Raw genomic sequence first — 55,882 nt, 5'->3', positions numbered from 1 at the left:
ACATAGAGGCCCGACAAGGTCAAAAAGACCCCGGCCATGATCACCATCATCGCGGCGCGGTATTCGACCGCAATCTCGACGCGCTGCAACAGGATCGCGGCGACGATGCCGATCAAAAACGCGACCAGCGCATTCGCGAGCATGATCGCATAAGGAATGGCGCCGTCCTGCCAATGGATCATGCCGGCCGAATAATAATACAGCGACCTGCCAGCCAAAAGGCCAAGCCAGACCGCGAGCAGACAGGCAAATACGCTGCCCGCGATATTGAGCGCGGCCTTCGACAGCGCGCCCTGTTCGATCAGATAGATCGTTTCGAGCGAAAAGCTCGAAAAGGTCGTAAAGCCGCCGAGAAAGCCGACCAGGATCGCGGCGCGGTATTCGAGCGCAAACGTGACCCTTTGCAAAATCAAGGCTTCGGCCAACAGGCCGATTAAAAATGAACCGATCACATTGACGGCCAGCGTGCCGTAAGGAAAGCCCCGCCCCAGCCACTGGTAAACGCCGCTCGATACCAGAAAACGCACTACCGAACCGCAGGCGCCGCCGAGCGCGATCACGATCAACTGATTCATGTTAACGGCTTATGAGCCGCGCTTGGCCGCAAATTGGGGCGCGATGAAATGCTCCCGGTAATACTGGAGTTCGTCGATCGATTCTTTGATATCTTCCAGGGCGCGGTGCGAGGATACCTTGTTGAAGCCGTCCTTGATTTCCGGCGCCCAGCGCGCGGCCAATTCTTTCAGCGTCGAGACATCGATGCTGCGGTAATGGAAAAAAGCTTCCAGCTTCGGCATGTAGCGGACCAGGAAACGCCGATCCTGCCCTATCGTATTGCCGCACATCGGCGAGGTTCCTTCGGGAACCCATTGTTTCAAAAATTCGAGCGTCTGCCGCTCGGCTTCAGCCATATCGATTTCGGACGTCCTGACACGGTCGATCAAACCGGATTGGCCGTGATGTTGCTGATTCCAGTCGTCCATCTCCGCCAGCACCGCGTCGGGCTGATGCACCGCCAGCACAGGTCCCTGCGCCAATATCGCCAACTCCTTGTCGGTGACGATCGTCGCAATCTCGATAATCACATCCTGGTCAGGATTTAATCCGGTCATTTCGAGGTCAATCCAGATAAGACGATCCGAATCCAGTGCCATTTAATATCTCTCCATTATGTTCATAAAGTTCCGATTAGTGTAGCATTGGCGAATCTCAATGGCTATTCCTTAAAAGCTTCGATTATAACCAGATATCCATGAACATTTTTACCGTTATTTTCATCATCGCGCTGATTATTTCCTACTCGCTGCAATTCTGGTTGTCCAGGCGCCAGGCCGCTTACGTGCTGGCGCACCGCGGCGAAGTCCCCCCCGCTTTCGCGAAGTCGGTACCGCTGGCCGCGCACCAAAAGGCGGCGGACTATACGATTGCGAAAGGCAAACTCGGCGACATCGACGGCCTCTTCGGCTTGGTCCTCCTGTTGCTGCTGACTCTGGGCGGGGGCATCAATCTGGCGTTTACCTTCTGGTCCTCGGTTATCGAATCTTCGATCCTTTCCGGGGTCGCGGCGATCGCAACGATCTTTCTGGTAATGACCCTCTTGGAATTGCCGACCAGCCTGTATCAAACCTTCGTGATCGAAGAAAAATTCGGCTTTAACAAAAGTACGGTCAAACAGTTTTTCCAGGATCATGCGCTGCAACTGGCGTTGGGCGCGGCGATCGGCATACCGCTGTTATCATTGATTTTGTGGGTGATGGGAAATGTCGGCTCTTTTTGGTGGCTCTGGGCCTGGGCGATCATGATGAGCTTTTCCTTGCTGATGAGCTGGCTGTTTCCAGCCCTGATCGCGCCGTTGTTCAACAAATTCACGCCGATGGAAGAAGGCTCCTTGAAATCACGGATTCAAAAACTGTTGGACCGTTGCGGCTTCAGCAGCCAGGGCATTTTCGTGATGGACGGCTCCAAACGTTCCGGCCACGGCAATGCCTATTTCACCGGGCTCGGCAACAATAAACGGATCGTGTTTTTCGACACCCTGATCAAGTCGCTCGACGATGAAGAACTCGAAGCGGTGCTGGCCCACGAACTGGGGCATTTCAAATGCAAGCATGTGATCAAGATGCTGGTCGCCACTTCGGTGATGAGCCTGATCAGCCTCGGCATCCTCGGCTGGCTGATCGATCAATCCTGGTTTTATACCGGCCTCGGCGTGCAGCAACCCTCGCATGCGGCCGCCTTGTTGCTGTTCATGCTGGTGTCGCCGGCATTCACCTTTTTCATGCAGCCGATCAGCGCCTTTTTCCAGCGCAAGTTTGAGTTTGAAGCGGACAGCTTCGCGTCCGAGCATGCGCAAGCGGCCAAAATGATCAGCGGACTGGTCAAGCTGTATGAAGAAAACGCCAGCACGCTGACTCCCGATCCCTTGTATTCAGCTTTTCATTACAGCCATCCGCCGGCAGCGATCCGCATAGCGCATCTGGAAGCGAAAATGGCGGCCAAGTAGTGTCCGAGCTCAAAGAAGGATTGGTGGTAGCGCATTTAGGCCAGGGCATCGCGGTCGAGCATCGCGGCCAGATCGCTCTCTGCCAAACCTTAAGAAAACTGGATACGGTCGCGGTCGGAGACAAAGTGCTCTGGTCAGAGGCAGGCTCCGGCCAGGGCCGCATCGAAGAGATTCTGCCCAGGCACTCATTATTGATGCGCCCGGCCCGGAACGGCAAAACCCGTCCAGTCGCGGCTAACATCGATACGGTGATGGTGATTTTTGCGATGGAGCCGCATTACGACTGCCTGTTGATCGATCAATATCTGGCGATATGCGAAAACAGCAACTTCAAGGCGGCGCTGGTTCTGAACAAGGCCGACTTGCCGCTGACGGATGCAGCGGAAAACGATCTCGCGGTATATGTCGCGTTGGGTTACCCCTTGTACCAAGTCAGCGCGAAAACCGGACGCGGCCTGGACCAGTTGAAGCAGGCGTTACAAAATCAGGTCAGCATCTTTACCGGCCAATCCGGCGTTGGCAAATCCTCGCTGACCAACGTATTCATTCCGGACAAGGACATCAAGATCAACACGATTTCGGCGTCCGCAAAGCTCGGCCGCCATACGACCACCGCCGCGACCTTGTATCATCTGCAGGAAGGCGGCGATCTGATCGACAGCCCAGGTGTCGCGATCTTCGGGCTGGCGGATTTATCCGCAAGCGAACTGGCGTATGGCTACCGGGAATTCCGGCCGCTTATCGGCCACTGTCAGTTTAACGATTGCCGGCACGAACAGGACAAAGGCTGCGCGATACGGGCGGCGGTCGAAAATGGTACAATAGCCTCCTCCCGCTACCAGCGTTTTCTGAAACTTAAAGAAAAAATCCCGCTCAAGCGTTAACTAATCTTTCGGGCAGCCTTCCAGTTTGTAAATCGCATAGCCTCTCTCGTCGATCTGCCGCCGCATCTCGGCCGGCGCCTCGGCGCTATGACAAAAGTAGCATGTTTCCTGGGTGACCACCGCGTCGGCGTGGCCGATGCTTTCGAGCCAATGTTTGGCGGATTGCAGCGCTTTTTGCGGGTCCTGCTCGTCGATGATCACATCGAAATGCATGATGCCGCCTTTGGTTTTTTTCGCGTAAGTGTCAAATACGTGTGAAATGGTCATATGGTTTCGATAAAAAACCGGTGGACGAGCCACCGGCGCAACAAGAATGCTTTAATAAAGGATATTACCAGAAAAATTTCTGAACAATTTACAAGGCTTTACACAACAATCGAACCGTATTTGCCTGATAAAAAATTTCCTTAGAAAAAAAGTTATTTTTTATATAGTATCGATTCGATATGCTGTGAGATTATGGTATAATAAAATTAATGTCAAGAAATTTTAAAATTTAAGCGTGATGGAAAGAATAGCCATATTTGAAGTCATCGAACGCATGTCGGCATTGATCCGTTCCGAGGAACGCAAGAGGTGCACCGAACTCGGTCTGCAACCGGTCCATTTTCAGGTTCTGGATTACCTTTCGCGCTGCAACCGCTACAGCGATTCGCCGGCCGCATTGACCAACTACCTGGGCATGACGCGCGGCACGGTTTCACAAACCTTGCAGCTGTTGGAAAAAAAGGGCTACATCAGGAAAACGACCGACAGCAACGACCGCCGCATGGTGCATTTGAGCCTGCTTAATGAAGGCGAGTCGATGCTGTCCGATGCACGCTCGACCGAATTGTTCAGGGAGGCTTCGACCTTATTGAACGAAGATACCGACACCGAAAAAGTCTTCTCGCAAACGCTGCTGGCTTTGCAAAAAGCGCATAAATCCCATACCTTCGGTTTATGCAAGACTTGCAAATATTTTACCCGTGAAGCCGACGGATTTGCTTGCGGCTTGACCAAGGAACAGCTTAGCCAGAGCGACAGCGAAAAGATCTGCCAGGAGCACACGGTCAACTAGCGTTCCGATTGCCTGTCCAAAGCCCAGCGCACATGTTCTTTGATCAGTTCAGCTGGATGCTCAAGCTTTGCCGTCAATGCCGCGATGATTTCCGGCGCACTGCGCGCATTGCCGAGCGCGACTGCGATGTTTCTGAGCCAACGCTCATGGCCGATCCTCCTGATCGCCGAACCTTCGGTCTTGGTCAAAAAAGTCTGTTCATCCCAAGCGAACACCTCGAGCAATTGCGGTGTATTCAGCCTATGCCGAGGCTTGAAATCGCCTTCGCCGGTTAATTTCGCAAATCGATTCCACGGACAGACCAATTGGCAGTCATCGCAGCCGTAGATGCGGTTGCCGATCAGAGGCCGCAACGGTTCAGGAATCGCGCCGTGCAGCTCGATTGTCAGATAAGACACGCAACGGCGCGCATCGACCTGGAAAGGCGCTACGATCGCCTGGGTTGGACAAATGCTCAGGCAGGCGGCACAGGAACCGCAATGCGCCGAGGCAAGCGCATCGATCGGCAACGGCAGATCGGTGTAGATTTCACCTAGAAAAAACCAGGAACCGGCTTTGCGGTTGATCAGATTCGAATGCTTGCCGATCCAACCGAGCCCCGCTTTTTCCGCCAGCGCTTTTTCGAGCACCGGCGCGCTGTCGACGAAGGCGCGGTAGCCGAACGGGCCGATGTCCGCCTGGATCTTGTCGGCCAATTTTTGCAGACGATGCCGGATCAGCTTGTGATAATCGCGACCGAGCGCGTAGCGTGAGATATAGGCCGCGCTCGGATCGGCAAGGTTTTTGTCCATCGCGGCGGCAGGCTCGGGCAAATAATCCATCCTTACCGAGATGATGCGTAACGTGCCGGGTTGCAGCAAGTCAGGCCGGCTGCGCTTGAGCCCATGACGCTGCATGTAGTCCATTTCGCCATGAAAATTTTTGCCAAGCCAGACATGTAAATGCTGTTCGGCCTGCTGCAGATCGGTGTCGGCGATGCCGACCTGCTGGAAACCCAACTCCAGCCCCCATTGCTTGATACGCGCCGCCAGTTGCTGCATTTCCTCATGATGATCGGCTGACGGCACCATAAAATCAGGAATATCGCTTTTCAATTAGATTCAAAAACAAACAGGGGCGACAGCAGCCGCCCCTTTGATTAAAGTAAATACAATCTCATAGCTGCCCTACCGGACTGCCGACATTGACGCCTCTACCATCGCCTATATCCGGCTTTTGCACGCTGCTGCGTCCTGTCGTATCGTTATCGTCCAGCGGCGGACGCGGATCGCGGCCGGCCATCAAGTCGTCTATCTGAGCCTTGTCGATCGTTTCCCATTTCATCAGCGCCTCGGCCATCTTGTGCAGAATTTCGATATTGTCCTGCAACAGCTTTTCGGCGCGCTGGTAGTTGCGGTCGATCAACGCGCGAATTTCCTCGTCGATCTGATGCGCGATCTCGTTCGAAAACGAGGACCCCGGCGACGAATAGCCCATGAACGGCTGCCCGCTTTCCTCGCCATAAACCTGCGGTCCGAGCTTGTCCGAAAAACCCCAGCGCTTGACCATGTTGCGCGCCAGTTCGGTCGCCCGTTCGATGTCGTTCGAGGCGCCGGTGGTGACGCGGTCGCCGCCGTAGATCATCAATTCCGCGATGCGGCCGCCGAACAGGCTGGCGATCTGGCTTTCGAGCTTGCGCTTGCTGGCGCTGTACTGGTCGCGTTCGGGCAGGAACATCGTGACGCCCAGAGCATTGCCTCTCGGCATGATGCTGACCTTATAGACCGTGTCATGATCCGGCGACAGCTGGCCGACGATGCAGTGCCCCGCTTCGTGGTAAGCGGTCAGGCGCTTGTCTTCCTCGGTCATCACCATCGTATGGCGCTCGGCGCCCATCAGGATCTTGTCCTTGGCTTTTTCGAGATCGCCCATCGTGACTTCCTGCTTGTTCGAACGCGCCGCGAACAGCGCCGCCTCATTGACCAGGTTGGCCAGATCGGCGCCCGAGAAGCCCGGCGTGCCGCGCGCGATGTATTTCAATTCAACATCGGCCGCGGCCGGCACTTTCTTGATATGTACATTCAAAATTTGCTCGCGGCCTTTCACATCCGGCAGGCCGACATTGACCTGACGGTCGAAGCGGCCGGGGCGCAGCAAGGCTTTGTCGAGCACGTCGGCGCGGTTGGTCGCCGCGATCACGATCACGCCTTCGTTGCCGTTGAAGCCGTCCATCTCGACCAGTAACTGGTTCAGCGTTTGCTCGCGTTCCTCGTTGCCGCCGCTGAAACCCGCGCCGCCGCGCTGGCGGCCGACCGCGTCGATTTCGTCGATGAAGATGATGCACGGCGCGTGTTCCTTCGCCTGCGCGAACATGTCGCGCACCCGCGAGGCGCCGACGCCGACGAACATTTCGACGAAGTCGGAACCGGAAATCGTGAAGAACTTGACGCCCGCTTCGCCGGCGATCGCTCTGGCCAGCAAGGTCTTACCGGTGCCCGGAGGCCCGACCATCAGAATGCCGCGCGGAATCTGGCCGCCGAGCTTCTGGAATTTTTGCGGGTCGGACAGGAAATCGACCAGCTCGACGACTTCTTCCTTCGCTTCCTCGCAGCCGGCCACATCGGCAAAATGGACCGTGCGCTTGTCTTCTTCCAACAACTTGGCCTTGCTTTTGCCGAAACTGCCGGTTCCGCTGCCTCCACCCTGCATCCGTTTCATATAGACCATCCAGAGCACAATCAGCAGCAGCATCGGGAACCAGGAAACGAATATTTCCATCAGAAATGATTGCTTCGGCGGCGCGACGGTGCGGATCTGTACGCCGGCGGCCAATAAATCATCGATCATATGCGGATCGTCAGGTTCGTAGGTTTCATATTCCTGACCCTCATTCGTGCGAATCTTGATATGGTCACCCATGATCTCGACGCGCGCGACCTGCTTCGCCTTGACTTTGTTGATAAAGTCCGAATAGGCGATGGTATCGTCCGATAACTGCGGCCTGGAATTGAACTGATTGAAAACCAGCAGGCAACCTATCAGTACGGCTGTCCAAAGTAGCAGATGAAGTAGACTTGTTTTCATGATACGTCTCCTGCGCCCGCATGCGTCCGGGCAATAATCATGGGATTGACCGGCAGCCAAACCTTTATTTTCGCCTGAATGCTTGCCGGCAAGAACCGTCCCTGGAGGAATGTTGAACTCGGGGCGGAAACATCAATTCCCGCCGCCTATCCCGATGATCCAGTGATGACCGGGACGCAAATCCCTTTGCCTCGCGGCAGCCGCTGAAAAAAGACTTTCAACAGGCCGCGATACAAGTGACGTTGATTATTATTGTAGGGAGTACGCCAAATGATTCAATTTAAACCGAGTATCCGCTTTAAATTGAATATCCGCTGACTTTCATCATAATGCAACAATTAGACTAATTCAAATTCTGATGGGTTCACATTGAGTTCGCCGGCGATTTTGACCGCGACTTTTTTCTCGTTCGCATCGAAATTGCCGTCGGACGATGCGATCGCGATGATCATCCGCATCAACAGGCGCGCGGCTTCATTGTTCGATTTCATCTTGCCCAGGGCTTGATAGGCCTTGGCTTCGCCGATGTCCTTGTCGAATTCGAGCTGGCCGACAAAATCCTGAAACGCCTTGATCACGTCGCTGGTCGTAAACACCGACAGCGCATCGTTGCTCTCGATGAATTTGATCATTTTTTGCTTTTCTTCGCCGGTGATGCTGCCGTCGGCCATCGCAATCAATGCGGAACCGGCCATCGCCGCGTTCAGAAAATCCTTGTTCTTGAATTTCATCGCTTCGGTTTTTAATTCACTGGCTTTGCTTTTCAGTTGACTCAGGAAACTTTCAAAACTCATGGGGTCACTCCTTCATTGGTTGTGGGTAAAATAGGATAAACAATTGAACGGACGCTACGCTACGATTTTTGGGAAAGCCGGCCTTATTTACTGCCCGCCACATAATTCAACCCCCAACCATAGGCTTGGTCCATTTGCTGATGGCCGGAAAAATAATCGACCAATTTGGTGACGCGCAGTTGGCCATTCTCGTTTTCGAGCATCGCGATCGCGCACATGAATTGATCGTTGCGGTGGCTGTCGAGCCGCACTTCGATATCGGGCTGATTTTTACACTTGATCGTGATCACCGCATCGACATGCGACCAGTTCGGCACGCCTTCATAAATGAAGGCAAAGAGCAGCACCCGGCTGAATTCCTGCCATTGGCTGCCGTTGATGCGCAGCGTTTCGCCGCCGACCGAGCGGCCGCTGCGGTCATCCTGATCGAGTTCGATGAACGGGAACTGCCGCAAATTGCCGAAATGCCCTCCCAAGGCCTGCACCGCGCCGCGCGCGCCGTCCTGAAACTCCCACAGGCAGGCCAGATCGAGGTCGATGCCATCGGCCTTTCTGCCGAACAGGCCGGCCGATTTGACCGGCGTCGCGTTCCAGTTCAGATTGACCAGGATTTCGCCGAGACCGTCCCGGTTTTTCTCCAGCGAGATCGACTGGCCGCGTTTTTCGAGCGTGATCTTGCTTAAATTGAGCTTCGGCGGCGGCGCGGGCTCCGGAGTAGGCACCGGTGCCGGCGCCGGGCTCGATTCGCCTTCGCCGACATCGACGCCGTAAAACTCGGCCAAGGGCTGCAAACCGCCGATAAAACCCTGCCCGACCGCGCGCAGCTTCCACTGGTTCTGATGCCGGTAAAACTCGGCCAGAATCAGCGCGGTTTCCTGATTTTTGCTCGTGTCGAGCACAAAGCTCGCGATTTCGAATCCGGTCAGAAAATCCTTGACCAGCACGGTCACCTGCTGAATCTCCGCGAAACTCTGGCCTTTCGCCTGACCATCGGTGATCGTGATCGTCAGCGCAATTTTCGTAACCTCCGGCTGCGTTCTGTCCAGATGCAGAGTCAAGCGGTTGTGTTCGGATTCAAGTTCAACACCCTGATCGGCGCGGACTGGCTGATTGTAAAATACGAAATCGTCATCCCTGGACACCTTGCCTTGCGCATTCAACAGAAAAGCGCTCACGTCGAGGTCGGGGCCCGAGATCTTGCGCCCCGTCATCACGGTCACATGCAAGGCTGGCGCCGGCAGCGGACAATTTTGTCCGGCGACCATATCGATTCGATTATACATTGAACCCTCCCGCCAAGCTGCGCGTTTGATTAGATGGTAACTTCTTTATAATCCTGCAGCGACACCAGTTCCCGATTGCCGTAACAGGCATGCCGGGCGATGATGTCATCGCTCCATTGTCCGTGCGTCGCGACTTCGCACATCGCATTATGCATTCTGAACACGGCCGGCGCGGCGCTGTCCTGCATCGACACCGCCATGTCGTGGTCCGAGCGTTCGACCCGGTAGGCATTTTCGATCGCCGGCACCTGATCCGGATGAATCGCGGTCTTGCCGATCAAGCCATGCGCCAAATCCTGGCGAATCTCCTGCTGCAAGGTTTCATAGTCGTCCAGGTATTCGAAAACCGGTGCGGACAATGCAAATCCGTAAGGCTTGAACTGCGTGACCAATTGCGCGATCACCTGCCCCAGGGGCGTTTGATACAGCGTCATGTGCCGAGGCCTTCTAATGCCCAGCAGATTCATCAAATCGTTGCCGCCGACTCTGAGCATCAGGATGCGCTGATCGACGCCTTCCTGCAACAAGGCCTGGCGAAGTTCGCGCATCGCCTCGGCATCGAACACGTCGCGGGTTTCGAGCGTCGGCATCACCTTGAAAGACGTGCCCTGCAATTGATCGAAGTAGGCCGAAAAATTGTCGAGCGTGAACTTGGGCAGCACGAAGCCGTCGATGCGTTCGATATGCGGTAAGTCGAGCAGCCGCGAGAGAACCTCGGGATTGCGCGCGCGGATAAAGCGGAAACGCCCCTTGGTTTCCCGAAAGCCCTGCATGCACAGGCCCAAATGGCGGATGCAGCTGTCGACCTCGAATTTCAATACCGCATCTTCGGTGCAGAAAATCATCGATCGTAACTGCGGCAACTTATCGCCATTCGCAATGTCGCGAAGGTCAAGCCTGTGGGCGGGCATGTATAGCGGCGCCCCCAGTTGCCAAGGTGAGAACGGCCGATTTTGATCGGAAACTGGGAACATGGGGTTCATTTGACCTCTTTGATTAAAGCTGCCGCGAGATACGGCAAATCCTTGTGCTCTTCGACCGGGATAGATTTCGACTCGGCCAGCCATAGCAGATGCCGGGTGGCTTCCGAATCCTTATTTCTGAGCAGCAGGCGCCCGGCCTCGCGTCTCAGCAAGACGCGAGTCGCCTCGCCGATCCCGGGTTTGATGTAATTATAATGACTCAAGCGATAGCGTTCAGCAATGCCCTGCAAAAAATCCAGCGATACGGCCTGCAAGGCCTCCTTATCGGGCGGCGCTTCAGGCTCCCGAATGCCGGACTCCCGACACACCGTTTCCACCTGGCTCAGCATTGCTTCGATAAAATACTGCGATAGATCGTACGGCTCGAATTTCTTATAGTAGACACAGCCGTGAAATGAAGCGGGACCTGATATTTCGTGCCGGAAGATCGAACGGCTGATCAGCCCGGAGACGGTCGCATTCAACACGCAGGACGGGATCAGATAATCCTCGTTTGATGCGGCGACCGCCGCGGCTCCGGACAGGTCGGTCAGTACAAACAAATCGGCCGGAATACGGATGCCATCGGAGTCGACAAAATCGTCCAAACTGGCTGCCAACTGCCGGGCGATCACGCCCTTGCCGGTCCAGCCGTCCACAAAAACCAGGGATTCCTGCGCATGGCGCCGCAAAATAGTGCGTAGCGCCTGTTGATCAAGGCCTTTGTCGCGCAGGATAGAAATCGAATAATGGGCGGCGTCGCGCCCAAAATGGCGTTTCAGCACATGCTTCAGCAACACGCCGACCGGAGTGCCGGCGCGCGCGAGCGATACCAGTGTGATGTTGTCCTTGCGCAAGGCATCGATCCGTTTGGCCAGAAGCAACAGATGCTCGGCCATGCGCCGGCCGTTCAAGGCGATGGCATCGTGAAACAGTTGCAGATAAGCCTCTGAGGGCAGCGACTCGTGCGACAGCATTTCCGAATAATGCCTCCGGCCCGACTGGATCAGCGCTTCCTTGAGCGCGACCGGGGTATCTTCGATCTCGATCGGCGTCAGCAAAAATTCGACATCGCTGGCTGAATAACTGCCTGTAAACGGAGCCGTCATCTCATTGCACCGTTGCGAGAGTCTTGAACAGCTGCGTATTTTTCGGAATCAGCGCATAATCGCAGAGCGTCAGGAACGGTGCATCGGTCCGGCTGTCGCCCGCGCCGAAAGTCAAAACTTCGGGATGTTGGCGCCGGTAACGGTCGAGCAAATACTGCACCGCGTCCTCCTTGTTGATGATTTTCGGCAATAACGCCAGATTATTGCCGTTCAAATGCGTGTATAAACTGCCGTCCCGAACGAAGGGATGCGGTCTGACGATGTCTTCGAGCAATGCCTTCAGCGGCGCCTCGAGGCCCGATTTATGTTTCACCACGCCGAACCAGTCGATATCGAAATCGCGAACCAGGCGCAATTTGTAGCCTTCATGGCGACCCGCGAAAACCTGCACGTCCTCCCAGACCGCCAGCAGCTTTTGATAATAATCGGGCAAGAGACCCCGCATCCGCTCCATCCACGGCGGGTCGAATTGACGATTTTTATCCAGGATCACCGCGCCATGATTCAGCACGACTTCTTCCCGAAACGGCAGATTCACGCGCGCGAAGGCTCCGGCATCGCGCGCGGTGACCGGCACGATCTTGAAGTCTTTTTGAAACCATTGCCAAAGCCATTGCTGCTTGCGTGTCGCAAACGAATTCGGCGTGCCGTCGGGCAGAAATGCCCTGACCTCCAGCGCCGGATCGTCGGGACCGTGCTCGCACTTGCGCAAGGTCTGAAACAGCGTGTCATCCAGGTCTAAAAATATGTAGTTTTGCATGTAAGGTTGCAGGATCGATCGCGATGCGGGCGCTGAGCGCGCGCCAGGCAGCGAGGCGTTCTTGAAGAGGCGCGTTCAGCGGGGTTTCGTGGCAGAGGATGATCGCCTGGTAGGTATCTGGATTCAGGTTGTAGATGAAATTGTCGATGCCGTCTTCGTAATTGTCTTCGAAACGGCAGACCGAGGCAATGTCATTGCCCTGATGGATCGGCGAACGGGTCGTGCTTTGCACCTTGACCCGGTGACCCCGGCGTTCGAGTTCTCGCCCGAGCAAATAAGCCGGCGCATTGCACTCGCCGGTGCCGAGCACCAGCAGCGGGCGCGCATCGGCCGGGTTCAGCAGCTCCTGGAGATCCAGCATGTCCGCATCGGCCAGCGTCACCGGCGACTTGATTCCCAAACGGCCGGGCCAGGCCAGCAAATGTTTCTTACAGCGGCCGTTGCCGATCGCATTGACCGTCACCTGAGGCAAATCCACCTCGCCGGCATCCTCGAAACGCAAACGGCCCGCGCGCAGCGCGACCCATTCGACCGGCACGCCGGCCTGCGCTTCGAGTTTTACGCGGTCTTCAGAACGCGCAAAATTGACCAGGCTGACGATGAACACTCGCCGCAGCCCCGGATTGACCGCCTGATACGCCTGAATCAAGCGCAAGAACGTGCGCCCGGTGCTGATCTCGTCGTCGATCAACACCAACGTTTCGGCGCTCGAAAACAGCTTCCGCTCTTCCGCCCCGCTTGGATAATACAGAAAAAAATCGGTCGCATGACTGTGCGCCTCGTCGAATTCGAGACGCGGCACGCCTTCCAGATGATAGCGCGTGGTCTGCATGAACAGGCCGTTTCTTGCGCCCTCACGGCAGGCCGCTTCGAAGACGCCGTAGCCGAGGCCGGTCGCGGTTTCGGCCATGCCGATCCAGAGCGAGCCCTGCCCTAGCAAGCTTTTCAGTACCGGCCGCGCCAACGCGCGGTAGGTCCAGCTCATCAGCAGCGGACTGACCGGATAATGCTTGCCAAGCACCTTGCTGACCAGCAAAAATTTGCGCTTGCTGCCGATGCGCGAGGCGAAACCGAGCAAGCGCTTTATCGGCACGCGGCCCGGCTCGATGTCGAGGTGCAGAATGCCGGTGTCGAGTGGAATGGAGAGGGTTTGGGTCATCAGGAGTTGTTCAATGCAAGGGCTGGCGCAACAATTTGAGGTAGCTTTAACGCGAGGGACGGATCAAGCCGCCCCGTAAGTTTAGCGCATAAATATTACGAACGGATGATGCCAAACCGTCAGACGACAGAGGCTTCATCCAGCAAAACCACCGGCGTGTTGATTTCGCTTATCTTGAGCCCGTAACGCAGCGGCGGAATCTCCGGCGTTTCGCCGTTGAAGGCCTCGAGCGCAATCTTCGCCAGATTCGCGCCGGCAAGACAGGCCATGCCGAAACCGCCGGAAGGGCGCGGATTGATCTCGAGCAGACGCGGGCCCGACTCGCCTTCCTTGTATTGAATGTTGACCAAGCCGTTCAGGCGGTAATGCCGGATCAAACGCTCGGTCATCCCGGCGATGTCGGGATGATTGTCGATAGCCTGGCCATGGCCGGCCAACGGCGATTTTTTGCGTTGCACCGCGCACAGCAACTCGCCGTGCCGGGCCGCGCAATCGACGCTCCATTCCGGGCCGCCCAGGTGCTCCATCACCAAGAGCGTATCGAAATGCGGCGTATTCGCCATGCCGCCCTGCAATTCCCGCAGAGGAATCTGGTATTCAACGCCCTTCAACAAATGCACGATGCTGTCGCGCTCCGGGTCCAGAATCCGAAAACCCAGGCCATACACCGAAACGGCCGGCTTCACGCACAAACGCTTATGTTTTGATGACAGCGTCTCGACCGCCTGATCGAAGGAATCGCTATCATTGACCGCGATAAAATCCATCGCCAGCGCGACTTCCTTCGGAAGGTCCTGATAAAAATGCGCCTTGTTGTTCAGCAGCGTCAGCGTGTCGTGATCGGCCGCCGCCATCAGCTTCACGCCGGCGGACTCGAACTGTTCCCGGTTTTGACAGGCCAGGGCCACTTCCTTGCCCGGCCAAAAAACATCGATCCGGTGCTCGCGGCAAAAGTCCAGGCACCAAGCGACATAGTCCAGCCCATGCAGGTCGGAAGGCTCCAGATAGGCGTCGTCGGCGGCCAGAAAGGCGGTCGCGGTCCGATGCGTGTGCGTACACACGATCGTGACCTCGCCATGCGGATAACCCGCCTTCAGTTGTCTGAATACCGCGCCGATCGTCGAAAAGGTCTTGTTGAACCAGATTCTCATGCGGCCTTACAGATTCGCGGTGATTTGCGGCAACAGGCTGTCGATCGTCCGGCCGTGGCCGTTTTCGCCGATCGCATGCATCTTCCATTCGCCTTCATGGCGATACACTTTCGCCATGATCTGCGCGGTATGCGAGCCTTGCGCACTGAGCGTATAACGGGCGATTTCCTTGTTGCTGCGGCTGTCGAGCAGGCGGCAATAGGCATTTTCGACCTGGTCGAATGTCTGATTCGTAAAAGAGTTGACCGTGAATACCAATGACTTCACATTCGCCGGCACATTGTTCAAGTCGACGATGATCTGTTCGTCGTCGCCATCGCCCGCGCCGGTGCGGTTGTCGCCGGTATGCACGACGCTGCCGTCCTTGCTTTTCAATTGCCGGAACCAGACCGTATCGACGATCTTCTTTTGTTCGTCGAACAGCACACAGGATGCGTCCAGGTCGATCGAGGCAGCGCCACCACCGCCGAACATGCCTTTCAAGAGACCGCCGCCGGCTTTTTTCGCATCCCAGCCGAGGCCCATGATCACCTTGTTCAACTCGCCGCCCGCTTCCTTGTTCAGCGAGATTTTTTGGCCTTTCTGTAAACTGATACCCATTGCTTTGCCCTCTGTGTTTAGCGTTTCTTGGTTATTGATTGGTTGATTCTAGCGCATCAACGGACGATGCCTTGGCTTTTGGCCGCTTCGAGCCACTCGGGAAACTCGCCCAGCAATCGGTCATACAAAGCTTGTTCGTCGATGCTATGCAGGTCGTCCAGCGCGAAAAATCCGCAATTGTCCACCACGCGCCCGGCCATCGTATCGAGTTTTTCCAGGATGCCGTATTGCCGGCCGCCGATCCCGACAAACTGCCAGAAAATCGGCAGTGATGCCACATCGGTCAGCAATTGCTTGATTTCCTTGTTCAGGCTGACGCCGCCGTCGCTGACGAAGATCACCAAAACCGGCAAGCCTGTGCCCCGGTAATGTGCTATCACCTTTTCGATCACGGCCGGCTCGTTGTTGGTGCTCATCAGGCCCCAATGGCGCCAGCCGCGCTCGGCGGTGTTGATGTAATCGGCATAATTGGCCAGCGTCGCGGGCGGCAAAGCCAGCGCCTGGCGCGAAAACGCCCACACATCCAGTTCGCCGTCGTCATCGAAATGCACCGCCAGCGGCAACAGCCGTTCGATCACTTCCTGTACGCGGCCTTTGCTGTATTGGCCGCTCATCGAACCGGAGGCATCCAGCACCAGAGCGACCCTGGCTATCGTTGCGTGCAGGCGATGCTTTTCCAGGGAGACGGCCGCTTTTTTGGCCAGATCGACCAGTTTCGGCGCATGGGCCGCAATTTTCTTTTCGAGCGACAGTTTGGCACTCGGCGGCGGTACCGGTATTTCCTCCTCGACCTCGCCGCCGAAATGTTTGACCAATGCCGCCAGGCCGCCGTTGAAACCCTGACCGGTCGCGCTGAAACGCCACGCGCCATCCTTCCGGTAAAGCTCGCCGAGCATCAGGGCTTTTTCGTCCTGAAAATCCAGACCGCTAAAAGCAAAGCGCGCAGACTCCTTGCCGTCCTGCAAAAAGCGCAGATGGCCGGACCGGATTTGCCTCATTACGCCGCTGCCGTCGATGGCGACGGTAAATACCAGACGGTCGACCGAAGCCGGCAAGTTGCCCAGCCTGCACAGAAACCCCGCCTGATCACCGGCCGGAACCGCCAGTTCGACACCGCCGCACGGCGTTTTCGGCTGGTTGTAGAAGGTCATGTAGCGGTCGTCGGACAGTTTTTGCTGCGCATCCAGGCCGAAACAGGCGAAATCGAGCGCGGCGTCCAAGCCGCTGATGTGCAGTCCGATCTGAATCGTCGGGAGCGCGCCGGCGACCAGCGAGGACAGCGGCAGCCGCTGTCCCTTGGAGATTTCCATGCGGCTGATTTAAACGGTACTAGACATTCACGCCGAATGAAGACGCCAACGGTCCGAGGCCACCGGCATAACCCTGGCCGACTGCCTTGAATTTCCAGTCGGCGCCGACCCGGTAGATTTCGCCGAAGATCATCGCGGTTTCGATCGAGGCATCTTCGCTCAGATCGTAACGCGCGATTTCCTGGCCGCCTGCCTCGTTCACGATGCGGATATAGGCGCGGCTGACCTGGCCGAAATTTTGTTTGCGCGCTTCCGCGTCATGAATCGTGACCGCGAAGACGACCTTGTCCAGATCGGCGGGAATCTTGCTCAATTCGACCTTGACGACTTCGTCATCGCCCTCGCCGGCACCGGTCAGATTGTCCCCGGCGTGCGCGACCGCGCCGTCCGCAACCGATTTGTTGTTGTAGAAGCAGAAATCGTTATCGGAACGGACCTTGCCGTCCAGCTTGACCAGGAAAGCGCTGGCGTCGAGGTCGAACGCCGCACCGTCGGTCGCGCGCGCATCCCAGCCCAAACCGACCAGGATTTTATTCAGACCGGGCGCTTCTTTACTCAAATTGACATTGCCGCCTTTGCTCAGTGAAATCGCCATCGTGATGTTCCTCTTAGTGTTGGATTGAATCTGTGTTTTAAACGTTAATGCCGTATTGCCGCGCCAGTGCGCCAAGACCGCCGGCATAGCCTTGTCCTACCGCGCGAAATTTCCACTCGCCGCCGTGGCGGTAGATTTCGCCGAAAATCATCGCGGTTTCGATCGAGGCATCCTCGCTCAAATCGTAACGCGCGACTTCATTGTTCGTGTCCTTGTTCACGATGCGGACATAGGCGCTGGCAACCTGGCCGAAATTTTGCTTGCGCGCCTCGGCATCATGTATCGTGACCGTGAAGGCAACACGCTGAATATCGGCGGGGACTTTGTCGAGCAGGACGACGACCGTCTCATCGTCGCCGTCGCCCGCGCCGGTGCGGTTGTCGCCGGTATGCTCGACCGAACCGCAGGTCGATTTGGTTTGATTGTAAAAAATGAAATCGCTGTCGGACCGCACCTTGCCGTCTTCCTTGACCATGAATGCGCTCGCATCCAGGTCATAATCGGAGCCGTCGGTGGCCCTGACATCCCAGCCGAGACCGACCAGCACATTCTTTAGCGTGGGATCAGTCTTGGACAGGCTAATATTACCGCCCTTGCTCAGGGAAATTCCCATAGTTACCCTCCTCGAAGCTTTGTAGGATTGAATCGTCGCGTGTTTTAGAAGTACGAATCCGTAATAGGATAGAAGAAACTCGCGAAGTTCACAAAACTTAATGAATTGCGAACGCCGTTTGACAGGAAAATCAGGCGGTTAGAAATAACCGCCTGGAAAGACGAGGAGGGGTTAATCGCCTGCCGATAATAAGGTCAGAACTGCAGCTCCTGGTTTTGATTAGATTGCCAGCCGGCCTCAGCCCGCGGCGCTTCCGGAGCGTGCGGCATCGCCCGCTCCTGCTGACCCTTGATCAGGATGCGCGCCAATTTCCGCAAGCCTTCGGACGAGATTTCCAGACCGAACGGCCGGCCCAGGCTTTCCAGTTGATAGATCACGTCGGTCGCCGCGATGAAGGTCATATAGCGAAGGCCCTCAATTTCGGGCAATTGCTTGGCCAAGTTCTTCAGCTCGGGCGCGAGGCGCTCCCAGGTATCGGTAAAAAACACCCGCACCGGATCCTTGCCGCCCGGCTGCTGGCCTTTGATGCCGGCCTGGAAGGAACTGCGGGCATCGAGCAGAATTTCGGTCAGTGAATCGCGCAGTTGTTCGTTGTTCGAATCCAAAGACGCCTGCTGAATCGCCTTGCTCAAAAACTCATCCCAGGACTGCCAGGCTTGCTGCCACTGCTGTTGCTCGGCGGCCGACAACGGCGCGGTAGGCGTGTTCGACAGTGGCTTCACCGGCGCCTCGAAACCGAGACTCACCGAGATGCCCTCTTCCTTGGCCGCCGCGCCGGTAAATTTGAGCGTACTGATCACCTGATGCAGTTCCGCCTCGTTTTCCTTCGGCAGATAGTCGGCCAGTTTGCGCTCGATGTCGCCGCGCGATTGATTCAAATCGACCTTCAGACTCGCCAGCTGCGGTTCCGCATAGCGCCTCAGCAAATCCTGCAACTTGTCCACATTCAACGGAATCCCGGACTGATCGTAGGCCTTCGCCTGGGTGACCGGCAGACTGAGTACGGTCTGCTGCGGATTGATCGTCGGCTGCTGCCAGGTTTCGAGCAAGCCGCTCCACTCGAAAAGCGGCAGACACTGGCCGTTCATGCCGGTGCCGAAGCGAACATGCACATTGTTTTTCAAATGCACCTGCCCGTTCTGACCGTCCATCTGCGGGTTCGCAAGCTGCAAAAAACTGCAATTCTGGCGGTCTTTCCAGACATTCGCGGTCTTGCCGGGACCGGTAAAAAGCTGCGAGACCAGCGCATTTTTGATCAGGCTGTAGTCCGCGTGAAGCGGCAGATTGAAGGATTCGGCCCAGCTGTTTTGGCTCATGGCGCCGAATAAAATAACGACTGAAGGGATAAGTCTGAGGGTCATGGGTTTGAGTGTTCCAAATAAAACCGTGTTGTAGGACTCGCTTAAAATCGCAAGGAGAAATGCGAGAATTTGACAAGACGCGATTAAAAACCGTTCACCCTGAATCCTTGATGAATCCAAGACCCATGGACAACAATTTTTCGGGCTTGACTATCCTATCAAGCATTCTAGCCAATTAGAAATCGGTTAATCCCCCCAGTCGAAAGACCAACGCATCCGCGTCAAAAAATCTGTACAATGCGCTGATGATCCACGCCGAATCAGTCCGCGCAACTGTTTACCGTTCGTTATGAAAAGAATCTCCTCATTGCTTGTATGCTTGGCGCTATTTAACCCGATTTCCGCTCATTCCGGAACCCATCCGTGGGCCGGCGTCAAAACACCCGCCGCGCTCGGACCCGGCGCCGAAAGCATAGGCTCCTATACAGCGGGCTGCCTGAGCGGCGCGGTCGAACTGCCGCCGAACGGCGCCGGCTATCAGGTGATGCGCCTTTCCAGGCACCGCGATTACGGCCACCCCAACCTGAAAAATTTTATCCAAGCTTTGGGACAAAGCGCCGCGGCCGAACACCTTGGCGTGCTGTTGATCGGCGACATGGGACAGCCGCGCGGCGGCCCGACTTTAACCGGGCACCGCAGCCACCAAACCGGACTGGATGTCGACATCTGGTTCCTGTTGTCGAAGCAGGCCGAAAGCCGGACGCTGGCCTATAACGAACGCGAAAGCTGGAATGCGCCTTCGGTGCTGCGCGATCATTCCGACCTGATCGACAGCCGGCAATGGTCGAAAGCGAATGAACGGATACTGCAAATCACTGCGGAAATGCCGGAAGTCGACCGGCTGTTCGTGAATGCCGGCGTCAAGCGAGAACTCTGCCGGACTCACGCAGGGCAAAACTGGCTGCGCAAAATCCGCCCCTGGTGGAAACATGACGACCACTTCCATGTCCGCCTGAAATGTCCGCAGGATAGCCGCTCTTGCGAAGGGCAGGAACCGCTGCCCGCCGGCGACGGCTGCGATGCCTCCCTGGCCTGGTGGTTTTCGGCCGAAGCCAAGGCGCCCGCGAAAAAACTGCCGCCGCCGAAGGCGCCGGTTTTACCGGCGCGGTGTGATCAGGTTTTGTACCGCTAAGGCTAAAATTTATAAGGCCGATTGATGTCCTATCCGATCGACAAAAAATTCGTGATCGCGGTCTCATCGAGTGCCCTGTTCGACCTCGGCCAATCCGACCGCATTTTTCGCGAGCAAGGCCCCGTCGCTTATAAAAGCTACCAGGAACAAAACCAGAATGTGATACTCGACAAAGGCGTCGCATTCCCATTTATACGTAGATTTCTTGCAATAAATCAAGCGTTTCCAAAGCAGGCTCCGGTAGAGGTGGTTCTCTTGTCCAGAAACTCGCCAGAAACGGGGTTGCGGGTTTTTCGTTCAATAAGACATTACGGCCTTGATATTACAAGGGCGGCCTTCATGACAGGTCGCTCTCCACACGAATACGTCCCCGCCTTCAATGCATCGCTATTTCTGAGTGCGAACGAAGACGATGTTCAAAAAGCGATAGACGCGAATTATCCTGCAGGCGTTGTACTCCCATCAAAAGTTTACGATGATGAACTAGACACTGAGCTTAGAGTGGCTTTTGACTTTGATGGAGTGATTGTAGATGACGAGGCAGAATCTGTATTCAAGAAGAATAACGATCTTGCTGAATTTCAGGCTCACGAATTCAAAATGCAGTTCATACCTCATCAGCAAGGGCCACTTGCAGATCTCTTCAAAAAACTTTCCTTCATGCAGAAATTGGAAGAGAAAAAGCTGAAGGAGGAACCTAACTACAAAAAAATTCTGAGAATTGCGATTGTCACGGCACGAAACGCTCCAGCACACGAGCGCGTCGTGACCACTCTGAAAAATTGGGGGGTTTCAGCAGACGAATTCTTTTTATTAGGGGGGATGGAGAAATACAGAATACTGACTATTATTAAACCCCACATGTTTTTTGACGATCAGCGAAGTCATTTGGAGTCGCCCGCGGGCGATATTCCGATGGTTCATGTGCCATTTGGAATTGCTAATAAGAATCCGTTTAGTCATTCAACCGAACCTGAGCATGAAGCCGCGCCTGTAACCGTAGGTGTAGGAAGCCCAATCAAGACATAGGCGGAACTGGCATCAAGATCCTGGCTAGCGGGCGCCGCTGGCGCGGACACTTGCTTATTTGGAAGTGATCAGTGGCCAGCTATACATTGCAGTTATGTTGGCTGGATTGGTAGGACTTTTTTTGCACGCTCGCAGATAGCGTGAATTAGCAATCCTTCAGGCAACCGCCCTATCGCCTCGCAATAAGGCTGAAGTGATTTAAATTTAATTGGGCTTCAGTTTATTTGGGTGCAACCGCATAAAAACTCCAGAAAAAGCGATACGCTCGCTAGCCGGTCAAGACTGCCAGCGTTTCGCGCGCGATTTGTAACTCTTCGTTCGTGCGCACGGCCAGAACGCGAACCGAGTGCCCGCTACGCCCTATCTCGCCGATTTCTTCAAATGATCTATCATTGGCTTCCTGATCGATCGCGATGCCGAGTTTTTCCAGGCCCTGACAGACCCGGTTTCGAATCAAAGCCGCATTTTCGCCGACGCCGCCGGTAAAAATCAGTGCATCAAGACCGTCCAGCGCGACAAAATAAGCGCCGATATATTTTCGGATGCGATAACAGTAAACCTCCAACGCCAGCCGGGCGCGTTCGTCACCACCCTGCTCGCCGGCCAGCACTTCGCGCAAGTCGTTGCTGCCGCATAGCCCCTTCAAGCCGGAGTCCCGGTTGAGGGCTTCCTGCAGATCGCCAGCGCTCTGGTCCAGAACGTTTTCCAGATAAAGCGGTATTGCCGCATCCAGATCGCCGCAGCGAGTGCCCATCACCAGGCCTTCCAAAGGGGTGAAGCCCATCGAGGTATCGATACAGCGGCCGTGTTGTATGGCCGCGGCGCTGGCGCCATTGCCGAGATGAAGAGTAATCAATTTAAGATCTTCGAGCGGGCGCTGCAAATAGTCGGCCGCCCGGCTTGCGACATAACGATGGGAACTGCCGTGAAACCCGTAGCGGCGTATGCCGTGGCCGCTATACCAGGCTTCCGGGATCGCATAGCGAAACGCATGCGGCGGCATGGTCTGATGGAAAGCGGTATCGAAAACGGCAACCTGCGGCACCGCCGGAAAAATGTCCCGGCAGGCTTCAATGCCGGTCAGATTGGCCGGATTATGCAGCGGCGCCAACGGGATCAGCTTTCGAATCGTATCGATCACCGTCTGATCGATCGCGACCGATGCCGAAAAGGCCTCGCCGCCATGGACCACCCGGTGACCGATCGCATCCGGCCCATCCCCTGCTTCAAAACCGACGGTACCGTGTAAAATCGCGGCAATAACGTTGAAAGCCGCGCGGTGATCGGGAGCATCGATTTCCTGCCGGGCCTCGACCAACTCGCCTTGGGCATTTTCTGCCCGGTGCCGGATCAGGCTGGCACCTTCACCGATGCGCTCCAGCAGTCCGCTGGCAAGCAAATGCCCTGGCTTCATCGCAAACAGTCCATATTTGATCGAAGAACTGCCGCAATTGATCACCAGAATTTTAGGGGTATCGGATAGGATTTCCACGCGGCTCATGTTTTGATCATCCGCGCGCCTCGAAAACGGCGACCGTGCGCCTAGCTATCAGATAAGACGAACCTTCGAAAATACTCTGCTGATTGCGCGGCAGGATGTCATCGGGCCCTGTGCGCGAGGTATCCAGCGCCAAGTGCCACTTTCGTCCGGGTATCTGAGGCAACGGCGCATCCACTGTCCGCTCCGACATATTTAAAATAACATGCACGTCTTCCTCATCGCCGGTCAGTCCTGCCAATGTATAAACCAAAAATTGCGCGCCGTAATCGAACCATAACGGCTCGTCAAGCCGATAGCCATGCCAGGATATATCGCGAAGACCGCGGCCTGGCAGCTCTTCTCCGGTAAAATATTCGCGATTGTTTTCGCCATTCGCTTCGTTGTGTTTGCCGTTATAGCTTACCAGATCGTGCAGCGTAAATCCGTCATAGCAGCTGATGAAATTGATGCTGTGCAGCGGCAAACGGTCCTCATCCGCATAAAAATTGCTGCTGCCGGCGATGCATGAGGCGACGTCGCCGAAAAATTCACCCCGGCGTCGCTGACGGTAGCGCCGGCCGGAAAATAGAAGCCGACGCTCGATTGATAGGTAAGAGCCACTGCAATTTACTCCATAAAACGTTCACATACCCGCACGGTTACACAGATGTTCGGGCATGTAGCTGCGGTCGCTTAAAACCTCCAGCATCGGCCCGTACGTCACAAACTTGACAATCGACACGGAAGCCGCGGGGGTATTGATACGGTCCCGGTAACGGCCCACGTCAATGCCCAACAGGCTGCAGAGAATGATGCGTATGGTCGCCTTATGCGATACCAGCAGCACATTGCCGGTCTTGTACTTGGACTCGATCTCGGTAATGATCGGAAGCGCGCGGGCGGTAATCTGAATCGCCGTTTCGCCGCCGGTCGGCGGGTTCCAGGCCGGATCGGTCTGCCAACGCAGATAGTCCTCCTCGTAACGTTGCCGGATAGTGTCCTGCTCTTGATCTTCCCATGCGCCATAACTGATTTCTCTGAGCCCCTCCCTAATCTGCATAGGCAGACCCAAGGCATCGCACAAAGGCTGCGCGGTCGCTATCGCTCTTTTCATCTTCAATCCGGTCACTGGCGCCCGCTTTTTCCGCCAAGGCAGCCAATTGCATGGGCTGATCGGCGTTTTTCAAAACGGAGAAAACTTTCCGTTGCAGCCCTAACAAGGTCTCGGCGGCCTTTTTTCCCGCTTCGACACCCGGCTGATGATAGGCATTGATATTGATCAGGGAGGGAGGCATACAATCCGACCGCGCGCTCGTAGAGTGCGATCAGCGCGCCGACCGATCTCGCATCCATGCGGGTAATCGTGACGGTAATCGAATCCCTTAAATTCTCATAAAGCGTGTGCCGCGTACCTTGTAAAAAACCGGAAAGAAAATCGCCGCTGGTGACCTCGGCTTCCACTTCGATCGAAGGTCCCTCCGGTCCTCCAGCACTTCGATGAAAGTCACAAAAAAATTCGCGATGCCTTCGCGCAGTTGCTGCACAAAGGCATGCTGATCGGTCGATCCCTTGTGCCATAAACGGCAAGGCCTTGATGGACCGTATTGCCGTCCAGGTCTTTTTCTTTGCCCAGCGACTCCATCACGAGTTGTTGGAGATAGCGTGAAAACAGCAGCAGGGTGTTATTGAGGCCATTTCCAGGACGCAAACTCGGGTTTGTCTATGCCATGTTCGTAAGCATAGTGGCTGCAACTGATCTGCATACCGCGTAATTTTTCTTTCACATGGGCGCCGGCCACGTTAAGACCAGGAACCCGGTTAATTACATCGATGGCCAGGCTGAAGCGGTCGACCTCGTTGCGAATCGCCAATTCGAGCGGCGTATTGATATTACCTTTTTCCTTGTAGCCGCGCACATGCAGGTTTTTATGATTGGTGCGGCGATAGGCGAGACGGTGAATCAGCCAGGGATAGCCGTGGAAATTGAAAATCACCGGTTTATCGGTCGTGAACAGACTGTCGAAATCCCGATCGGAAAGTCCGTGCGGATGTTCGCTCTCAGGCGTCAGACGGTAAAGATCCATCACGTTGATAAAGCGGATTTTCAATTGTGGAAAATGCTCTCGCAACAGGCAGACAGCCGCCAACGATTCTTGCGTCGAAATGTCGCCGCAGCTCGCCATCACCACATCGGGTTCTGCGCCTTGGTCGTTGCTCGCCCAATCCCAGATACCGATGCCTTTGGTGCAATGTTCGATCGCGGCATCCATGTCCAGAAATTGATGGTGCTTCTGCTTGTCAGAAACGATCACGTTGAAGTAGTCGGTGCTCTGCAGGCAATGGTCGGCGACCGACAACAGCGTATTGACGTCAGGCGGTAGATAGATGCGCGTGACTTCGGGGCTTTTATTCACCACCACATCCAGAAAGCCCGGATCCTGATGGGTAAAACCGTTGTGATCCTGCCGCCATACGGTGGAGGTGATCAGCAAATTCAACGATGAAACGGGCGCGCGCCAGGCAAGATCGTTAGAAATATCCAGCCATTTGGCGTGCTGGTTGAACATCGAATCGATCACATGCACGAAGGCTTCGTAACTGGAGAAAAAGCCGTGGCGACCGGTCAGCAGATAGGCTTCGAGCCAGCCTTCCAGGGTGTGTTCGGAAAGCATTTCCATGACCCGGCCATCCGGAGATAATTCTCCGCCGTCGGCGTCCTCCGGTAAGTAATCCGCCAGCCACATTTTTTTACTGACTTGATAGATGTCATCGAGCTTGTTCGAGGTATTTTCATCCGGACCAAACACGCGAAAATTGGTCGGGTTCAGCTTCATAATATCGCGCAAAAAAACGCCCAATGGCCTGGTGTTTTCGACTTCGGTTTGACCGGGTTTGTCCACCTTGACGCCGTAGTCGCGGAAATCCGGCAGACGCAAGGCTTTGCGCAACAGACCGCCATTCGCATGGGGATTGGCGCTCATGCGCCGTATGCCTTTGGGTGCCAGTTCCTTCAGTTCGGCGATCAGGTGGCCGTTGGCGTCGAACAGCTCTTCCGGTTTATAGCTGCGCAGCCACTCTTCCAGTTGTTTCAGATGCGCCGGATTTTCCTTCATGCCGGACAGCGGCACCTGGTGGGCCCGCCAAAAACCTTCCACTTTATGTCCATCCACTTCTTTCGGACCGGTCCAGCCTTTCGGACTGCGCAGTACGATCATCGGCCAGCGCGGCCGCACCAGGGCGCCGCCGGCACGCGCTGCCTGCTGAATCTTGCGTATTTCGGTCACGCACTGTTCCATCACCGCCGCCATGCGTTGATGCATCACCTCGGGATCGCTGCCTTCGACGAAATAAGGCGTCCAGCCATAGCCCTTGAATAGGTTTTCAAGCTCTTCATGGCTGATGCGTGCCAATAAAGTCGGATTATTGATCTTGTAGCCATTCAGATTCAGCACCGGTAGCACCGCGCCGTCGCGGACCGGGTTCAGAAATTTGTTCGAATGCCAGGAAGTCGCCAAGGGGCCGGTTTCCGCCTCGCCATCGCCGACGACGACCGTGACCAGGAGATCCGGATTGTCGAAAGCCGCGCCAAAGGCATGGGACACGCTATAACCCAATTCGCCGCCTTCATGAATCGAACCCGGCGTTTCTGGCGTGCAGTGGCTGCCGATGCCGCCGGGGAACGAAAACTCCTTGAAAAACTGATGCATGCCTTCCAGGTCTTCGCTCTTGTTCGGATAAATTTCCGAGTAAGTGCCCTCCAGATACACCGGGCCCAGAACGCCTGGCGCACCATGGCCTGGACCGGCCATGAAAATCGCATTCAGGTCGTGGCTTTTGATCAAGCGACTCATATGGATATAGGTAAAACTCAATGCCGGACTGGCGCCCCAGTGCCCGAGAAGACGGTTCTTGATATGCTCGGGTTTGAGCGGCTCTCTGAGCAAAGGATTTTCCTGCAGATAAATCATGCCGGCCGCCAGATAATTGCAGGCCCTCCAGTAGGCGTGTATCTTGCGCAACGATTCTTTGTCGAGGGGGTCGAGATTGTTCAAGGTCGTATCAGTCATGGGTTGCTCCTGTTTTTGTTAAATTGTATCTATTTGATGCTGAGGTATTATGAAATTCAGTTCCATGATCTCATCGCAATTACCAATCCGGTAAGCGCCAGCGATTGTTTTTTTCCTTCTCGGGTAAATCCGGCTCACTAGGGAGTAATCTCAGAATGACATGAGATTATTCTATTCCTGCGCAAGTAGATTTCGCTATTGGATTTTGGCCAAAGGCTTAGGCCATATGCGGAAAAACATAATTCAGAGTGATATCTTATTGATAGAAAAGGGGAACTAATTGGGGTATGGCAACGACCATACCAAGTGGAATTTTTGAGGAATCTAAAATTAGAATCCTTCAATCGCAACAGCGGTTATTGACGTTATGTCTGTTTGATTATTAACTCAGATAGTCAGCGCAATAATCCGGCAATCCGCTCCGCCGAAAATATCCGCTGAATCGTCAGCCCCTGAACGATAATCGAGAAGACGACGGCAGCAAAGGTCATGTTCATAATCAGCGGTTTCCAGGGGCTGTCGGGCAGAGAGACCGCAAGCGCCAACGATAGCCCGCCGCGCAGTCCGCTCCATGTCAGCAACTGAGTCAGACCGAAAAAGTCGGCGCGGATAATCCTCAGCAAGTTGAGCCCGCCGACTATCGCCGCAACGCTGATTGCGCGCCCTAACAGCACCGCGACAATCGATACGAGCGCAGGTATGCCCGGTATCACATTCTCCAATGGATTGATCAACACGACATGGAAACCGACGAAAACAAACAATAAAGCATTCAGTACGTTGTCCAGTCCGGTCCAGAAGGTGCTTAAAGGCGCGCGCATGTCTTCATTCATACGCGGGACCGTGATGTTGCCGCTGAGCAGGCCGGCAACGACGGTCGCAATCGGTCCTGAAATGTCCAGATGCAGGGCGGCGGCATACATCGAAGTCACGGCCCCCAATGTGATCAGAAGGCCGGTGCTGTAAGAAGTGGAACGCAGCATCAGGTAGTGGATCAGCATCCAGCCGATCAGACCCAACACCGCACCGCCCAAAACCTCCTGCACAAAAATTGCACCGGCGGCGGCCACACTGACCTCGCCGCCCTCGATCGCCGAAGCGGTAAAGATCGTGAATAAAACGACCGCGACCCCATCGTTCAATAAGGACTCGCCGTCGACCACCGTCTCCAATTTCTGTGGTAGTCCGATTTTGGAAAGAATCGCCAACGATGCAATCGGATCAGTGGCGGCAATCAGCGCCCCGAACAGGAGTGCCTGGGATAGGGTCACAGCAATGCCGAATGCGGAAAGGACACTGTAGACAATGCCTCCGGTCAGGAAGCAGGCCCCCGCGGTTCCGCCAAACGCTAACCAGCCGATCAGCCAGCGCTGATCACGAAGAACGCCCCAACTGACGCGTACGCTGCCGCGAAACAACAAAAAACAGAGCACGCCTTTTAACAGGGTATCGTTCAGATTGAACGATTGAGTCAACTCCTTCAATAAACCAATGTCTACAGCGGGCACAAAATTAGCCAATATCCGCAGGACTGCGGTGGCCGCGCAGGCCAGGATCAACAGGCCGATGTCATGCTGGACGTGCAGATAGCGATCGTTAACAAAACTCAGGATCGCCGCAATGCCGAACAGGAAAGCAACTGCTGTAAAGGTATCCAATGCTCCTCCTTTATGCCGATTGTCAGCTGTCGGCTTGTCCCTGAACCAGCCTGGAAAGAGAATCGGAAGGTATGATCCTCTGCTGGGTGACTGAGCCATTGTACTTTCCGGCGATCTTCTTGAATGTTTTCTCCCAAACGTTTTCAAAGAGCACGATCACCGCCGAATGATCTGGTGGGAGTTTATCCGCTATTTTTTGAATGTCTGTGGCGCTAAGACCGAAGTCCCCTTCCCTTGCGGCGTGTGCAGTGGATTCCGCCTTGGCTTGAGCCGCCTCAGAGACTGCGACACTTTGGCTTGCAAGCGCAGCAATCAATGCATTGATTCCATCACATTTTCTTCATCCTGAAAACGTCCACCCTCCATTGCCGAGATTCTGCCATCCTGATCTTTTCTAAGAAAAAGGAAGACATCGGGCCTCAGAACTCCGGTCTCCCAGAGCCCCTTTAAATCATTCACGAAATCATAGGGCAAAAGGCCGCCCTGAAATTGGGTCGCCAGCAGATTCATCCAGGTCCTTGCCCCGATAGCTCAACACGGCCTGAAGGGACGAGGCGCCACAGGAATATTTGCTGCTCTGGCGCGTTTGTTTGAGAAGACGGGAGCGTTTCATGGCAGAGTCCTTATGATGGAACAGGGATTAATCGACTGCTTAGGTCACTGTTTCACTGGGCCGGACTCGCCCCCACTTCTTCCCATGAAGAATCCGGGTCAAAGGCTTTCATCGCCAAAGCCAATTCGGTGGTCTTTGGTCCTAGATCTTTCTGGTATATCTTTCCCCTATGATTGACCACAAACGTCATGATGCCGGATGAACCATAGACGGCAGGAAACGCGACCAGGGCAAAGCCTGCAATCATGTTGCCGTTGATGATGTAGTCGTATTTTCCGCCGGGAACATTGCTGCCCTGACGGGTCAGAATCTTATATAAATAGCCGTGAAAAGGCATCGCTGTTTCGGCGCTGCTTTTTGCCTGGTAACCGGCGGCTTTGGCTTCCGCAAAGAGGGGGCCCAGGGGGCTTTCGGGCTGGCCGGGCGCCGTTTCCCAATACAAACCATCGAATTTGTTAGGTTCACTGCGTATCTTGGTCGCGAACTCGCTCACTTCGTCGCCGTCCCGATCGATCGACGCATATTCGGTTTGCGCTTCCACATAACCTCTCACCGCACCCAGTGTATTCAACTCATTGCGTCCAATTCTGCGATTCAGAATTTCCTGTTTGCCTTGTTCTGCATCGAATCGCCATTGACCTCCGTTATTCACGACAGGAACAGGAAATGACCAGTCATTCTTTCCAAAATGCAAGATCGCTTTATTGGCCTCATTTTCGACAGAGGATTTCTCTTCCGCCATTTTCAGAAAGTCCGCGCGATTGTTCGCATCTTCCACATCGTCACCGGACGAAAAAATTTGCGCATATTCGCTGCCAAAAAGCATCGAAATTTTGTTTTTGTCATTCCCGCGTGCGGCATCGACCAATGCTTTTGATGCCTCTTCGGGCGATGCAAAAGCTTGGCCCTTATCGGCCGCTTCCGTTGCGGGTGCGGCTGATAGGGAGCGCGAAGCAAGCAAAGTTATAAAAATGACCATCGAAAGGGTATAACGGAGTTTATTGGACATCATGATGGAAACCTCGCCTAAATAATGATCAAACTATCTGTGAACGGGAAGCAGCAAGAAGGGAAGCGATATCCTCTCCTTGCCAAGGACAAACCCAGTGATTTCATGCTCTTGTACCCTCTCACCGGCGACCACCACGACCTCCTCCGCCACCACCGCCTCTGCTTGCGCCGCCACCACCTCTGCTCGCACCGCCAGCACTACTGCCTCGACTCGCTGGACGTTGTCCGCCGGATGACGGGCTTTGCCTGGCTGGCTGGGCGCGCGACGGCGTTTGCCTGGCCGGTTGTTGAGCACGCGCAAAACTGGAGCTTCCGCGGTTACTATAAGCACTGGAGCGGCCGCCGTCCCGGGCGCTATCGAACGCACTCGGGCGCGACATTTCTTGACGACGCTGCGCCTGCTCGTTGCGTTGCCGGTCCATCTGCTGTTGCTGACTAGGTCTTTGAACGGCTTGTTGTGATCGCCTTTGGCTTGCAGCGGCGACGTTTTCGGATCGACGCGGAGTAGCCCCTCCAAGGTCTTTTGCACGCGCCTGACCTTTCCCCTGTTGCCGGGCATTCAGACTTGAGGCGCCGCGCTGGCTTTCGAAATTGCTCCTTTGACCCGATGACCGTAAACCTTCCAAAGCATTTTCACGACGGCTTTCTGCCATTCCGGGACGTGTTTCCCTGCCTGGCTTGCCTGCCAAGCGCTGCTGGACATCGGAACTGGAAAGCCGAGCCGGCGCTGCACGATCTGCAATCCCCGCCTGACCAAAACCTCGCACGTTGGCCGGAAGGTTTTGTGCGCCGCTGAGCCGGTTCCCGGCCAAGGCCGGTGACTCTGTTCGTCCGATGCGTTGCTGGGCTTTAGGCGGAAAAGGCTGACCCCGGCGATGCCGAGCATCCGGCTGCCAGCGCCCCCCTGCCCGGTCCTTCATGGCCGGGAGTTGATCCTGATTGAAAGTCCCGTCTCGATTAAAATTAATTTCATTGCCGGAAATGTTAACGTCCCGGTCCACATTGACATTGCCGCGGTTAATGTTTGCATTACCGCCGTAATATCCCCCTCCTCCCCCGGACCAGCAATTACCCCCGTGACATACAGAGTCGCCATAATAATGTCCGACATGGTAATCATCCCAGTCATCATCATCGGCCCATTCCATGATGCCCCAGGTCAGCAATCCGCCGACGACCGCGCCGGCCCCGAACGACATCCATTGATCGGAACTGGAAGTGGTCGTCGTAGTGGTCGCAGGTGGAGCATAATAGGTCGGATAATAGCTTGCTGGCGCAGCGGCCATGGTTCCGACGGGATACATTTGGGTGCTTGGAGGTGGCGCCATCGGCGCCGAATAAACAACCTCGGGGTTGTAGCTTGGAACCGATATCGTATCGGCTTTGGCCGGCTCTATGTAAATCACTTCCTTGGTCAATACGGCCGGAGTCACTTTGGCGCCGGTCGCTTGCAATTCGTCTTGCCCTGGCTCCTGTTCCGACACCGTCTTCGTTTCGACTTTCTGCAAATCGGAATCTTTCAAAAATCCGGCATCGGTCGCGCGCTTACGTAAAGCCTGAACTGAGTCCATCAATTGCGACGGATCTGACAGAAAAGCATCGCCCAACTGGGTGGTCCAATCCAGGTGTTGATCCATCATCGCAATCACGTCGGGGACCGCCGTCAACCGGCTGACGCTGGCGTCCCAGTTTTTGGTACGCACGGTCGCCAGATCCGGTTTAGTTTCAAGCCAGCGGGCCGCCTGCACCACTTCAAGAGGATAAGTTGCGGCGACCAGCACTTCGGCCAGCAGAGGGTCGGGATAAAGCGCTATCGGCGCCACCAGCGATTCAAGACTGGTCAAGGGTTTGGCTTCCGGCTTCGGAACGGGCGGCGTCGCAGATACCGGTTGCGCGGGCTGAGGCATTGAGGCGGCTGGCGGCGTCTGGACTTTCTCCTTGTCCTTATCTCCGCACCCGACTACAACATGCAGCGCGAAGATCATCAGCGCAGTACGGCCCATGATAGTCATTTGACTAAAAGCCCTACCATTGCCACGCACCCGAAGGGGGTCCTCGGCAATTTCGAGAAGACGGGTGTGGCGGGCGAGATTATTAATTTGATTCATTACGAAGGCTCCATATGATCAACACCCAGAAAGCAAACAGTGAATACTCAGCGATGTCTTCCGCTTGTCAGAAGACGAATCAGTTAATCTCAAGATGACATGTCATCACTATATTCCTGCGCCAGCCGACCGCGCTATTGGACTTTAGTCCAAGTGCCTACACCCACCCGAATGCCTCGACTTTTTTGTCATCATCGCGGGTATAAGCCGCTGATACCTTCGATTTGATACAAGGCAATTTCATTTGATGATTCGACTCACTACTTCCCTGCTGCATGCATGCATGCAATCAATTAACAAGAAACAGGAAAGATACCTCCGGGCGTTGGACCAAAGTCCAATAGCGAGACTTGTTTACGCAAGAATACAATGCCCTAGCTAATCCGTCATTCTGACATACAGAGAGTCGCCCTGCCTTCGCTGCCCTTCAACGTAGGCGAAAATCATCTCGCTCAGGTGAGAGTTCGTTGGCGTAAGTTGTCGATCTGGACCGCGATATTTGTCAGTCTTCAGGTGTTTTCCGGCGGCAAGGGCCTGTCCACAGGCGCCACGGTCAATTTTCTCGGACGCAGCCTGGAAACGTGGTGTATTCACCGAACATTCTAGGAAGGATATTCCGGGGTTCCGGCGATCCGATTGACGGAGGACCAGAACTGACGATCGACTGGGTTAATGACGTCAAAAACATGATGGCCTTGCTGGAGCGTGGCGACAGCATTTATCAAATCATGCAGGTCACCGGCGAAGAAGGTATTACCCTCGAAGATTTCAGCGAGTGGCAAAAATCGATGCTACTGGACATGGTGTATTTGCAGCAGGATGCCTTTGACGAAGTCGATGCCTGCATGCCGCGCGAGCGCCAGCTCGCGAATTTCGGACTGTTAAAAAAGCTGATTGCGGCGGACTTCAAGTTTCAGGATAAAAACGAAGCCCGGGATTTTTTTACCAAGATCACCGGCCTCTATAAAAACTGGAATTACAGCCGTGCCGATTCGCCGGATTACGAGCGCTACGGCAAGGACATTGAACAGCTCGCCTATCAATACTTACCGGGCCGTAATGTCCAATAAACCTCAAGCCGCGCCAGGAGAGTTGCCATGATTAGAAAAGACATCATCGATTTATTCAAGGTTAAACCGGATACCAAAATCCGGCTCAAGGATTACCACACCGGGTGGGAGCAAACCGGTGAATTCAAATCCATAGGCAAGAAATTCATCAAGGAGCGAGCCAACGAGATTTTGCAAACCAGCATTGAAGAGTTGGCCGAATGTCAGCAATTACTTTACGCGGATGACCGCTACGCCTTGTTGATCGTCTTGCAGGCGATGGATGCGGCAGGCAAGGACGGCACCATCCGGCACGTGATGTCCGGCGTCAATCCCCAAGGCTGCCAGGTTTTCAGTTTCAAGAAGCCGTCGGACGAGGAACTGGACCATAACTACCTCTGGCGCTATATGAAATCCCTGCCCGAACGCGGCCGCATCGGTATTTTCAACCGCTCCTACTACGAAGACGTGCTGGTGGTCAAAGTTCACAAGGAAGTTCTGGAACAACAAAAGCTCCCGGACGGCAAGCACGGCAAGGCATTTTGGGAAGCGCGTTATGACGACATCAACGCTTTCGAGCGACATCTGGTACGCAATGGGACGGTCGTGTTGAAGTTTTTTCTGCACGTTTCGAAGGAAGAACAGAAACAACGCTTCATGGACAGGCTCGAACACCCCGAAAAAAACTGGAAATTTTCGCTCGCCGATCTTAACGAGCGCGGCTATTGGGATGATTATGTCGATGCCTACGAAAAAGCCATCAGTGCGACCAGCACCAAATGGGCACCCTGGTATATCGTGCCGGCCGATAACAAATGGGCGAGTCGCGCCGTGATCGCCGACATTGTCACCTCGACATTGCGCAATCTCGATCTTGAATTCCCCGGAATGACTGATGAGCAACGCGCTTTATTGGAACAGGCGCGAAAAACCTTAGCAGAGGAATAATCTCATGGCTGAATTCAAGCTCTCCCCTTTTCGCACAACCCGCCTCGTGCAGTCGCAGATCCAGGAGTTTTTGGATGTGGTTTCGATGGCGATTTTAGCCTATCAGGAAGGCATGATTGCCTATCTTAAGGAAGGCTGGACTGAGACGGCCGAAGACAAACTGCAACAGATCTCCGCTTTCGAAACGAGGGGCGACGGCCTGCGTTCGACTATCGGGTTAACTCTGTACAGCGAGATGCTTCTGCCCGACACTTCGGCCGACATCCTGAGTCTGCTGTCTGAGTTGGACCATTTGCTCGACCGGATGAACGGGCACTTCACGCTACTGGGTATCGAGAAATCGGAGTTTCCAGCCGCATGCTGCGTTTCCGCACCGCGGCGATCCTGTGCGCGGTGTTCGTCGTGCTGGGCGCGGTGATCAGTGGTGCCGGCGCCTCGGATGGTCTCGGCAAGCTCGGCGCAGTCAATGCCTTACCGGGATCCTTTACCGTCGCGTTATCGGCCGCGCTGACCGTGTACGCAATGACCAAATGGGGCCGGCCGGTTTCGACCACGCAGGCGGTCGTTGGCGGCATCGTCGGCTGGAACGTCTTCAGCGATTCGCCGACGGACCTCGCCTCCCTTACCCAAATCGCGGGCACCTGGGTCGCCAGTCCAATCCTCGGTGCGCTGATCTGTTTTGTGATGCTGTTTATTGTGCAAAACGTTTTCGAACAGCAGGTTTTTGTACTCTCAAGCAATTCACATGCCGAAACCAAGCCCTAACGGTTTTTATCCATAGAGAAAGTAAGGTATTTTATATTTTCAATACCGATCGATACCATTTATTAACAATTGCAATCAATGGATTGCAATGAAGTTACCCAGAATTCTGACCAGTTTATTGATGAATCAATATAACTCGATGAATGATAACCCCTTACACGCGTTTATTCTGCCCACAGCAGGAACCACGATGTAAGTTAAATTTTTATTTTATTTTATTTTATTTGGAGATAGACATGCGTAAATTCATTTACACTTTGGTAGCCATCATGAGCATCGTGATGTTTTCTTCTTCGTCGATAGCAAAGCCTACGAAAATCAGTGGAACGGTTAACCTCAACGTAGGTTCTGTAGCCGCAGGGATCGGCTGGAGCTGGGGAGGTGGTGTCATGACTTTCGAGGGTGCCGAGCACAACTTCGACATCAAGGGGCTTAGCTTGGCCGACGTCGGCATTTCCAAATTTTCCGCAGCCGGAATCGTATATAACTTGAAGCATTTGGAGGACTTCAACGGCACTTATCACGGAGTGAAAGCAGGCGCAACCATCGCCGGTGGCAAAGGGGCGATAGCGCTGAAAAACGAGCATGGTGTAGTGCTCGAACTGACCGGAAGCGGTCAGGGTTTGAAGTTCGCTTTTGGGACTCAGGGCGTGACTATCAAGCTTAAAGATTAGTCCTGTTTTCCGGATGCGTCCGAAAAGGTCGCCTCAGCGGTCTTTTTCGGGCTCATCCGGTTTCCAAATCAAAAAAACGGGATCAAATCTTTACCCTTTCTCTTTGCGTGTTGCTTTTGCAAGTGCTCCCCCCTTTTTGCAGCGAACGCCAGCTGATAGCGCAACGGTCCGGACAAGCAGGCTGGACGGACGCAATCCGGAAATCAACTTCAAGGGAGAGAAGCTCAGTAATGTAACCCACCAAAGCACCGATCACAAAGCACAGCTTTCCATGAAGGGCGTAAGTGTATTAAACGGCGTGCCTCCTGATCGCTACCGACAAGCCGAAGGCGTCTGGGCTTGTCTCCAGCAACAAATCCGGCCGCACTAAGGCATCGGTCATTCTTCACTCATTTCGGAATTGGACCAATTTCGGTCAAGCATAGGGTGGAACAGGTAATATAACGGAATGCTCAGGAAGATTATCGTACTGAGATGCAAACTCAGGAATGAAACGGGGATGGCTATCAAACTGATAATAATTGGGCTTACAATCATTCGTCGTGTTACCTGTCGTCGGGTGTCTTCTTCGATCTTGTGGGTGAGCAGATGGGGATGCAAAACCGCATATCTCCAGAGAGCGATCAGAGCAAGCCCAATGACAATTTGTACACCGCCAAACAGCAGCGTAACCAATGGCTCGTCGCGATAGGCGCCTTTGAGCTCCGTGATGAACGGTAGCAGTGTGACAGGGAACAGAAAAAAAAGGTTGAGCCAAACCAGTGTTCGGCTTCCGTTCCGAAAAAAATGCATAATGGCAGCGTGTTGGACCCAATACGTGCCTGCAAGCCAGAAACTGACCGCGTAGATAAGCAGATCAAAGCCAATACGCCCCAGAAATGCAATAAGTCCTTGTTCGGAAAAGCGGTGATCGGTAGGGACATCGATACCCAGAACCAACAGCGTAACGACGATGGCAAATACACCGTCTACCAGTGCTTTGCAGCGGTCGAGGCCGAAGGAACCGGTAGAGCCTGATGAGAGAAGTTCTTTTAGCATTGTCCAGTCTCGCAAACCGTTTCAGCGATCGTTGTGTCGCAAATTGATCTTTCCCTCGTATTATACGGACACACAACTAAGCGACTTTTTTAAATAGTTGAATTTGATTTACAGATAACACAATTCATGTCGCTTAGGAAGTCATTACGTGAAACGTATCAGGCTGTATGGTAGAATTATCTGTTTTTTTACCAGTATTAGCCAATAACATTATGTTTTTAAAAGAATTTTATAGAAATCATGATGGCAGCGTCAGTATTGCCGCCGAACAAGCCAGTATGTTCGCCAAAGAAGTGGCGCATGATTTCAACCCTTTACACGATGTTGATGCCAAACGTTTTTGCGTACCCGGCGATTTGCTTTTTTCACTGGCATTGGAGAAATATGGCCTTAGCCAAAATATGCACTTTATCTTTTCTGGCATGGTCGGGCATGGTGTGCTGTTGAACTTTCCCGATACCGATGCCGCGCAGATTGATGTGAACGACAATCAGGGTAAAACCTATTTGCAGATCGAACGTTCGGGAAGCATTAGTCGGGATTCAGCATTGATTGAAAGCTTTACTCGCGATTATGTGGCTTTCTCAGGACAAAATTTCCCCTATGTGCTGGTTCCGTTATTAGCTAAGGAAAACGTTATGTTCAGCCTCACTCGGCCGCTGGTGATTTACGAAAGCATGACCCTGTCATTTGATCATCTTGATTTTCGGCAAGCGTCCGTGGAAATGATGGAACCGAAGATGGAAGTCAATGGCAAACGCGCTTCGGCTTTTTTACACTTTCAGATCAAGACGGGCGAAAATGTGGTTGGCACAGGCTTTAAAAAACTAGCGATCAGTGTGTTGAATGGTTATGAATCTGAGTCGATGCAAGCATTTGTCGATGACTATCTGGCCAGGAAAAACGGTTATCTAGATAATTTGGCGGTTCTGCCGCAGTAAGTTTGTCAAGCTGGATTGGAAAATACTCAACGACTATCGACAGAAACCGTATCACGTCATGCCCGATAATAAAATCGTGTAAGAAATACTCTCTGCCAGGCAATTTGAAAGTGCAACCTTGATCGATTCCTTTGACTAGATCGCCGAAGCCATTCCAGTAAGCAAAATTGGAGCCACCGAGTCTGTTCCGCGTTCATGGAAGGTTCGAGGAAAATCGGCATAGCGATCTAACGACCCAAGCTCAGCGACCCGGTCCACGGTACGCGTGGATTGCAACCACAGCGCGATGGCGTCAGCCGAAATCGCCGCGACCTTCGGACAGCCAATAAGCTTAAGAGCGCGCACGAGAACCCCCGTGAAGAATTACCGAAGATAGGTTGGGCTAACATACACTCGTTCATTTTTGGATGTCAAGAACCACCTCCAACACTAATAATCGAGAAACCGCACCTGTCCAGTATTCAACTCATAGACTCCTCCAATCAAGGTTACGCGTTTCTCTCGCAGAGCCCTCTTCGCTTCCGAAAGAGCGGTCAGTTGCTGCATCGACCAGCGCACATTTGCTTCCACGGCGGCGTTCAGCAATGCCTTGTGATCGAGTTTCAGATCAAGCTTCGATAGGCCCGGCCTGATTAAAGCCAGCAAGGCTTCGATATGTTCAAGTTCCCTGGGCTTACCGAGCATTTCCTCGACTGCGGCGGTGACTGCCCCGCAGTTTTCATGGCCCATCACCACCACCAGCGGCGTATGGAGATGAGCCACGCCATATTGCAGAGTGCCGACTACGTCTTCCGCGATGATATTGCCGGCAAGCCTGATCGTGAAGACATCGCCGAAACCCACGTCGAAAATCATCTCGGGCGGCACGCGCGAATCGCTGCACCCGAGAATCGTCGCAAAGGGCTTCTGTTCCTGCACCAATCGATGGCGCCAGGAAGCATTTTCATGCGTATGGATAGACTGATCATCCATGAAGCGCCGGTTACCGGCCTTCAAGCGGAGCAGCCCCTCGACTGCATTGCGTGGATAAGGCTCCAGACTGACGGAGCCGGAGCGAGGCTCTTGAGTTGCACAGGCTGGGATCATGCCCAAACCGAGACAACTCGCGCCGACGAGCCATTCCCTGCGGGTCATGCCGTGTTTTTTCATGGCCGCTTCTTTTTCTAAGATTTAGGCACGAACGAATGCGTTGATCACTCGTTTTCCTCGATAATCGCCTTGACTCGCCCGGAGTTGACCGCTTCGACCAAGGCCGCGTGATCGCGCTCGGTCTGGTCCGCATAGTCCATAGCGAATGTGCTGATCGCCTGATCGAAGCTGTCCGATTTACCCAAATAGCCGCTGATCATTGCCGCATCTCCCGACCGGGCATGAGCGCGGGCCAGGGTCCAGCCGCAGAGTTCGGCATAAAGGTAAAACTGCTGGAGTGTACCGCCTTCGATCGGTGCGGACATTTTCATGTCGCGCAACTGGCGTACGAAGAAATCGCGGCCGCTACTAGCCACCCGGCCCCAACCCAAAAAAATGTCGCTGGAGGATTGTGTCAGCCGTTGCCCCATCACCACGCGCTGCGCGTGATTGTCATAGCGGCTTTGTCCGGCATAGGGCTCCAATACCGAAGGGCAGGCTTCCTTGAACTGCAGCAGCAAAGGATGGTTCTCCGCGGAGAAAAACAGCCCGACGAAACAGCGCGTGCCGACGCTGCCGATGCCGACGACCTTGATCGCAGAGTCTTCCAGGCGGTAGCGGTCGAACAGCACCCGACGCTCGTCGGAGAGCGATAACCGATAGGCTTCAAGTCCTTCGCGAACCCGCTGTTGATACACGTCTTCTTGTGCATGGAACATGATCGGCGGCTGATCGAGCAGTCGATGGCGACCGCCCACCGCTCCGGCAATTTTGGGCATCAGTTGTTCGCCGACGCGCTGCTGCGCTTTCTCGACCAGCCTCTCGCGGAATCTTCTAATTTTCTCATCGGGCGCCATCTCAAGCAGGGTGTCGGCGTCCAGGCGGTCGTACCAGATTTCCAAAGGATTCATCTTCGAATACTCCCGCAATTTCTCCCGATACGCGCGGACGCATTCGACGGCTACGGCTTGGGCGTCCTCGTCACTCTGATGTCCATCGCGGACGGCGACCACGAAACTGGCCGCCAGGCGTTTGATATCCCATTCCCAGGGGGCGGGCAATGTTTCGTCGAAATCGTTGATATCGAATATCAGATTGCGTTCAGGGGTCGCGAAAAGACCGAAATTCATCAGATGGCAGTCGCCGCAGGCCTGCACCCGCAGACCGCTAGCCGGCGTGGTCGACAAATCGTAGGCCATCAGGCCTGCGGATCCACGCAGGAAGGTAAAGGGGCTGCGCAGCATGCGCCCGTAGCGTATCGGCACCAGTTCCGGCAGGCGATCCTTATTGGATTCTTCCAGAATGTCTATGGGATCCCGGCGATGCGCCGGCGCTTTCCAACCGGCATGGCTCGAGCGCGGCACTTTTGTGCGCAGTTCCTTTCCGAATGCAAGAGATTCGGTGCGCGCACGGAAGACTATGGGTTGAACCTTTTCGGCAGCTGCGGAGGATTCCGTTTTTTTTGTTTTTTTCTTGGCGGTGACCATGAGTTTGCTCCGGTAAAATTGGCTAGAGTTGTTTATGCAGCTTGCGTCTATTTGACATAATTTTTTAACTAAACAGGTAGCGCTCCTGCTCTTGGTTATCACGCGCCAAGTGTCGTCCGATGCAAAGATAGAAATCGCGGCCTTCTGTAAGAGCATCATTGTGTTTGGCCAGCGTGTTTTCCCAGCGCACGTCGAAGGCCTTGAACATGTTCTGGAAGAAGCGCGCCCGCTTGCGGTGGATATCGGTGATATACTCGCTGTGCACAAGGTCTTCTTTCGGTGCCGCTAACAATAAGGCCTGCGACGAGAGTCGATCTTCGAAGGTCGAAACCTTGTGCTTTTCGTCCTTGACCCGCAACGGCCGGATCATGTCGCCGCCTGCGGTGAATAGGTCGGCATGGATGCGGGTGCCTTGCGGCACCTTGTACAGTCCGGGCTCAAGGCGTTGGCTGCCGGCAACGACGCCGTCCAAGGTGGCATCGTTGATCTGTGCGGCTTGGTGTTCACCGCGCAGATCGGCTGGTGGACGGTTCGGATGCTCGGCATGAGCTTTAGCCGCCTGCAACAACGCAAACAGATATTTCGCTCTGGCGTTGGCCACGAGCGCTTCGCCCAGGTAATGCGGGAGAAGCAAAGACTTCTCACCCAGCGTTTCGACGATGCATAACTTCAGCATGACATTACCCAGGGCCTATGGATAAACTTACCGGAAGCGTCTTTGGGACTCTCTAGTTCCCGGTCAGTCGAATGATCAAGGTCGATGCGATCGAGACTATGCCCCACAGAACTTGCATGTCCGCCCCGCTCCCCTAGCCTTAATCCAACCTATTGCACGGTATAACCGCGGCCTGTCAGGCAGGCACCTAAGGCACGATTATAATTATTCGCCGCCTCATTAGCTGCGGCTGACGAAGCGGCTTGGTTTGCATCTTTTTGAGCGAAGCGCCGTTTCAATCCGCCCGCTGTCGCTCCTATTGCCGCGCCTGTACCCGCATCGCCCGCAATCGCGCCGATCGCAGCTCCCGCAGCCGCACCCCGCGCTCCACCTCTCAATGTCTCCCGGCCAAGGCTGCCTTGCTGAGTGTTTGGCTGCGGCGCGGTAGCACCGCTGCTGGGATCAAAGCCACTCTGTTGGACAGCCCAGGTATGACATTCATAACGGTCTTTAGATTGCTGGTCCGGCGTTTGTCCCCGCGCGGGATAAACCATCAGGTTTTGCGCAAAAACCGATAAGGGCAAAGCCGCCAGCAAGAGCGCAGATACCATATTTATGGGTTTAAAACGTGTTTTCATCAGGATACCTTTATAAAATATTTAAGTCGTTAAGCGGGGCCTTTGAAATCGTCGAAAGCCTCAATTGCTCTCTTTGCTGCATCATCTATTCCGGATAAATGCGGGAAATTTTGGAACCCTGCAAACCCAGTCCCGCCATTAATCCTCTCTGGCCGAAGATAAATGCATACACATTGTCCTTCGCAGTCGTGGTAGTCAGCGTTTTGGCCTTGCCTGCATCGACGACGACAATGCTTGGACCCATGCCGATTTCCCAACCTTCGCTCCGTTCGAGATAATTCAATGCCTCGTCGTTCATAAAAAACAACGCATAACCGAAAGCCTGCACGCCGGCTTGCATGCCATAGGATGCCGAGACGCTGTTGTAGTAACCGGTGGTTCGGCCCTTGACTCGTAAAGCGCCGCCGCGGCCGTATTGCGCGCCCACCATGAAGCCGGCTTTGACGATGCGAGGAAATACCAGAATGCCTTTCGCCTTCTTTGCCAACGATCTGGCGGCGGGGGTACTCTCATAGAGATCCTGTAACGCAAAATCGACGTCACGGTCGATCTCTGCGGCAGTCCCTGACATGGTTGAACCGACACCGCCCCCGACACCGCCTTGGCAGCCGACAAGAACCAGCAAACTGATCAATAAAACTACCAACCGATTTTTATTTAACATGTTTTTTTTCCTTATTATTTTTTCAATTGCACATCATTTAACGCCACCCGGCAGCGTCCACTGACTTTTTCATCATGCTGCTCCAGGCAAGCCAGCAACCGCCCTTCCCCGACTTCAACGGAGGGACAGTATTTTTCAATGTCGTCGTCACACTCATTGACGGTATATGCAAGCGCCGCCACGGCCCTCTCGAGCTGCGCCGCCGAGTCGTACAGTGCATATTCGCAGCGCGCGGAAATTTTGTCGCCGTGGGCATAAATGCACGCGAGCAACCGGTCATCACCCGGAGTGACATCCTTGCAATAAGTATACAGTTCGGCTTTGCAGCCTTGACGGAAGGTCTCCAACGGACCGTTCCCGGCTGTCGCGGTATTATCGGCTCTGCTTTTCGGCAGCGGCGCGGCGCAGGCGCTAACAGACCAATATAGCCACACAAGAAGGGCAAAATATTTCAGAACCATTGTTTTATTCCTCGTAGTGTCGGTTGAAGAAAAAGGTTTGAATTTGCAAAATTGATTTGGCGTGAAAGCGCTAGCATGCCGATGTCGGTTCAATCTCTTTCGGTAGGCTTGGTTCAGAATCCAGGCACTCCCTGCTTAACCATGCCCTTGCTGTTATTATCGTCATGCAGCATGGATTGCTCCGCCCAATACGACTTAAGACTAACATACGCCAATCTACCGAGAATCTTAACTCGCGGCTATTGGACTTTAGGCTTAGATCCTCTAAAACGGCGCTAAAACTTCAAGTTTTACATCAAGAACAAGGAGGATTTAAAGTGAATATCCTCTATCCGGTGCGGTGTTGTGTGAATTTTTCACATATTTGTAATGATGTTTTTTGTTAACACAAATGGTATCTTTAGGCCGTTTATACCAGCCTCATTTTTGACTCTAGGACCTCTTTGACATGGATCGCTTCGAACGCATCTATCAACTGCATCGCATCCTGTCAGGCCGCCGCACTCCCATCGCCAACAAGGAACTTCAAGAACGGCTGGAATGTTCCGAAGTCACCGTCAAGCGCTTAATCACCGTCATGCGCGATCATTTCACCGCTCCGATCGTGTATGACCGACAATTGAACGGCTACTACTACGACAATCAAAACGGCGCGCATCCCTATGAGTTGCCGGGGCTGTGGTTCAACGCCGAGGAATTGTGGGGCCTTTTGACCTGCCACACCCTGCTGCAAAAGCTGTCTCGCGGCCTTTTCGGCGACCATATTATCCAGTTACAAAAGCGCGTCGAAAAACTGCTGGCGCTCGATCAAAGCAGCGCCGGGCGCAAACTCGAAAGCGTTAAAATCCTGACGATGTCCGCACGGCAAAAAGGCATCAATCCGCTGTTCAATAAAATCGCCTCCGCCCTGTTCGACCGCCAGCAACTGCAATTGACTTATCAGGCGCGCAGCCATGGCGAAACCAGCGAACGCGCCGTCTTCCCGCAGACTTTGGTCTATTACCGCGACAATTGGTATCTCGACGCCTGGTGTCATACCAAAAACGACTTGCGCACCTTTGCGGTCGAAAACATCAAAGCCGCGAGCCGGCTAAACCAGACCGCCAAAGTCTTTACCCGCGAACAACTCGAAGACTACTACGCCTCCGCCTACGGTATTTTCTCGGGCAAAGCGCAGCACCTCGCCAAACTCAAATTCACTCCCGAACGCGCCCGCTGGATCAGCGACGAACACTGGCACTCCGACCAGCAAGGCCGCTGGCTGGATGACGGCAGCTACGAACTCACCCAGCCCTTCAGCGACCACCGCGAACTGCTGATGGACATCCTGAAACACGGACGCCACGTTGAAATTATCGAACCGGAATTTTTAAGAGAAGCCGCGCAACAGGAAATCCAGGCGATGGCGGATATTTATCAAAAAAATTTAGCGCCGTAGCGTGGAATGATACGGTGGTTATGGATAATGCTTTTTACAGCCCAAAAACCTGAGAGAAAACAATGACGACAGCCCAAAACATAGCCGAACCGCCGCTATATTACCGATATTGGGGCAAAGCCAAGCCGGATGCTGATAGCGAAGGTCCGGCCTATCATTTGTTGCCTTATCATTGTTTGGATGTGGCGGCGGTGGCGGATGTTTGGTGGGAATCAAGCCCAAGCCTCCGCCAGCAATTTATCCACGCCATTCGAGCCGGCAGCGAACAACAAGCAAAAGCCTGGGTCATGTTTTTTGTCGCATTACATGATTTAGGTAAATTGGATATTCGTTTTCAAAGCAAAGCACCCCATGCATTAAAGTCGTTGCAACCGGATGTTACTAGCTTTTCGACAGAACCTTATTATCACGGGCCAAGCAGCTATGCCTGTTTTATTCACGAACTGTCTCTATATGCCATTGAGTTTGTCTCGGAAGATGCCGCGATAGAATGGTTTCAGCAAGTCGCAGGGCATCATGGAGTTATACCCTATGATGGCGACTATATGCCCCCTCCTTCGTTTAATGATGAATCCATCAAATCGATCATTGCAAGAGACCGGCAGGCTCGAATAGACTGGATAACCGTTCTCCAACAACTTTATCAAGTCGATTTCAGCGCTATTCCTGAAAACGTTCCTCCGATGTTGGCGGGGTTTTGCAGCGTATGCGATTGGATTGGCTCATCCAATGAGCATTTTTTGTATGAAACAAAACCCAACATTGATTTGGCGACTTACCTGAAAGCGCGGAAAATCCCGGCGATACAGGCGCTCACCGAGTTCGGCATTCTTTCACAGCTTCAGTCCAATCAAACGCTTGAATCGCTATTTTTCACGTCCGATGGGTTACCTTATAAGGCACACGGCTTACAAACACTCATTGAAAAATTGCCGTTGGAGAGGAATTTGACCCTGATTGAAGCCCCGACAGGCTCTGGCAAGACCGAGGCCGCGCTGGTCTATGCCGCCCGATTGCTGCACGAAGGTTTAGCCGAAAGCATCATTTTTGCCTTGCCGACACAGGCCACCGCCAATGCCATGCTGGACCGTTTGGAAGCAATGGCGCAGCATTTGTTCGACGATGGCGCAAACGTCGTCTTGGCGCATGGCAAAAGCAAATTGAAAGACACACTGGAAAAAATCTTAAGCACCGATAAAACCACCGCGCAAGGTCGGGAAGAAGCCGCCCAGCAAGCTGTGCATTGGCTAGCCGCCAGTAAAAAACGCGCATTTCTAGGACAAATCGGCGTGTGCACCATTGATCAAGTGCTGTTATCTGTTCTGCCCGTTCGCCATAAATTCGTCCGGGGTTTCGGCATCCAAAAAAGCGTACTGATTGTTGACGAAGTTCATGCATACGATAGCTATATGTATGGATTATTAGGCGAAGTGCTGGAACAACAATACCACGCCGGCGGCAGCGCCTTGCTGTTGTCGGCGACATTGCCCCATAAACAACGGCAATATCTGGCGCGAAACTGGGGTAAGGCGGTTGTCGAGGATACCAAAGCTTACCCGCTCATCACGCAAATTACCCCTCATAAATCACCGAGCCTTTTTTCGATTGCTGACCTGGAACAATTACCCAAACGCCGCGAAGTCATACTCGAAACGTGGCAGTTGCCGGAATTGCAATTGGGTGACGACAATCTGCAAGCCATCATTTCCGCAGCCAATCAAGGCGCTAAAGTCGCGGTCATTTGCAACTTGGTCGCGGACGCTCAAGTGTTGGCGCAACGTTTGGCTAACCCTGAGATCAATTCGGGCATTGCGGTTGATTTGTTTCACTCGCGTTTCCGGTTTATAGACCGTCAGCAGATTGAGGAAGCGATCAAGGCACGGTATGGGAAGGAGCAGAATACACGCGCTCAAGGCGGGCGTATTTTAGTCGCCACACAAGTCGTTGAACAAAGCCTGGATCTCGATTTTGATTGGCTGATTACCCAACTATGTCCGGTCGATTTGCTGTTCCAACGGATGGGTCGTTTGCATAGGCACATACGAGCCAGGCCGGAAGGGTTTGAACTGCCCCGTTGCGTCGTGATTGTGCCGGAACATGCGCAAAAATACGGAGGCAGCCAGTACGTTTATGAAAATATCCGCGTCATGAGGCGGACCGAACATTTGGTCCGCAACCATTCCAGCGTTGTGTTCCCCGAAGCTTATAGGTATTGGATAGGCGAAGTTTACCTAGAAGACCCATGGCCGGATGAAGCGCCGGAAATGACCGAGGCGCACGACAAATATCAACGCGAAGTCGAAGACGTTAAACGTAGCATTGCCCGAACCGTAACGCAATATAAAGCCAATCCGTTGCCGGATGAAAGCGATAAAGCCACGACACTAACCCGAGACGGCGAAATGAGTTTGACCGTATTGCCGGTATTGGAGCGCGGCAAGAAATTTTATACGTTAGCCGATGAATGGTTGGATAAACACGGCAAAGAGTACTGGGAACAAATCAGTTTGCACAGTGTGTCCGTGCCTAGTTCATGGGAAAACGCGCTGTCAGGATGCAAGAAAGATGACGGCGTGTATTATTTGGTCATGACGGCGGACGATGGCGGATGGTTTGCCGAACTCAAGGATCGGCAAGTTTGTTATCGCATGGATTTTGGCTTGTTTGCAGCAAAATGATTAAAATAGACAAAATAATTATTTTAATCGGAGGATATGATGAAAAAGGTCAATGCCACCCAAGCCAAGCAATATTTCGGCGAGTTGTTAAACAGCGCTCAGCAAGAGCCCGTTGCCATCCAAAAACACCAAAAGGACTTTGCAATCTTGTTGTCGTCGGCGCGTTATCAGGAGCTCTTGGCTTTTGAAGACAAGTGTTTGCACGAATTGGCCGTGCTCGCCGAACAGGAAGGCTTTATCGGCACCGAGGCCAGTTTAAGTTTATTGGATAGCATTTGATGCGCCAGCTTGATTTCACTAAATCGGCGGAAAGAAGTCTACGCAAGCTGGCCGAGTCGGACATCCGCATCGCCAAGCAGCTGAAGATCAAAATACTGGCCTTGCTGCATGAACCGCATCCGCAAGACTCGCTAAAAATGGCTGGAAACCCCGAATATTTGCGGGTTCGTGTCGGCAAGTATCGGATCATCTATCGTTATGACAATGACAAGCTCTACATCGCCCTGATTGCGAAACGGGAGATCGTTTACGAAGAATTCGCCCGGCTAATGAGCCGGCAATGATGGAAAGTAAATTAATCCTTCTGGAATAGCCCATGAACCTGCTGACAGACGACTGGATACCCGTTGAGTTGAACAAAACCCAACAGCGCATTTCCTTACAAACGCTGCTTTGTGAGGACCGTGATTACAAAATCAAAACCTTCCGCGACGACATGGAACTGGCAACCTTGCAATTGCTGGTGTGCATTGTGCAGGTGGTGTTCATGCCGGACGACAAAAAGGCATTAAATAGCCGCTGGCAAAATCCCATGCCTGTAGACGAGTATCAAGGCGGCATAGAGCCCTACCGTGACTGGTTTAATGTGTCGCATCCGAAAACGCCGTTCATGCAAACCGCAAGCGTCGCACCCGAAAAAGGCAACAAAAACTGGGCGTCGTTGCAAAAATTGTTTATGGGCTTGCCGGAAAAAAGCAGTTCTAGCCCGACCTCCAGTGCGTTTTTTGATACGCCGGATGAAATTACCGCCATCCATCCCGGCGATGCGGCGATTGCCCTGTTCCAGCAGGCCACCAACGGCTTTAGTCTGGGCGGAGTTGGTTATTCGGTCGGCTTAAAGGGCTCCATGCCGATGACGACGTTAATCGTCGGCGAAACTTTGAGAAAAACCCTGTGGTGCAATGTGTTGAGCCGTGAGTTTCTTACGCCTTTCCGTATCCTCGATGCACCGCTGCAAGAACCCACCTGGATTACACCGCCGCACAGCAAGATTGCCGATGAACACGCCCACCACATAGGTTTGGCAAGAGGCCTGTTTTGGCAGCCGGCCAAAGTCAAACTGGAAATGGCGAATGGTGAGGTGACCGGCTTTAATAAAGAAGCAGGAACCTGCACGATTAAAGGCTTCTGGCAGCATCCGCATACGCCCATCGATATTGCCCGCATGCAGGCCGATAACCCCAAAGAAAAGCCGTATCTTTCCGCCCAAGGCAATCAGCCTCTATGGGGTCAAATGCTGAGTTATTTTTTTAGCGATAAAGACATAAAAACAGTAGAAGCCAACAGAGCAGGAGCAAGCCGCGCATTGGTTGTTCAGCAATATCAAGAAGTTTGGCGTGCAGGCGTCAAATTAGCTGTAGGGGGATATATTAAAGGCGGTTCCACCGAGAGTTTAGCCGGGCGCAGGCATGAGCTTTACAGCCTATCATCAGGCTGGGAAACAAAGACCTCTGAGATGGATCAGCTCATCAAAATGGGTCTGGATGCTCAACGAAAACTAGATATTGCCATAAGCCAATTTGTCGATTTGGCGGAAACGGCGTTCAAAGAGCGCCGGGAAGGCAAGAAAAAACAGCCTTCTGGTAAAGAAGGTCATTTCCGTAAAAGCTTGCGGGCAAAAGCCAAACAAATCTATTTCGACAATTCCGAAGCCATCATGCACAGCATCCTAAAGAACCTGGTGTTTGATGACATCGCTCACTATCAAAAAAAATTTTCAGACTTAGCCAAACAAGTTTTCGAGCAAATCGTCAGCCCCTACGAACACGAAGACAAAATGCTCGAACCGACATTGGTCTGCCGCCAGTTTCTAAACAATATGCTCAACAAATTAAGCAAACAGTCGACGGGAGTTAGCGCATGAGTCATGCACAAACCAAAGAAGCAACTCAACGGTTTTTAGATACCCTGCATGCCGAATTCGATGGGTTAAGCAACGGTGACAAAGCCGCTATTCGCCGTACGGTCGAGCCCGACGATTTATTGCTGAATCCGGCATTTTACCGCTTAGTTCAAGAAACCCTGAACCAATTTCAAGAAACCGAATTATCCAAAGCACGCGACTTCTTCAAAAATCTCTCGCAAGTGGCGCGATTGGTCTACCTACTGCCGTTTATCAAGCACCAGCCACTCGGCAAATCACTGGGAACTGTTTTAAGGGAAAACGAAATCAGCGAAAGACGCTTGTTTTTGGTAACGCGCTCCGAATATCCGCAAGACTTGATTCAACTGCGTCGATTGTGCCAACAATTCAAGGATGAAACAGTGGACGCCATCAAACTCGGCAAATTATTGCTTTACTGGGGCAAGCATAAAACGACCAGCGAAGGCAGCAAGCGTCAATTGATGAAGGATTTTTATTTGTCATTCGCCAGTGAAAAAATGGAGCCCGTCGATGCCGATTATTAGCCGCTTTCTCGGGATTGTCATCACCATGTACTGGTCGGACCATGCACCGCCACACTTCCATGCCAAATACGGCGAATACGAAATCATTGTCACCATTGAAGGTGGGGTGGTCGAGGGCAAATTCCCCAGACGCGCTTTGCAACTCGTGCTGGAATGGCTAGATTTGCACCAGGATGAGTTGATAGAAAACTGGCAACGTTGCCAAAACCGCCAGTCCCTAAATCCCGTTCAACCTTTGGAGTAAGTCATGATTCTGCATGTCACCGATGTTCAATACCTGCAAAACTATCAACTCAAACTGACGTTTAACGATGGCGTCGCCGGTATCGTCGATTTAAGCAACGAGCTTTGGGGAGAGATGTTCGAGCCGTTAAAGGATCCAGTGTTATTCAGCCAAGTCAGGCTGGACAAAGATCTGGATACCATCGTCTGGGCAAACGGCGCGGATTTGGCTCCGGAATTTTTACACAACCTGATTCAACACGTACAGGAAGAAACGCATGTCCAATAAAAACTTCGTCAACTTTCATATTTTGATGTCACACAGTCCTTCATGCCTGAACCGCGACGACATGGGCATGCAGAAAACCGCGATTTTCGGCGGCACGCGCCGGGTGCGAATTTCCAGCCAGAGTTTAAAACGTGCATTACGCACCTCGGCATACTACGAAGATCAATTCGGCAAGCCTTCCGAGCGCACCAAACAACTGACCTTGTTACGCGACAAATACCGCGAGCTGTTGAAAGATAAATTTGCCACGTCCGTCATTGACACTGTGTTGATGGCAGTTGCCGGCGTTAAGGAAATCAAGGAACTGGAAGAAAAAATCAAGAAAGGCCAAGGCAATGATGTAGACCGGACTAAATGGGAGGGCACCGAATCCGGTGCGGTTGCGGCTTGGTCGGTATACGAAATAGAAAAATACTGCGAGATGTATATGCGACTTCAGGCAGAACATTCGGACGACAAGGCATTTCAAAAAGCCTGGGAAAAAGAAACCAAAAAAGATAGTTTCAAAAAATTTAACGATGCTTTCCAAAACAGTGTCGATATTGCTTTATCGGGCCGCATGGCGACCTCCGGTATCATGACTTCAGTTGATGCCGCCCTCGCCGTTGCGCATGTCATTACCACGCATACCGTGGACGGCGATTTGGACTGGTTTACCGCCGTCGATGACTTGACCCAGGAAGCGGGCGAAACCGGCTCCGCGCACTTGGATACCCAGGAATTCAGCGCCGGCGTGTTTTACCGGTATGCGTCGTTAAACCTTGGACAATTGCAGGAAAATCTCGGCGAAGTCAGCCGCGAAAAAGCCCTGGAAATTGCCGCGCACACATTGCACATGCTCGCCACCGTCATCCCCGATGCCAAACGCAACAGTACCGCGGCCGATAACCCGGCCGATTTTGTCTGTGTTGCATTGAGCGATCAGCCGATTTCCTTGGCGAATGCGTTTGAAGAACCGATAAAAAGCAAAAACGGCTTTCTCAAACCGTCGATCGAGCAATTTATTAATTACAAAGAAAGCGTTTACCAAGGCTACGAATTACAAGATCAGGTCGCCTTTTTCAGTTTACACGACACGGCTAAGTTAGCGGGCCAAGCCTGCCCGTCACTGAGCAAACTCGAAAACTGGTTGAAGCAAGAGGGCGAGGTTTAACGATGCCGGAATTTTTAATCCTCAAATGTCAGGGTGCCATGCAGGCTTGGGGCGGCCATACCTATGAAGACTATCGGCCCAGCTTGATATTTCCTACCCGTAGCGCAGTCATCGGCTTGCTTGGGGCGTGTTTGGGTATTGTGCGCGAACAGCCGGAACAACTGAAGTTGTTGAACGAAAGCTTTGAATTGACGGTGTTGGCGCATCGACTACGGCATGTCGAGCATCGGCATTTTAAGGGCGAACGAAAACTTAGAACGGTATCGTTACATAAAATGACGGACTATCACACCGTGCTCGATGCCCGCCGCGCCGATGGCGGCAAGCGCGAGGATGCGATTGTTTCGCGCCGCGAATATTTATGCGATGCTGAATTCACCTTGGCATTGTCCTTTAAAGAACTTGCCGAATACAGTTTAGAGCGCGTGCTGCAAGCCATTAAAAAACCGAAATACACGCCGTATCTGGGACGCCGTTCCTGCCCTTTGCAACGCCCTTTGTTTGAATCCATCATCAGCGCGGAAACTGCGCAACAGGCATTAAAGCAAATCGAACAAGACGGCACACTGTACAGCGAAACGCCTTTGCTAAATGGACATGAAATGCAAGTGCGCGACCTACCGTTATTCGGCAAGACTCGCCGTTTTGTCACGCGCCCCGTTTATGTGCTGGGAGGTTGACATGTACTTTAGCCGTGTTCGGGTTTCGCCGGTTCATTTGCAGCAATTCGCCAAACTGTTTCAATACAATCATTACCAATTACATCAGCTTTTGTGGAAACTGTTTCAGGATAAACCTGACGATAAGCGGGATTTTTTGTTTCGTCAGGACAGCGATAAACAAGGTTTGCCGGTTTTTTATCTGCTGTCTAAATATCCGCCAATCAGTATCGACCATTCCTTCATCATCGAAACCAAATCTTACCATCCCCAATTACGAACGGGCGACACGCTCGGCTTTAGTCTACGCGCCAACCCTGTCGAGCAAAGCAGCCGCGCCAGAACAGCGGAGGAAAACGCCGTTTTACGCGAGCAAAGACGAGCAAAAGGTCTGCGGGAAAAAGAAATTTTGCCGCAGAAAAGAATCCATCACGATGTCGTCATGCATTTGAAAAAATCGCTTGGCGAAGAAGAAAGGCATCTGTATTCCCAAGCTGAACTGGAACAGAAAGCGGGCGAAAGATGGTTGCAGGAGCGCGCCGAAAAAAATGGTTTTCGTTTGCTGTCAGTGACCGCGCAAGGTTACCTACAGCACCATTTCAAAAAACGCCAGATCAAAATCAGCACCTTGGATTATGATGGCGTGTTGCAAATCACTGATCCGGAGCTGTTTGTCACTAAAGCGTTGTACCGAGGCATAGGCAGATCCAAAGCTTTCGGTTGTGGTTTTCTAATGATTCGAAGAATATAGCATCGAATTACTTTATATAAATGTGCGTATTACAAGTCATACAACCAAGGCAACATTATGAGAATCAATGCCCGTTTAGACGAAAATCACGAACAAAAACTACTGGCCATTCAACAGGCAACTTCCTTGAGCACGTCGGAAATTATCAAGCAAGCCTTGGATTTGCTGTACGAAAAAACCGCTTTAACCGGCAGGCAAAAAAATCAGAAGCTGATTGAAATGCTGGCGGGAACGGCGGAAGGGCCTGAGGACTTATCCGTCAATTATAAAGAATACCTGTATCAAGGCTGGAAAGAAAAACATGGTATTGAGTGATACCGGCTTTTGGTTTGCTTTTTTTAATCCCAAGGACCGTTTTCATGCGCATTCGATGGCTGTGATGCAACGGCTGGATGAGGGTTTGATAACCACATGGCCGGTCATTACCGAAACCTGTTATTTGTTGGGTAAAACATTGGGAAATGAAAGTCAGTTACGGTTTTTACAAGCCATCGAGGCTGGCTATGTGGAAATATTTCAAATTCAACTGCATCATTTAGCGCATATCCAAAAACTGATGCAAAAGTATGCGGATCTACCCATGGACCTGGCCGATGCCTCGCTGGTTATTCTGGCCGAAGAACTTGGCCACGGCCGGATTCTTTCAACAGACCGGCGCGACTTTAAAACCTACCGCTGGAAGAATCACAAACCGTTTCAAAATCTGCTGCTTCCTGATGATTGACATGGCCTTGATGATGGATGAACTCTTGCAAAAAATCGTCCCCCTTGCCGAAAGTGACCCGGACATCGCGGTCGTCTGGCTCTATGGTTCGCGCGCGAAAGGCAATGCCCATGCGTCCAGCGATTACGACCTGGCCGTGGCATTCAATCGGTTCATCAAGGACGATCCGATAGAACAGCGGCTGCGGCCCGAATGTTTGGCGCTGGACTGGCAACAGGCATTGGGTTTGCACGATTTCCAACTCTCCGTGGTCGACATCAATCAGGCGCCGATCCCGTTGGCGTGGGAAATCATTCAAGCCGATACGGTGATTTTTTGCCGTGATGAAAACAGGCTTTGGCGGGAAACGCTCCGCATTCATAGCCGTATGGAACTCGATTATGCCCACACCTATCTTGACTCGATCGAACCAGGAAATTCGTCATGCTACCACCGCTTAAACCCATCGCGATGAAAGAACGCGTTTCGATGGTATTCATCGAAAAAGGCCAGATCGACGTTAAAGACGGCGCTTTCGTCGTGATCGACGAAACCGGCATCCGCACCCATATTCCGGTCGGCAGCATCGCCTGCATCATGCTGGAGCCGGGCACGCGCGTATCCCATCATGCCGCCGCCCTGGCAGCCAGAGCGGGCACGCTATTGGTCTGGGTCGGCGAAGCCGGCGTCAGACTGTATGCATCGGGCCAACCGGGCGGGGCGCGCGCCGACCGCCTGCTCTACCAGGCCAAATTGGCGCTGGACGATGCCGCCAGACTCAAAGTCGTGCGCAAAATGTACGAGATCCGCTTCGGCGAAAAACCGCCCGAACGCCGTAGTGTCGAACAACTCCGCGGCATCGAAGGCGCGCGCGTGAAAAAATTGTACGACCTCTTGGCCAAACAGGCCGGCGTCGAGTGGAAAGGCCGCAATTACGACCACACGCAATGGGACAACAGCGATACGGCCAATCGCTGTATCAGCTCGGCCACCGCCTGTTTATACGGCATCAGCGAAGCCGCAGTGCTGGCCGCCGGCTACGCACCGGCAATCGGCTTCATCCATACCGGCAAGCCATTATCGTTCGTTTACGACATTGCCGACTTGTTCAAATTCGACGAAATTATCCCGCACGCCTTTAAAATCGCCGCGAAGAATTATCGCGACCCGGAACGGGAAGTTCGGCTGATGTGCCGCGATATTTTCCGTCAAACCAAAATCCTGAAGAAAATCATCCCCACCATAGAAGACGTCTTGGCCGCCGGCGAGTTGGAAATACCCCAGCCCACCGAGGAATCCATCGGCCCTGCAATTCCCAATTCAGAGAGCATCGGCGATGTTGGTCATCGTAGTTGAAAACGTCCCGCCTCGATTACGCGGACGCCTGGCCGTCTGGCTGATCGAGATTCGCGCGGGCGTTTATGTCGGCGACTTATCGGTGAAAGTTAGAGAGATGATCTGGTCGCATATCGAAAACGGCATAGAAGAAGGCAATGCGGTGATGGTCTGGACCACCAACACCGAATCCGGCTTTGACTTCATGACATTAGGCAAAAACCGCCGCCTGCCGGTTGAACTGGACGGACTGAAACTGGTTTCTTTTTATCCCGCGGAAGACCCAAAAGATGAAAATGCTCTTTAACAATTTAACCTTTAAAAACCCGGAAAAATTCGGTAGAAAATTCGAGGCGATTATTTCTTTTGACTAACAATATGTTAGGATAAGTCCGTTCCCCACGCCCGTGGGGATGAACCGCTCGAAGCCGGCAGCCAAGACGCTAAGGAACTCCGTTCCCCACGCCCGTGGGGATGAACCGCTGTCAGGCGGGTTAAGAAAGGCGGCGCGAAACCGTTCCCCACGCCCGTGGGGATGAACCGTCTGAGATTGATATTGGTGCAATGGGAGGGTTCCGTTCCCCACGCCCGTGGGGATGAACCGAAAATGAATAAAAAATTCACCATGATTGAGAGCCGTTCCCCACGCCCGTGGGGATGAACCGTCCAGGCCAATCAGTACGGTTTCCCAGTTCTTCCGTTCCCCACGCCCGTGGGGATGAACCGACTGCGGATTTCTTATCCGTCAGCTTGTAAGTCCGTTCCCCACGCCCGTGGGGATGAACCGGATTCACCATGGAATTTCCAGTCGATTTGAAACCGTTCCCCACGCCCGTGGGGATGAACCGTACCAGGATGGGTTTATCGACCAGACTTATGGCCGTTCCCCACGCCCGTGGGGATGAACCGGCCACTAGCGGCAGTTTGCATCAAAATCCCCCCCGTTCCCCACGCCCGTGGGGATGAACCGTGTATGTAGATGGGCAGCCGGAAAACGCGCATCCGTTCCCCACGCCCGTGGGGATGAACCGGGATGGCATAAAATGCGTCAATGTCCTGGTACCCGTTCCCCACGCCCGTGGGGATGAACCGAAGACGGGCTCACCCACGATGGTGTCTGTCGGCCGTTCCCCACGCCCGTGGGGATGAACCGCGCAGGCAGTCATGAATAATTACCTGGCGATTCCGTTCCCCACGCCCGTGGGGATGAACC

General features: G+C 53.5%; 62 protein-coding genes and 1 CRISPR repeat array (2 of these 63 only partly in view). Of the genes, 28 read left to right on the top strand and 34 right to left on the bottom strand.

The window, feature by feature from the left end:
- Both crcB and orn read right to left on the bottom strand, forming a co-directional pair.
- Nucleotides 1-575: the 5' portion of a fluoride efflux transporter CrcB gene (crcB, locus tag METLA_RS0103310; RefSeq protein WP_024297200.1), read on the bottom strand. The gene continues 133 nt to the left of window position 1, outside the view; 575 of the gene's 708 nt are visible here — the first part of the coding sequence; its start codon is at nt 573-575; its stop codon lies off the left edge, out of view.
- A gap of 9 nt (nt 576-584) precedes the next feature.
- A complete protein-coding gene (gene orn, locus METLA_RS0103305; RefSeq protein WP_024297199.1) occupies nt 585-1,154 on the bottom strand; it encodes an oligoribonuclease in 570 nt (189 codons plus the stop codon).
- 98 nt (nt 1,155-1,252) lie between these two features.
- Here orn and METLA_RS0103300 point away from each other — a divergent pair, with 98 nt between their 5' ends.
- Complete coding sequence (locus METLA_RS0103300; RefSeq protein ID WP_024297198.1) at nt 1,253-2,503, top strand: M48 family metallopeptidase; 1,251 nt, start codon at nt 1,253-1,255, stop codon at nt 2,501-2,503.
- On the top strand, nt 2,503-3,387 hold the full coding sequence (gene rsgA / locus METLA_RS0103295; RefSeq protein ID WP_024297197.1) for a ribosome small subunit-dependent GTPase A: 885 nt from the start codon (nt 2,503-2,505) through the stop codon (nt 3,385-3,387). The genes METLA_RS0103300 and rsgA overlap by 1 nt, the downstream gene beginning before the upstream one ends.
- Here the strand turns inward: rsgA and METLA_RS0103290 are convergent, their stop codons facing one another.
- Nucleotides 3,388-3,654, bottom strand: coding sequence for a DUF2024 family protein (locus METLA_RS0103290; RefSeq protein WP_024297196.1), 267 nt, complete (start codon nt 3,652-3,654; stop codon nt 3,388-3,390).
- Nucleotides 3,655-3,892: 238 nt separating this feature from the next.
- Between METLA_RS0103290 and METLA_RS0103285 the strand changes: the two genes are divergently transcribed.
- Nucleotides 3,893-4,447 carry a MarR family winged helix-turn-helix transcriptional regulator gene (locus METLA_RS0103285; RefSeq protein ID WP_024297195.1) on the top strand — a complete coding sequence of 185 codons (555 nt, stop codon included), beginning with the start codon at nt 3,893-3,895 and terminating at the stop codon, nt 4,445-4,447.
- On the opposite strand, the gene queG is transcribed toward METLA_RS0103285, so the two are convergent.
- The 14 genes from queG to METLA_RS0103215 form a co-directional block, all read right to left on the bottom strand.
- Nucleotides 4,444-5,517, bottom strand: coding sequence for a tRNA epoxyqueuosine(34) reductase QueG (gene queG / locus METLA_RS0103280; protein ID WP_029646369.1), 1,074 nt, complete (start codon nt 5,515-5,517; stop codon nt 4,444-4,446). The genes METLA_RS0103285 and queG overlap by 4 nt on opposite strands.
- An 85-nt stretch (nt 5,518-5,602) precedes the next feature.
- Nucleotides 5,603-7,510, bottom strand: a complete 1,908-nt coding sequence (gene ftsH / locus METLA_RS0103275) for an ATP-dependent zinc metalloprotease FtsH (protein ID WP_024297193.1) — start codon at nt 7,508-7,510, stop codon at nt 5,603-5,605.
- A gap of 338 nt (nt 7,511-7,848) precedes the next feature.
- The gene (locus METLA_RS0103270; protein WP_024297192.1) at nt 7,849-8,304 is read right to left on the bottom strand and encodes a tellurite resistance TerB family protein; all 456 of its coding nucleotides are present in this window, start codon (nt 8,302-8,304) and stop codon (nt 7,849-7,851) included.
- Between the two features lie 83 nt (nt 8,305-8,387).
- Nucleotides 8,388-9,587: a TerD family protein gene (locus METLA_RS0103265; RefSeq protein WP_029646368.1), complete on the bottom strand. Its 1,200-nt coding sequence runs from the start codon at nt 9,585-9,587 to the stop codon at nt 8,388-8,390.
- Nucleotides 9,588-9,616: 29 nt separating this feature from the next.
- The gene (locus METLA_RS0103260) at nt 9,617-10,561 is read right to left on the bottom strand and encodes an HpcH/HpaI aldolase/citrate lyase family protein (RefSeq protein WP_281171925.1); all 945 of its coding nucleotides are present in this window, start codon (nt 10,559-10,561) and stop codon (nt 9,617-9,619) included.
- Nucleotides 10,562-10,566: 5 nt separating this feature from the next.
- On the bottom strand, nt 10,567-11,658 hold the full coding sequence (locus METLA_RS0103255) for a cysteine protease StiP family protein (protein WP_024297189.1): 1,092 nt from the start codon (nt 11,656-11,658) through the stop codon (nt 10,567-10,569).
- 1 nt (nt 11,659) lies between these two features.
- Nucleotides 11,660-12,418 (bottom strand): HAD family hydrolase, encoded by a 759-nt coding sequence (locus tag METLA_RS0103250; protein ID WP_024297188.1) that lies wholly within the window; start codon nt 12,416-12,418, stop codon nt 11,660-11,662.
- A complete protein-coding gene (locus METLA_RS0103245) occupies nt 12,387-13,577 on the bottom strand; it encodes a phosphoribosyltransferase domain-containing protein (protein WP_024297187.1) in 1,191 nt (396 codons plus the stop codon). The genes METLA_RS0103250 and METLA_RS0103245 overlap by 32 nt, the downstream gene beginning before the upstream one ends.
- Nucleotides 13,578-13,696: 119 nt before the next feature.
- A complete protein-coding gene (locus METLA_RS0103240) occupies nt 13,697-14,728 on the bottom strand; it encodes an ATP-grasp domain-containing protein (protein ID WP_024297186.1) in 1,032 nt (343 codons plus the stop codon).
- A 6-nt stretch (nt 14,729-14,734) separates the two neighbouring features.
- The gene (locus METLA_RS0103235) at nt 14,735-15,328 is read right to left on the bottom strand and encodes a TerD family protein (RefSeq protein ID WP_024297185.1); all 594 of its coding nucleotides are present in this window, start codon (nt 15,326-15,328) and stop codon (nt 14,735-14,737) included.
- A 56-nt stretch (nt 15,329-15,384) separates the two neighbouring features.
- Complete coding sequence (locus METLA_RS0103230; protein ID WP_024297184.1) at nt 15,385-16,638, bottom strand: VWA domain-containing protein; 1,254 nt, start codon at nt 16,636-16,638, stop codon at nt 15,385-15,387.
- Between the two features lie 19 nt (nt 16,639-16,657).
- The gene (locus METLA_RS0103225; RefSeq protein ID WP_024297183.1) at nt 16,658-17,233 is read right to left on the bottom strand and encodes a TerD family protein; all 576 of its coding nucleotides are present in this window, start codon (nt 17,231-17,233) and stop codon (nt 16,658-16,660) included.
- 37 nt (nt 17,234-17,270) lie between these two features.
- The gene (locus METLA_RS0103220; RefSeq protein ID WP_024297182.1) at nt 17,271-17,846 is read right to left on the bottom strand and encodes a TerD family protein; all 576 of its coding nucleotides are present in this window, start codon (nt 17,844-17,846) and stop codon (nt 17,271-17,273) included.
- A gap of 194 nt (nt 17,847-18,040) precedes the next feature.
- A complete protein-coding gene (locus tag METLA_RS0103215) occupies nt 18,041-19,162 on the bottom strand; it encodes a hypothetical protein (RefSeq protein WP_245598720.1) in 1,122 nt (373 codons plus the stop codon).
- 334 nt (nt 19,163-19,496) lie between these two features.
- On the opposite strand from METLA_RS0103215, the gene mepA reads away from it, so the two are divergent.
- Together mepA and METLA_RS0103205 are read left to right on the top strand one after the other, a co-directional pair.
- Nucleotides 19,497-20,339, top strand: a complete 843-nt coding sequence (gene mepA, locus METLA_RS0103210; protein WP_024297180.1) for a penicillin-insensitive murein endopeptidase — start codon at nt 19,497-19,499, stop codon at nt 20,337-20,339.
- A gap of 24 nt (nt 20,340-20,363) precedes the next feature.
- Entirely contained in the window at nt 20,364-21,368 is a 1,005-nt protein-coding gene (locus METLA_RS0103205) for a 5'-nucleotidase (RefSeq protein ID WP_024297179.1), read from the top strand.
- Nucleotides 21,369-21,636: 268 nt separating this feature from the next.
- Here the strand turns inward: METLA_RS0103205 and METLA_RS0103200 are convergent, their stop codons facing one another.
- From METLA_RS0103200 to METLA_RS22880, 10 genes are all read right to left on the bottom strand, one after another.
- Nucleotides 21,637-22,869 carry an acetate/propionate family kinase gene (locus METLA_RS0103200; protein WP_024297178.1) on the bottom strand — a complete coding sequence of 411 codons (1,233 nt, stop codon included), beginning with the start codon at nt 22,867-22,869 and terminating at the stop codon, nt 21,637-21,639.
- A 7-nt stretch (nt 22,870-22,876) separates the two neighbouring features.
- Nucleotides 22,877-23,332, bottom strand: coding sequence for a hypothetical protein (locus tag METLA_RS0103195; RefSeq protein WP_024297177.1), 456 nt, complete (start codon nt 23,330-23,332; stop codon nt 22,877-22,879).
- A gap of 159 nt (nt 23,333-23,491) precedes the next feature.
- The gene (locus METLA_RS0103190) at nt 23,492-23,962 is read right to left on the bottom strand and encodes a histidine phosphatase family protein (RefSeq protein WP_024297176.1); all 471 of its coding nucleotides are present in this window, start codon (nt 23,960-23,962) and stop codon (nt 23,492-23,494) included.
- A complete protein-coding gene (locus METLA_RS23120; protein ID WP_198408441.1) occupies nt 23,898-24,143 on the bottom strand; it encodes a hypothetical protein in 246 nt (81 codons plus the stop codon). The genes METLA_RS0103190 and METLA_RS23120 overlap by 65 nt, the downstream gene beginning before the upstream one ends.
- A gap of 387 nt (nt 24,144-24,530) precedes the next feature.
- Nucleotides 24,531-26,915 carry a phosphoketolase family protein gene (locus tag METLA_RS0103180; protein WP_029646365.1) on the bottom strand — a complete coding sequence of 795 codons (2,385 nt, stop codon included), beginning with the start codon at nt 26,913-26,915 and terminating at the stop codon, nt 24,531-24,533.
- 395 nt (nt 26,916-27,310) lie between these two features.
- On the bottom strand, nt 27,311-28,573 hold the full coding sequence (locus METLA_RS0103175) for a cation:proton antiporter (RefSeq protein ID WP_024297174.1): 1,263 nt from the start codon (nt 28,571-28,573) through the stop codon (nt 27,311-27,313).
- 22 nt (nt 28,574-28,595) lie between these two features.
- Nucleotides 28,596-28,889 (bottom strand): hypothetical protein, encoded by a 294-nt coding sequence (locus tag METLA_RS22425; RefSeq protein WP_024297173.1) that lies wholly within the window; start codon nt 28,887-28,889, stop codon nt 28,596-28,598.
- Nucleotides 28,886-29,083 carry a hypothetical protein gene (locus tag METLA_RS0103165; protein ID WP_024297172.1) on the bottom strand — a complete coding sequence of 66 codons (198 nt, stop codon included), beginning with the start codon at nt 29,081-29,083 and terminating at the stop codon, nt 28,886-28,888. The genes METLA_RS22425 and METLA_RS0103165 overlap by 4 nt, the downstream gene beginning before the upstream one ends.
- A gap of 155 nt (nt 29,084-29,238) precedes the next feature.
- Nucleotides 29,239-30,198 carry a DUF2950 domain-containing protein gene (locus METLA_RS0103160; protein WP_024297171.1) on the bottom strand — a complete coding sequence of 320 codons (960 nt, stop codon included), beginning with the start codon at nt 30,196-30,198 and terminating at the stop codon, nt 29,239-29,241.
- A 118-nt stretch (nt 30,199-30,316) separates the two neighbouring features.
- Nucleotides 30,317-32,305: a DUF3300 domain-containing protein gene (locus METLA_RS22880; RefSeq protein WP_024297170.1), complete on the bottom strand. Its 1,989-nt coding sequence runs from the start codon at nt 32,303-32,305 to the stop codon at nt 30,317-30,319.
- Nucleotides 32,306-32,761: 456 nt separating this feature from the next.
- Between METLA_RS22880 and METLA_RS22415 the strand changes: the two genes are divergently transcribed.
- From METLA_RS22415 to METLA_RS20490, 6 genes are all read left to right on the top strand, one after another.
- Nucleotides 32,762-32,911 (top strand): hypothetical protein, encoded by a 150-nt coding sequence (locus tag METLA_RS22415; protein ID WP_198408440.1) that lies wholly within the window; start codon nt 32,762-32,764, stop codon nt 32,909-32,911.
- Complete coding sequence (locus METLA_RS20500; RefSeq protein ID WP_036281391.1) at nt 32,890-33,375, top strand: ATP synthase beta subunit C-terminal domain-containing protein; 486 nt, start codon at nt 32,890-32,892, stop codon at nt 33,373-33,375. Before METLA_RS22415 ends, METLA_RS20500 begins: the two co-directional genes overlap by 22 nt.
- A gap of 27 nt (nt 33,376-33,402) precedes the next feature.
- A complete protein-coding gene (locus METLA_RS0103145) occupies nt 33,403-34,302 on the top strand; it encodes a polyphosphate kinase 2 family protein (protein WP_024297168.1) in 900 nt (299 codons plus the stop codon).
- A gap of 4 nt (nt 34,303-34,306) precedes the next feature.
- Entirely contained in the window at nt 34,307-34,720 is a 414-nt protein-coding gene (locus METLA_RS0103140; RefSeq protein WP_024297167.1) for a DUF47 family protein, read from the top strand.
- Nucleotides 34,660-35,067, top strand: coding sequence for an inorganic phosphate transporter (locus tag METLA_RS20495; RefSeq protein ID WP_024297166.1), 408 nt, complete (start codon nt 34,660-34,662; stop codon nt 35,065-35,067). Before METLA_RS0103140 ends, METLA_RS20495 begins: the two co-directional genes overlap by 61 nt.
- A 236-nt stretch (nt 35,068-35,303) precedes the next feature.
- A complete protein-coding gene (locus METLA_RS20490) occupies nt 35,304-35,741 on the top strand; it encodes a hypothetical protein (protein WP_024297165.1) in 438 nt (145 codons plus the stop codon).
- Between the two features lie 378 nt (nt 35,742-36,119).
- Here METLA_RS20490 and METLA_RS21250 read toward each other — a convergent pair whose 3' ends face one another.
- Nucleotides 36,120-36,779, bottom strand: coding sequence for a TMEM175 family protein (locus tag METLA_RS21250; RefSeq protein WP_024297164.1), 660 nt, complete (start codon nt 36,777-36,779; stop codon nt 36,120-36,122).
- 212 nt (nt 36,780-36,991) lie between these two features.
- On the opposite strand from METLA_RS21250, the gene METLA_RS0103120 reads away from it, so the two are divergent.
- Entirely contained in the window at nt 36,992-37,720 is a 729-nt protein-coding gene (locus METLA_RS0103120) for a DUF3581 domain-containing protein (RefSeq protein ID WP_024297163.1), read from the top strand.
- A gap of 429 nt (nt 37,721-38,149) precedes the next feature.
- Here the strand turns inward: METLA_RS0103120 and METLA_RS0103115 are convergent, their stop codons facing one another.
- The 6 genes from METLA_RS0103115 to METLA_RS0103090 form a co-directional block, all read right to left on the bottom strand.
- Nucleotides 38,150-38,869 carry a carbonic anhydrase gene (locus METLA_RS0103115; RefSeq protein ID WP_024297162.1) on the bottom strand — a complete coding sequence of 240 codons (720 nt, stop codon included), beginning with the start codon at nt 38,867-38,869 and terminating at the stop codon, nt 38,150-38,152.
- 44 nt (nt 38,870-38,913) lie between these two features.
- On the bottom strand, nt 38,914-40,212 hold the full coding sequence (locus METLA_RS0103110) for a DUF2252 domain-containing protein (protein ID WP_198408439.1): 1,299 nt from the start codon (nt 40,210-40,212) through the stop codon (nt 38,914-38,916).
- Nucleotides 40,213-40,399: 187 nt separating this feature from the next.
- Nucleotides 40,400-41,011, bottom strand: a complete 612-nt coding sequence (locus METLA_RS0103105; protein WP_024297160.1) for a hypothetical protein — start codon at nt 41,009-41,011, stop codon at nt 40,400-40,402.
- 149 nt (nt 41,012-41,160) lie between these two features.
- On the bottom strand, nt 41,161-41,628 hold the full coding sequence (locus METLA_RS0103100; RefSeq protein WP_024297159.1) for a glycine zipper family protein: 468 nt from the start codon (nt 41,626-41,628) through the stop codon (nt 41,161-41,163).
- 85 nt (nt 41,629-41,713) lie between these two features.
- Nucleotides 41,714-42,292 (bottom strand): lipid-binding SYLF domain-containing protein, encoded by a 579-nt coding sequence (locus METLA_RS0103095; RefSeq protein WP_024297158.1) that lies wholly within the window; start codon nt 42,290-42,292, stop codon nt 41,714-41,716.
- 14 nt (nt 42,293-42,306) lie between these two features.
- Nucleotides 42,307-42,753, bottom strand: coding sequence for a cysteine rich repeat-containing protein (locus METLA_RS0103090; RefSeq protein WP_024297157.1), 447 nt, complete (start codon nt 42,751-42,753; stop codon nt 42,307-42,309).
- A gap of 448 nt (nt 42,754-43,201) precedes the next feature.
- Between METLA_RS0103090 and METLA_RS0103085 the strand changes: the two genes are divergently transcribed.
- From METLA_RS0103085 to cas2e, 16 genes are all read left to right on the top strand, one after another.
- The gene (locus tag METLA_RS0103085; RefSeq protein WP_024297156.1) at nt 43,202-44,191 is read left to right on the top strand and encodes a helix-turn-helix transcriptional regulator; all 990 of its coding nucleotides are present in this window, start codon (nt 43,202-43,204) and stop codon (nt 44,189-44,191) included.
- A 62-nt stretch (nt 44,192-44,253) separates the two neighbouring features.
- Nucleotides 44,254-46,869 carry a CRISPR-associated helicase/endonuclease Cas3 gene (gene cas3, locus METLA_RS0103080; protein WP_051459735.1) on the top strand — a complete coding sequence of 872 codons (2,616 nt, stop codon included), beginning with the start codon at nt 44,254-44,256 and terminating at the stop codon, nt 46,867-46,869.
- A 39-nt stretch (nt 46,870-46,908) separates the two neighbouring features.
- Nucleotides 46,909-47,148: a type II toxin-antitoxin system Phd/YefM family antitoxin gene (locus METLA_RS0103075; RefSeq protein ID WP_024297154.1), complete on the top strand. Its 240-nt coding sequence runs from the start codon at nt 46,909-46,911 to the stop codon at nt 47,146-47,148.
- A complete protein-coding gene (locus tag METLA_RS0103070; RefSeq protein ID WP_024297153.1) occupies nt 47,148-47,432 on the top strand; it encodes a type II toxin-antitoxin system RelE family toxin in 285 nt (94 codons plus the stop codon). The genes METLA_RS0103075 and METLA_RS0103070 overlap by 1 nt, the downstream gene beginning before the upstream one ends.
- A gap of 32 nt (nt 47,433-47,464) precedes the next feature.
- Entirely contained in the window at nt 47,465-49,012 is a 1,548-nt protein-coding gene (casA, locus tag METLA_RS0103065; RefSeq protein ID WP_024297152.1) for a type I-E CRISPR-associated protein Cse1/CasA, read from the top strand.
- Nucleotides 49,009-49,557 carry a type I-E CRISPR-associated protein Cse2/CasB gene (gene casB, locus METLA_RS0103060; RefSeq protein ID WP_024297151.1) on the top strand — a complete coding sequence of 183 codons (549 nt, stop codon included), beginning with the start codon at nt 49,009-49,011 and terminating at the stop codon, nt 49,555-49,557. Before casA ends, casB begins: the two co-directional genes overlap by 4 nt.
- Nucleotides 49,544-49,801, top strand: coding sequence for a DUF4160 domain-containing protein (locus METLA_RS0103055; protein ID WP_024297150.1), 258 nt, complete (start codon nt 49,544-49,546; stop codon nt 49,799-49,801). Before casB ends, METLA_RS0103055 begins: the two co-directional genes overlap by 14 nt.
- Before the next feature lie 3 nt (nt 49,802-49,804).
- Nucleotides 49,805-50,068, top strand: coding sequence for a DUF2442 domain-containing protein (locus tag METLA_RS0103050; RefSeq protein ID WP_024297149.1), 264 nt, complete (start codon nt 49,805-49,807; stop codon nt 50,066-50,068).
- Nucleotides 50,058-51,221, top strand: coding sequence for a type I-E CRISPR-associated protein Cas7/Cse4/CasC (gene cas7e / locus METLA_RS0103045; RefSeq protein WP_024297148.1), 1,164 nt, complete (start codon nt 50,058-50,060; stop codon nt 51,219-51,221). The genes METLA_RS0103050 and cas7e overlap by 11 nt, the downstream gene beginning before the upstream one ends.
- 2 nt (nt 51,222-51,223) lie before the next feature.
- Entirely contained in the window at nt 51,224-51,901 is a 678-nt protein-coding gene (gene cas5e / locus METLA_RS0103040) for a type I-E CRISPR-associated protein Cas5/CasD (RefSeq protein WP_029646354.1), read from the top strand.
- On the top strand, nt 51,813-52,631 hold the full coding sequence (cas6e, locus tag METLA_RS21245) for a type I-E CRISPR-associated protein Cas6/Cse3/CasE (RefSeq protein WP_084480048.1): 819 nt from the start codon (nt 51,813-51,815) through the stop codon (nt 52,629-52,631). Before cas5e ends, cas6e begins: the two co-directional genes overlap by 89 nt.
- A 57-nt stretch (nt 52,632-52,688) precedes the next feature.
- On the top strand, nt 52,689-52,946 hold the full coding sequence (locus tag METLA_RS0103030) for a hypothetical protein (RefSeq protein WP_024297146.1): 258 nt from the start codon (nt 52,689-52,691) through the stop codon (nt 52,944-52,946).
- Nucleotides 52,933-53,355, top strand: coding sequence for a type II toxin-antitoxin system VapC family toxin (locus METLA_RS0103025; protein ID WP_024297145.1), 423 nt, complete (start codon nt 52,933-52,935; stop codon nt 53,353-53,355). Before METLA_RS0103030 ends, METLA_RS0103025 begins: the two co-directional genes overlap by 14 nt.
- Nucleotides 53,348-53,809 carry a type VII toxin-antitoxin system MntA family adenylyltransferase antitoxin gene (gene mntA / locus METLA_RS0103020; protein ID WP_245598719.1) on the top strand — a complete coding sequence of 154 codons (462 nt, stop codon included), beginning with the start codon at nt 53,348-53,350 and terminating at the stop codon, nt 53,807-53,809. Before METLA_RS0103025 ends, mntA begins: the two co-directional genes overlap by 8 nt.
- Complete coding sequence (gene cas1e / locus METLA_RS0103015) at nt 53,779-54,690, top strand: type I-E CRISPR-associated endonuclease Cas1e (RefSeq protein ID WP_024297143.1); 912 nt, start codon at nt 53,779-53,781, stop codon at nt 54,688-54,690. The genes mntA and cas1e overlap by 31 nt, the downstream gene beginning before the upstream one ends.
- Nucleotides 54,671-54,976 (top strand): type I-E CRISPR-associated endoribonuclease Cas2e, encoded by a 306-nt coding sequence (gene cas2e, locus METLA_RS0103010; RefSeq protein ID WP_024297142.1) that lies wholly within the window; start codon nt 54,671-54,673, stop codon nt 54,974-54,976. The genes cas1e and cas2e overlap by 20 nt, the downstream gene beginning before the upstream one ends.
- 85 nt (nt 54,977-55,061) lie before the next feature.
- Nucleotides 55,062-55,882: direct repeats of the CRISPR family, unit length 29 nt; unit sequence CCGTTCCCCACGCCCGTGGGGATGAACCG (it continues 1,832 nt past the right edge of the window).

It is taken from the genome of Methylomicrobium lacus LW14, assembly GCF_000527095.1.
GTDB lineage: Bacteria > Pseudomonadota > Gammaproteobacteria > Methylococcales > Methylomonadaceae > Methylomicrobium > Methylomicrobium lacus.
Note: the sequence above shows the minus strand (reverse complement) of the source record. Positions and strands in the feature narration are given on the sequence as shown.

What these genes read in the sequence shown, in the direction of transcription:
- orn (WP_024297199.1), bottom strand. Translation starts at nt 1,154, where the DNA reads ATGGCACTGGATTCGGATCGTCTTATCTGGATTGACCTCGAAATGACC.
- METLA_RS0103300 (WP_024297198.1), top strand. Translation starts at nt 1,253, where the DNA reads ATGAACATTTTTACCGTTATTTTCATCATCGCGCTGATTATTTCCTAC.
- METLA_RS0103290 (WP_024297196.1), bottom strand. Translation starts at nt 3,654, where the DNA reads ATGACCATTTCACACGTATTTGACACTTACGCGAAAAAAACCAAAGGC.
- METLA_RS0103285 (WP_024297195.1), top strand. Translation starts at nt 3,893, where the DNA reads ATGGAAAGAATAGCCATATTTGAAGTCATCGAACGCATGTCGGCATTG.
- queG (WP_029646369.1), bottom strand. Translation starts at nt 5,517, where the DNA reads ATGGTGCCGTCAGCCGATCATCATGAGGAAATGCAGCAACTGGCGGCG.
- ftsH (WP_024297193.1), bottom strand. Translation starts at nt 7,510, where the DNA reads ATGAAAACAAGTCTACTTCATCTGCTACTTTGGACAGCCGTACTGATA.
- METLA_RS0103270 (WP_024297192.1), bottom strand. Translation starts at nt 8,304, where the DNA reads ATGAGTTTTGAAAGTTTCCTGAGTCAACTGAAAAGCAAAGCCAGTGAA.
- METLA_RS0103265 (WP_029646368.1), bottom strand. Translation starts at nt 9,587, where the DNA reads ATGTATAATCGAATCGATATGGTCGCCGGACAAAATTGTCCGCTGCCG.
- METLA_RS0103260 (WP_281171925.1), bottom strand. Translation starts at nt 10,561, where the DNA reads ATGTTCCCAGTTTCCGATCAAAATCGGCCGTTCTCACCTTGGCAACTG.
- METLA_RS0103255 (WP_024297189.1), bottom strand. Translation starts at nt 11,658, where the DNA reads ATGACGGCTCCGTTTACAGGCAGTTATTCAGCCAGCGATGTCGAATTT.
- METLA_RS0103250 (WP_024297188.1), bottom strand. Translation starts at nt 12,418, where the DNA reads ATGCAAAACTACATATTTTTAGACCTGGATGACACGCTGTTTCAGACC.
- METLA_RS0103245 (WP_024297187.1), bottom strand. Translation starts at nt 13,577, where the DNA reads ATGACCCAAACCCTCTCCATTCCACTCGACACCGGCATTCTGCACCTC.
- METLA_RS0103240 (WP_024297186.1), bottom strand. Translation starts at nt 14,728, where the DNA reads ATGAGAATCTGGTTCAACAAGACCTTTTCGACGATCGGCGCGGTATTC.
- METLA_RS0103235 (WP_024297185.1), bottom strand. Translation starts at nt 15,328, where the DNA reads ATGGGTATCAGTTTACAGAAAGGCCAAAAAATCTCGCTGAACAAGGAA.
- METLA_RS0103230 (WP_024297184.1), bottom strand. Translation starts at nt 16,638, where the DNA reads ATGGAAATCTCCAAGGGACAGCGGCTGCCGCTGTCCTCGCTGGTCGCC.
- METLA_RS0103225 (WP_024297183.1), bottom strand. Translation starts at nt 17,233, where the DNA reads ATGGCGATTTCACTGAGCAAAGGCGGCAATGTCAATTTGAGTAAAGAA.
- METLA_RS0103220 (WP_024297182.1), bottom strand. Translation starts at nt 17,846, where the DNA reads ATGGGAATTTCCCTGAGCAAGGGCGGTAATATTAGCCTGTCCAAGACT.
- METLA_RS0103215 (WP_245598720.1), bottom strand. Translation starts at nt 19,162, where the DNA reads ATGAGCCAAAACAGCTGGGCCGAATCCTTCAATCTGCCGCTTCACGCG.
- mepA (WP_024297180.1), top strand. Translation starts at nt 19,497, where the DNA reads ATGAAAAGAATCTCCTCATTGCTTGTATGCTTGGCGCTATTTAACCCG.
- METLA_RS0103205 (WP_024297179.1), top strand. Translation starts at nt 20,364, where the DNA reads ATGTCCTATCCGATCGACAAAAAATTCGTGATCGCGGTCTCATCGAGT.
- METLA_RS0103200 (WP_024297178.1), bottom strand. Translation starts at nt 22,869, where the DNA reads ATGAGCCGCGTGGAAATCCTATCCGATACCCCTAAAATTCTGGTGATC.
- METLA_RS0103190 (WP_024297176.1), bottom strand. Translation starts at nt 23,962, where the DNA reads ATGAAAAGAGCGATAGCGACCGCGCAGCCTTTGTGCGATGCCTTGGGT.
- METLA_RS23120 (WP_198408441.1), bottom strand. Translation starts at nt 24,143, where the DNA reads ATGCCTCCCTCCCTGATCAATATCAATGCCTATCATCAGCCGGGTGTC.
- METLA_RS0103180 (WP_029646365.1), bottom strand. Translation starts at nt 26,915, where the DNA reads ATGACTGATACGACCTTGAACAATCTCGACCCCCTCGACAAAGAATCG.
- METLA_RS0103165 (WP_024297172.1), bottom strand. Translation starts at nt 29,083, where the DNA reads ATGAATCTGCTGGCGACCCAATTTCAGGGCGGCCTTTTGCCCTATGAT.
- METLA_RS0103160 (WP_024297171.1), bottom strand. Translation starts at nt 30,198, where the DNA reads ATGATGTCCAATAAACTCCGTTATACCCTTTCGATGGTCATTTTTATA.
- METLA_RS22880 (WP_024297170.1), bottom strand. Translation starts at nt 32,305, where the DNA reads ATGAATCAAATTAATAATCTCGCCCGCCACACCCGTCTTCTCGAAATT.
- METLA_RS0103145 (WP_024297168.1), top strand. Translation starts at nt 33,403, where the DNA reads ATGATTAGAAAAGACATCATCGATTTATTCAAGGTTAAACCGGATACC.
- METLA_RS0103140 (WP_024297167.1), top strand. Translation starts at nt 34,307, where the DNA reads ATGGCTGAATTCAAGCTCTCCCCTTTTCGCACAACCCGCCTCGTGCAG.
- METLA_RS20495 (WP_024297166.1), top strand. Translation starts at nt 34,660, where the DNA reads ATGCTGCGTTTCCGCACCGCGGCGATCCTGTGCGCGGTGTTCGTCGTG.
- METLA_RS20490 (WP_024297165.1), top strand. Translation starts at nt 35,304, where the DNA reads ATGCGTAAATTCATTTACACTTTGGTAGCCATCATGAGCATCGTGATG.
- METLA_RS21250 (WP_024297164.1), bottom strand. Translation starts at nt 36,779, where the DNA reads ATGCTAAAAGAACTTCTCTCATCAGGCTCTACCGGTTCCTTCGGCCTC.
- METLA_RS0103120 (WP_024297163.1), top strand. Translation starts at nt 36,992, where the DNA reads ATGTTTTTAAAAGAATTTTATAGAAATCATGATGGCAGCGTCAGTATT.
- METLA_RS0103115 (WP_024297162.1), bottom strand. Translation starts at nt 38,869, where the DNA reads ATGAAAAAACACGGCATGACCCGCAGGGAATGGCTCGTCGGCGCGAGT.
- METLA_RS0103105 (WP_024297160.1), bottom strand. Translation starts at nt 41,011, where the DNA reads ATGCTGAAGTTATGCATCGTCGAAACGCTGGGTGAGAAGTCTTTGCTT.
- METLA_RS0103100 (WP_024297159.1), bottom strand. Translation starts at nt 41,628, where the DNA reads ATGAAAACACGTTTTAAACCCATAAATATGGTATCTGCGCTCTTGCTG.
- METLA_RS0103095 (WP_024297158.1), bottom strand. Translation starts at nt 42,292, where the DNA reads ATGTTAAATAAAAATCGGTTGGTAGTTTTATTGATCAGTTTGCTGGTT.
- METLA_RS0103090 (WP_024297157.1), bottom strand. Translation starts at nt 42,753, where the DNA reads ATGGTTCTGAAATATTTTGCCCTTCTTGTGTGGCTATATTGGTCTGTT.
- METLA_RS0103085 (WP_024297156.1), top strand. Translation starts at nt 43,202, where the DNA reads ATGGATCGCTTCGAACGCATCTATCAACTGCATCGCATCCTGTCAGGC.
- cas3 (WP_051459735.1), top strand. Translation starts at nt 44,254, where the DNA reads ATGACGACAGCCCAAAACATAGCCGAACCGCCGCTATATTACCGATAT.
- METLA_RS0103075 (WP_024297154.1), top strand. Translation starts at nt 46,909, where the DNA reads ATGAAAAAGGTCAATGCCACCCAAGCCAAGCAATATTTCGGCGAGTTG.
- METLA_RS0103070 (WP_024297153.1), top strand. Translation starts at nt 47,148, where the DNA reads ATGCGCCAGCTTGATTTCACTAAATCGGCGGAAAGAAGTCTACGCAAG.
- casA (WP_024297152.1), top strand. Translation starts at nt 47,465, where the DNA reads ATGAACCTGCTGACAGACGACTGGATACCCGTTGAGTTGAACAAAACC.
- casB (WP_024297151.1), top strand. Translation starts at nt 49,009, where the DNA reads ATGAGTCATGCACAAACCAAAGAAGCAACTCAACGGTTTTTAGATACC.
- METLA_RS0103055 (WP_024297150.1), top strand. Translation starts at nt 49,544, where the DNA reads ATGCCGATTATTAGCCGCTTTCTCGGGATTGTCATCACCATGTACTGG.
- METLA_RS0103050 (WP_024297149.1), top strand. Translation starts at nt 49,805, where the DNA reads ATGATTCTGCATGTCACCGATGTTCAATACCTGCAAAACTATCAACTC.
- cas7e (WP_024297148.1), top strand. Translation starts at nt 50,058, where the DNA reads ATGTCCAATAAAAACTTCGTCAACTTTCATATTTTGATGTCACACAGT.
- cas5e (WP_029646354.1), top strand. Translation starts at nt 51,224, where the DNA reads ATGCCGGAATTTTTAATCCTCAAATGTCAGGGTGCCATGCAGGCTTGG.
- cas6e (WP_084480048.1), top strand. Translation starts at nt 51,813, where the DNA reads ATGGACATGAAATGCAAGTGCGCGACCTACCGTTATTCGGCAAGACTC.
- METLA_RS0103030 (WP_024297146.1), top strand. Translation starts at nt 52,689, where the DNA reads ATGAGAATCAATGCCCGTTTAGACGAAAATCACGAACAAAAACTACTG.
- METLA_RS0103025 (WP_024297145.1), top strand. Translation starts at nt 52,933, where the DNA reads ATGGTATTGAGTGATACCGGCTTTTGGTTTGCTTTTTTTAATCCCAAG.
- mntA (WP_245598719.1), top strand. Translation starts at nt 53,348, where the DNA reads ATGATTGACATGGCCTTGATGATGGATGAACTCTTGCAAAAAATCGTC.
- cas1e (WP_024297143.1), top strand. Translation starts at nt 53,779, where the DNA reads ATGCTACCACCGCTTAAACCCATCGCGATGAAAGAACGCGTTTCGATG.
- cas2e (WP_024297142.1), top strand. Translation starts at nt 54,671, where the DNA reads ATGTTGGTCATCGTAGTTGAAAACGTCCCGCCTCGATTACGCGGACGC.